This window comes from Roseivirga seohaensis, assembly GCF_001592945.1.
Lineage (GTDB): Bacteria > Bacteroidota > Bacteroidia > Cytophagales > Cyclobacteriaceae > Roseivirga > Roseivirga seohaensis.
The window spans coordinates 115344-173014 of record NZ_LRPB01000048.1; the positions used below are offsets into that span (position 1 = coordinate 115344).

The 57671-nt window shown below is 39.1% G+C and carries 54 protein-coding genes (2 of these 54 cut by a window edge); 29 read left to right on the top strand and 25 right to left on the bottom strand.

The annotated features are described in order from the left end of the window. The 6 genes from AWW67_RS15030 to dapA all read left to right on the top strand — a co-directional run. A protein-coding gene (locus AWW67_RS15030) for a hypothetical protein (protein ID WP_062302738.1) crosses the window boundary here: on the top strand, window positions 1–288 show its 3' portion. Its footprint begins 198 nt before the window's first position; the window shows 288 of its 486 coding nt (coding positions 199–486); its start codon lies beyond the left edge, outside the window; the stop codon is at window positions 286–288. Between the two features lie 94 nt (window positions 289–382). After that, window positions 383–1687, top strand: a complete 1305-nt coding sequence (xseA, locus tag AWW67_RS15035; RefSeq protein WP_062302739.1) for an exodeoxyribonuclease VII large subunit — start codon at window positions 383–385, stop codon at window positions 1685–1687. Beyond that, window positions 1680–1877 carry an exodeoxyribonuclease VII small subunit gene (gene xseB, locus AWW67_RS15040; RefSeq protein WP_053224352.1) on the top strand — a complete coding sequence of 66 codons (198 nt, stop codon included), beginning with the start codon at window positions 1680–1682 and terminating at the stop codon, window positions 1875–1877. The genes xseA and xseB overlap by 8 nt, the downstream gene beginning before the upstream one ends. A 17-nt stretch (window positions 1878–1894) precedes the next feature. Then, on the top strand, window positions 1895–3949 hold the full coding sequence (gene ligA / locus AWW67_RS15045; RefSeq protein ID WP_062303162.1) for an NAD-dependent DNA ligase LigA: 2055 nt from the start codon (window positions 1895–1897) through the stop codon (window positions 3947–3949). Continuing rightward, window positions 3949–4443, top strand: coding sequence for a DUF6913 domain-containing protein (locus AWW67_RS15050; RefSeq protein ID WP_062302741.1), 495 nt, complete (start codon window positions 3949–3951; stop codon window positions 4441–4443). Before ligA ends, AWW67_RS15050 begins: the two co-directional genes overlap by 1 nt. Window positions 4444–4448: 5 nt before the next feature. Continuing rightward, window positions 4449–5309, top strand: a complete 861-nt coding sequence (dapA, locus tag AWW67_RS15055; protein WP_062302742.1) for a 4-hydroxy-tetrahydrodipicolinate synthase — start codon at window positions 4449–4451, stop codon at window positions 5307–5309. 73 nt (window positions 5310–5382) lie between these two features. Here dapA and AWW67_RS15060 read toward each other — a convergent pair whose 3' ends face one another. After that, the gene (locus AWW67_RS15060) at window positions 5383–5559 is read right to left on the bottom strand and encodes a BF3379 family histone-like protein (RefSeq protein WP_053224355.1); all 177 of its coding nucleotides are present in this window, start codon (window positions 5557–5559) and stop codon (window positions 5383–5385) included. Between the two features lie 98 nt (window positions 5560–5657). After that, complete coding sequence (locus AWW67_RS15065; protein WP_062302744.1) at window positions 5658–6908, bottom strand: aminotransferase class I/II-fold pyridoxal phosphate-dependent enzyme; 1251 nt, start codon at window positions 6906–6908, stop codon at window positions 5658–5660. Between the two features lie 165 nt (window positions 6909–7073). Between AWW67_RS15065 and AWW67_RS15070 the strand changes: the two genes are divergently transcribed. The 8 genes from AWW67_RS15070 to AWW67_RS15105 all read left to right on the top strand — a co-directional run bounded on the left by AWW67_RS15070 (window position 7074) and on the right by AWW67_RS15105 (window position 16882). Beyond that, window positions 7074–8564 (top strand): acetyl-CoA carboxylase biotin carboxylase subunit, encoded by a 1491-nt coding sequence (locus AWW67_RS15070; RefSeq protein ID WP_062303164.1) that lies wholly within the window; start codon window positions 7074–7076, stop codon window positions 8562–8564. Between the two features lie 5 nt (window positions 8565–8569). Then, window positions 8570–9868, top strand: coding sequence for a DUF1015 domain-containing protein (locus AWW67_RS15075; protein ID WP_062302745.1), 1299 nt, complete (start codon window positions 8570–8572; stop codon window positions 9866–9868). Next, complete coding sequence (locus AWW67_RS15080) at window positions 9834–10400, top strand: Maf family nucleotide pyrophosphatase (RefSeq protein ID WP_062302747.1); 567 nt, start codon at window positions 9834–9836, stop codon at window positions 10398–10400. Before AWW67_RS15075 ends, AWW67_RS15080 begins: the two co-directional genes overlap by 35 nt. Window positions 10401–10475: 75 nt before the next feature. Further along, window positions 10476–11933 carry a cardiolipin synthase gene (cls, locus tag AWW67_RS15085; protein WP_062302748.1) on the top strand — a complete coding sequence of 486 codons (1458 nt, stop codon included), beginning with the start codon at window positions 10476–10478 and terminating at the stop codon, window positions 11931–11933. Between the two features lie 92 nt (window positions 11934–12025). Further along, a complete protein-coding gene (locus tag AWW67_RS15090) occupies window positions 12026–13834 on the top strand; it encodes an acyl-CoA dehydrogenase family protein (RefSeq protein ID WP_062302749.1) in 1809 nt (602 codons plus the stop codon). Between the two features lie 80 nt (window positions 13835–13914). Next, window positions 13915–15156: an alkaline phosphatase family protein gene (locus tag AWW67_RS15095; RefSeq protein WP_062302751.1), complete on the top strand. Its 1242-nt coding sequence runs from the start codon at window positions 13915–13917 to the stop codon at window positions 15154–15156. A 41-nt stretch (window positions 15157–15197) separates the two neighbouring features. Next, entirely contained in the window at window positions 15198–15749 is a 552-nt protein-coding gene (locus AWW67_RS15100; protein WP_062302752.1) for a hypothetical protein, read from the top strand. Window positions 15750–15829: 80 nt separating this feature from the next. Further along, entirely contained in the window at window positions 15830–16882 is a 1053-nt protein-coding gene (locus tag AWW67_RS15105; RefSeq protein WP_062302754.1) for a Rieske 2Fe-2S domain-containing protein, read from the top strand. On the opposite strand, the gene AWW67_RS15110 is transcribed toward AWW67_RS15105, so the two are convergent. Continuing rightward, window positions 16879–17586 (bottom strand): SDR family oxidoreductase, encoded by a 708-nt coding sequence (locus AWW67_RS15110; RefSeq protein WP_062302755.1) that lies wholly within the window; start codon window positions 17584–17586, stop codon window positions 16879–16881. The genes AWW67_RS15105 and AWW67_RS15110 overlap by 4 nt on opposite strands. A gap of 154 nt (window positions 17587–17740) precedes the next feature. On the opposite strand from AWW67_RS15110, the gene AWW67_RS15115 reads away from it, so the two are divergent. Beyond that, the gene (locus AWW67_RS15115; RefSeq protein WP_062302757.1) at window positions 17741–18475 is read left to right on the top strand and encodes an MlaE family ABC transporter permease; all 735 of its coding nucleotides are present in this window, start codon (window positions 17741–17743) and stop codon (window positions 18473–18475) included. Further along, a complete protein-coding gene (locus tag AWW67_RS15120) occupies window positions 18472–19221 on the top strand; it encodes an ABC transporter ATP-binding protein (RefSeq protein ID WP_053224366.1) in 750 nt (249 codons plus the stop codon). The genes AWW67_RS15115 and AWW67_RS15120 overlap by 4 nt, the downstream gene beginning before the upstream one ends. 23 nt (window positions 19222–19244) lie before the next feature. Here AWW67_RS15120 and AWW67_RS15125 read toward each other — a convergent pair whose 3' ends face one another. The 3 genes from AWW67_RS15125 to AWW67_RS15135 all read right to left on the bottom strand — a co-directional run bounded on the left by AWW67_RS15125 (window position 19245) and on the right by AWW67_RS15135 (window position 24726). Next, a complete protein-coding gene (locus AWW67_RS15125; protein ID WP_062303166.1) occupies window positions 19245–19910 on the bottom strand; it encodes an RNA polymerase sigma factor in 666 nt (221 codons plus the stop codon). A 139-nt stretch (window positions 19911–20049) separates the two neighbouring features. Further along, window positions 20050–23205 (bottom strand): cytochrome c biogenesis protein, encoded by a 3156-nt coding sequence (locus tag AWW67_RS15130; protein ID WP_071387153.1) that lies wholly within the window; start codon window positions 23203–23205, stop codon window positions 20050–20052. 195 nt (window positions 23206–23400) lie between these two features. Beyond that, a complete protein-coding gene (locus tag AWW67_RS15135; RefSeq protein WP_062302765.1) occupies window positions 23401–24726 on the bottom strand; it encodes a hypothetical protein in 1326 nt (441 codons plus the stop codon). 552 nt (window positions 24727–25278) lie between these two features. Between AWW67_RS15135 and AWW67_RS15140 the strand changes: the two genes are divergently transcribed. The 13 genes from AWW67_RS15140 (at window position 25279) to AWW67_RS15200 (ending at window position 34578) form a co-directional block, all read left to right on the top strand. Then, a complete protein-coding gene (locus AWW67_RS15140) occupies window positions 25279–25692 on the top strand; it encodes a hypothetical protein (protein WP_062302766.1) in 414 nt (137 codons plus the stop codon). Window positions 25693–25869: 177 nt separating this feature from the next. Continuing rightward, entirely contained in the window at window positions 25870–26304 is a 435-nt protein-coding gene (locus AWW67_RS15145) for an RrF2 family transcriptional regulator (RefSeq protein WP_062302767.1), read from the top strand. A gap of 48 nt (window positions 26305–26352) precedes the next feature. Beyond that, window positions 26353–28158: a cbb3-type cytochrome c oxidase subunit I gene (locus AWW67_RS15150; RefSeq protein ID WP_062302769.1), complete on the top strand. Its 1806-nt coding sequence runs from the start codon at window positions 26353–26355 to the stop codon at window positions 28156–28158. A gap of 6 nt (window positions 28159–28164) precedes the next feature. Then, window positions 28165–29175 (top strand): cbb3-type cytochrome c oxidase subunit II, encoded by a 1011-nt coding sequence (locus AWW67_RS15155; RefSeq protein ID WP_062302770.1) that lies wholly within the window; start codon window positions 28165–28167, stop codon window positions 29173–29175. A gap of 3 nt (window positions 29176–29178) precedes the next feature. Then, window positions 29179–29445: a hypothetical protein gene (locus AWW67_RS15160; protein WP_062302771.1), complete on the top strand. Its 267-nt coding sequence runs from the start codon at window positions 29179–29181 to the stop codon at window positions 29443–29445. A gap of 4 nt (window positions 29446–29449) precedes the next feature. Further along, window positions 29450–29872, top strand: coding sequence for a hypothetical protein (locus AWW67_RS15165; RefSeq protein ID WP_062302773.1), 423 nt, complete (start codon window positions 29450–29452; stop codon window positions 29870–29872). Next, window positions 29872–30258: a group III truncated hemoglobin gene (locus AWW67_RS15170; protein WP_053224374.1), complete on the top strand. Its 387-nt coding sequence runs from the start codon at window positions 29872–29874 to the stop codon at window positions 30256–30258. The genes AWW67_RS15165 and AWW67_RS15170 overlap by 1 nt, the downstream gene beginning before the upstream one ends. Next, window positions 30255–30713, top strand: coding sequence for a hypothetical protein (locus AWW67_RS15175; RefSeq protein WP_062302774.1), 459 nt, complete (start codon window positions 30255–30257; stop codon window positions 30711–30713). The genes AWW67_RS15170 and AWW67_RS15175 overlap by 4 nt, the downstream gene beginning before the upstream one ends. Further along, on the top strand, window positions 30697–31422 hold the full coding sequence (gene ric, locus AWW67_RS15180) for an iron-sulfur cluster repair di-iron protein (protein WP_053224376.1): 726 nt from the start codon (window positions 30697–30699) through the stop codon (window positions 31420–31422). Before AWW67_RS15175 ends, ric begins: the two co-directional genes overlap by 17 nt. Window positions 31423–31544: 122 nt before the next feature. Continuing rightward, on the top strand, window positions 31545–32009 hold the full coding sequence (locus tag AWW67_RS15185) for a hemerythrin domain-containing protein (RefSeq protein ID WP_053224377.1): 465 nt from the start codon (window positions 31545–31547) through the stop codon (window positions 32007–32009). Window positions 32010–32142: 133 nt separating this feature from the next. Continuing rightward, window positions 32143–32682, top strand: coding sequence for a DUF4142 domain-containing protein (locus tag AWW67_RS15190; RefSeq protein ID WP_062302776.1), 540 nt, complete (start codon window positions 32143–32145; stop codon window positions 32680–32682). A gap of 78 nt (window positions 32683–32760) precedes the next feature. Next, the gene (locus AWW67_RS15195; protein ID WP_062302777.1) at window positions 32761–33123 is read left to right on the top strand and encodes a cupredoxin domain-containing protein; all 363 of its coding nucleotides are present in this window, start codon (window positions 32761–32763) and stop codon (window positions 33121–33123) included. 9 nt (window positions 33124–33132) lie between these two features. Then, complete coding sequence (locus AWW67_RS15200; RefSeq protein ID WP_082794064.1) at window positions 33133–34578, top strand: pyridoxal phosphate-dependent decarboxylase family protein; 1446 nt, start codon at window positions 33133–33135, stop codon at window positions 34576–34578. A 25-nt stretch (window positions 34579–34603) separates the two neighbouring features. Here AWW67_RS15200 and AWW67_RS15205 read toward each other — a convergent pair whose 3' ends face one another. From AWW67_RS15205 to AWW67_RS15295, 19 genes are all read right to left on the bottom strand, one after another. Further along, window positions 34604–35737, bottom strand: a complete 1134-nt coding sequence (locus AWW67_RS15205; RefSeq protein WP_082794065.1) for a PQQ-dependent sugar dehydrogenase — start codon at window positions 35735–35737, stop codon at window positions 34604–34606. 60 nt (window positions 35738–35797) lie between these two features. Next, entirely contained in the window at window positions 35798–39208 is a 3411-nt protein-coding gene (locus AWW67_RS15210; protein WP_141655474.1) for a DUF8818 domain-containing protein, read from the bottom strand. A gap of 44 nt (window positions 39209–39252) precedes the next feature. Beyond that, window positions 39253–42936, bottom strand: coding sequence for a sensor histidine kinase (locus AWW67_RS15215; protein ID WP_141655475.1), 3684 nt, complete (start codon window positions 42934–42936; stop codon window positions 39253–39255). Window positions 42937–42974: 38 nt separating this feature from the next. After that, entirely contained in the window at window positions 42975–43358 is a 384-nt protein-coding gene (locus tag AWW67_RS15220; RefSeq protein WP_071387154.1) for a DUF983 domain-containing protein, read from the bottom strand. Beyond that, window positions 43318–43584 carry a CAMCR motif-containing small membrane protein gene (locus tag AWW67_RS15225; protein WP_053224383.1) on the bottom strand — a complete coding sequence of 89 codons (267 nt, stop codon included), beginning with the start codon at window positions 43582–43584 and terminating at the stop codon, window positions 43318–43320. Before AWW67_RS15225 ends, AWW67_RS15220 begins: the two co-directional genes overlap by 41 nt. A 26-nt stretch (window positions 43585–43610) precedes the next feature. Next, window positions 43611–44120 carry a DUF420 domain-containing protein gene (locus AWW67_RS15230; RefSeq protein ID WP_260311483.1) on the bottom strand — a complete coding sequence of 170 codons (510 nt, stop codon included), beginning with the start codon at window positions 44118–44120 and terminating at the stop codon, window positions 43611–43613. Between the two features lie 25 nt (window positions 44121–44145). Continuing rightward, window positions 44146–44745, bottom strand: a complete 600-nt coding sequence (locus AWW67_RS15235) for a hypothetical protein (protein WP_062302783.1) — start codon at window positions 44743–44745, stop codon at window positions 44146–44148. Window positions 44746–44820: 75 nt separating this feature from the next. Then, window positions 44821–45174 (bottom strand): cytochrome C oxidase subunit IV family protein, encoded by a 354-nt coding sequence (locus AWW67_RS15240; protein WP_311316225.1) that lies wholly within the window; start codon window positions 45172–45174, stop codon window positions 44821–44823. A gap of 33 nt (window positions 45175–45207) precedes the next feature. Then, window positions 45208–45972, bottom strand: coding sequence for a cytochrome c oxidase subunit 3 (locus tag AWW67_RS15245; protein ID WP_053224387.1), 765 nt, complete (start codon window positions 45970–45972; stop codon window positions 45208–45210). A gap of 16 nt (window positions 45973–45988) precedes the next feature. Further along, entirely contained in the window at window positions 45989–46573 is a 585-nt protein-coding gene (locus tag AWW67_RS15250; RefSeq protein WP_053224388.1) for a cytochrome c oxidase subunit 3, read from the bottom strand. Next, a complete protein-coding gene (gene cyoE, locus AWW67_RS15255) occupies window positions 46573–47475 on the bottom strand; it encodes a heme o synthase (protein WP_062302786.1) in 903 nt (300 codons plus the stop codon). Before cyoE ends, AWW67_RS15250 begins: the two co-directional genes overlap by 1 nt. A gap of 4 nt (window positions 47476–47479) precedes the next feature. Then, window positions 47480–48529, bottom strand: coding sequence for a COX15/CtaA family protein (locus AWW67_RS15260; RefSeq protein ID WP_062302788.1), 1050 nt, complete (start codon window positions 48527–48529; stop codon window positions 47480–47482). Then, window positions 48510–50384 (bottom strand): cytochrome c oxidase subunit I, encoded by a 1875-nt coding sequence (locus AWW67_RS15265; protein WP_053224391.1) that lies wholly within the window; start codon window positions 50382–50384, stop codon window positions 48510–48512. Before AWW67_RS15265 ends, AWW67_RS15260 begins: the two co-directional genes overlap by 20 nt. Before the next feature lie 22 nt (window positions 50385–50406). After that, a complete protein-coding gene (locus AWW67_RS15270) occupies window positions 50407–51441 on the bottom strand; it encodes a cytochrome c oxidase subunit II (protein WP_062302789.1) in 1035 nt (344 codons plus the stop codon). Window positions 51442–51459: 18 nt separating this feature from the next. Beyond that, complete coding sequence (locus AWW67_RS15275; protein ID WP_062302790.1) at window positions 51460–52881, bottom strand: hypothetical protein; 1422 nt, start codon at window positions 52879–52881, stop codon at window positions 51460–51462. A 19-nt stretch (window positions 52882–52900) separates the two neighbouring features. Next, complete coding sequence (locus tag AWW67_RS15280; protein WP_245620826.1) at window positions 52901–53518, bottom strand: c-type cytochrome; 618 nt, start codon at window positions 53516–53518, stop codon at window positions 52901–52903. Between the two features lie 13 nt (window positions 53519–53531). Further along, entirely contained in the window at window positions 53532–54065 is a 534-nt protein-coding gene (locus AWW67_RS15285) for a DUF3341 domain-containing protein (protein WP_053224395.1), read from the bottom strand. Window positions 54066–54067: 2 nt separating this feature from the next. Further along, window positions 54068–55432, bottom strand: coding sequence for an NrfD/PsrC family molybdoenzyme membrane anchor subunit (gene nrfD, locus AWW67_RS15290; protein ID WP_053224396.1), 1365 nt, complete (start codon window positions 55430–55432; stop codon window positions 54068–54070). 19 nt (window positions 55433–55451) lie between these two features. Beyond that, on the bottom strand, window positions 55452–57671 hold the 3' portion of the coding sequence (locus tag AWW67_RS15295; protein ID WP_062302792.1) for a TAT-variant-translocated molybdopterin oxidoreductase. It continues 897 nt past the right edge of the window; only the last 2220 of its 3117 coding nucleotides appear in the window; its start codon lies off the right edge, out of view — the gene reads right to left on this strand; its stop codon occupies window positions 55452–55454.

The window sequence follows — 57671 nt, forward strand, 5'->3', positions numbered from 1 at the left end:
CTATCGCACCTGTATATTCAAAAGAAAAGAGAAATTTTCGCAAAGTCAGAAGACTCTAGAAACATGAAAGAAGAGGATGCTAATACCCTTTTAGATATTTATTTAGACCAAAAACAAGCGGAGTTAGATGTAGAAAAAACCTACATGAAGAAATTCAGTGAAGTTTTAAACTCAAGACAAATTTGGAGAATGATTTCTTTTGAAAGCGATTTTAGAAGATCGCTAATTGATCGTAGTATGAAACACGATGATAAGGAAGAACCTAAGCGAGGTGGTAATCGCAACTAAAGCAATAACACCCCAGAAAAATTTAAATCCTGCTAACGCAGGATTTTTTGTTTAATCCCATTTGATCAAGAATGGCATTGATGTAATTTGCGTTATGACTCACCTCACTCTTTTTGAGTTAACCAGCCTCATTAAATCAGAACTCGAGAAAAATCTCGAACCTTCCTATTGGGTTATTGCTGAAATCAGCGAAATGAGGCTTAATCCAAAAGGCCATTGCTATATGGAGTTGGTAGATAAAGAAGGTCAGTATGTAACCAGCAAAATCAGAGCAAACATTTGGGCTTATACCTACCGAAATCTTAGCGCTTGGTTTGAGTCCATTACAAAAACCTCGTTGCAGTCTGGAATAAAAGTATTGCTAAATGTTCAAGTACAGTATCACGAACTGTACGGCATGAGTCTGAATATTAAAGATATTGACCCGAACTTTACTCTAGGAGAGCGTGCCCGAAAACGTCAGGAAATAATTCAAAAGCTTCAAGACGAAGGCGTATTCGATATCAACAAAGAACTAACACTCCCTATCGTTCCGCAATGCATCGCAATCATCAGTTCCGAAACTGCGGCTGGTTATGGTGATTTTAAAAATCAAATTGAACAAAACTCAAGAGGCTATTCTTTCACAACAAAACTCTTTCAATCGTTAATGCAGGGCGATCAAGCCCCAAGCGCTATAATATCGGCCTTACACCAAATTCATGCTGAAATACAAGCTTTTGATTTAGTGGTAATTATTCGCGGTGGTGGATCTCAGGTTGATCTAGATTGTTTTGATGACTATGAATTAGCTTCTCATATTGCACAATTTCCCCTTCCTGTGATTACTGGAATTGGTCATGAACGAGATGAAACGATAGCCGATTTAGTAGCCCATACTCAAATGAAAACGCCTACCGCTGTGGCTGAATTCCTTATTTCTGGAATAGAACGTTATGACGATAGCCTAAACGAGATGGCCTATCGGTTAGAGAAATCAGGAAAACACCTTCTACAGGTTTCGGCTTACGAAATAATGAACGTGGGTTATTCATTAAAAACTTCGATGAAGGCAATAATGCATCAGTCTGAAAATGCATTAAACCAAAAACAGTTAAGGCTAAATTACGCGGTTAAAAATCTTTTTAGGGTTGAAAACAAGAAAGTAGATAACGTTGAATTACCCTTAGCGAAAGCTAAATACCAAAGACTAAAAGAAGCAGAAAAAAAATTGGACGGGCTGGAAAAACAGCTCAAATTACTTGACCCAGCATCGGTTTTAAATCGAGGTTATTCAATTACACTAATTAATGGAAAACCTATTTCCGCAGTACAAGATGTGAAAACTGGAGAAGAATTAGAAACCATAACTGCTAAACACAGAATTAAGAGTACGGTAAAATCAGCCAACAATGAGTAAGAAGAAATTGACCTATAAAGAATCGTTAGAAAGAATTGAAACGATTGTAGACATTATTGAAAATCAACAGCCCGACATTGATGATTTATCGAGTTTAGTAAAAGAAGCAACTCAGCTGATAAAAGACTGTAAATCGCGCTTAAAAAATACAGAAGAGGAATTGAACAATTCTTTAGAAAACCTTGAATGATCTATAAAAACACACCCATGACACCCGATCAAGCTCAAGAACAAATCAAACAACTGACAGAACAAATCAACTATCATAGTGATTTGTATTATCAAAAAAGCACTTCTGAAATTTCAGATTTCGATTTTGACCAACTTTTGGTCAAGCTTGCTGCCCTAGAGGTCCAGTTCCCTCAATTCAAGGCCGAAGACTCTCCTACTCAACGAGTTGGCGGTACAATTACCAAAGAGTTTGACACAGTAGTTCACAAATACCCAATGCTCTCTTTGGGCAATACCTACTCTGAAGAAGACCTTATTGAATTTGATAAACGAGTAGCTAAAGGCTTGGAAGGTCAGGAGTATGAATACTTCTGTGAACTCAAGTTTGATGGTGTTGCTCTTAGCCTAACTTATGAAAATGGGGTATTAAAACGTGCGGTTACTAGAGGCGATGGTACTCAAGGTGATGATATCACTACAAACGCCAAAACCATACGTTCCATTCCGTTAAAATTAAAAGGCGCAGTACCGGCAGAGTTTGAAGTACGTGGCGAAGCATTCTTTCCTATTAAAGAATTTCAGCGTGTAAATGCAGAGCGTGAAGACATTGGTTTAGATTTATTGGCCAATCCAAGGAATGCAGCTTCTGGAACATTGAAAATGCAAGACTCTTCCGTAGTAGCACAACGTAGATTAGACTGTTTTCTCTACTACTTATTAGGCGAAAACCTAGGCTACAGAACTCATTCAGAATGTATGGCAGCTGTTGAAAGTTGGGGCTTTAATGTATCGCCTACCTATAAAAAGTGTCATTCCATTCAAGAAGTACTGGCTTATATTCACGAATGGGAAGAAAAAAGGCATACGCTACCCGTAGAAACCGATGGCATAGTTATCAAGGTCAACGATCTTAACCAGCAAGACCAATTGGGGTTCACGGCAAAAAGTCCACGTTGGGCCATTTCATACAAATACAAAGCAGAAAGTGCCGCCACAGTTTTAGAAAGCATTTCATATCAAGTAGGACGAACAGGTTCTGTTACACCTGTGGCTAATTTAAGTCCGGTACTTTTAGCAGGCACAACGGTAAAAAGAGCTTCGCTTCATAATGCCGATCAAATTGAAAGGCTAGATTTGCGTATTGGGGATACCGTTTTTGTAGAAAAAGGTGGCGAAATAATCCCGAAAGTAACTGCTGTTAATCTCGCCTTGCGAAAACCTGATAGTGAACCAATTACGTACATTACGGAATGTCCTGAATGTGGAACATCGTTAGTTAGGCAAGAAGGAGAAGCCAACCATTATTGCCCAAATGCAGATGCCTGTCCTCCGCAAGTATTGGGGAGAATTGAACATTTTATTCAGCGCAAAGCTGTTGATATCGATTCACTTGGCCCTGAAACCATAAGAGGATTACTTCAGAATAATTTAATCAGTAACTACGCTGATTTGTACAGCCTGACTTTTGATCAGTTAAATGGTCTTGAATTCCGTATTTATTCAGATAAAAAAGGTGAATATACCGTAAGAAGTCTTCGTGATAAATCTGCGGGGAACATCATTAAGGCGATTGAAGCATCTAAGCAAGTTCCATTTGAACGTGTTCTTTTTGGTTTAGGAATTCGTTATGTAGGCAAAACTGTTGCAGAAAAATTAGCAGCTCATTTTAAGAATATAGATACCTTAGCAAAGGCAAGCTTTGAAAGCCTTATAGCGGTAGAGGAAATTGGAGACAGAATAGCCCAAAGTGTTATCGAGTTTTTTCAGAATGAAGAGCACATCCTAATCGTTCAAAAATTAAAAGAAGCTGGGGTTCAACTCGAAAAAGACCAATCTGAAGTTTTGGCTCCCGAAAGCAATATTTTTGAAGGTAAAACTTTCGTTATTTCTGGAGTATTTACCCAGTTTTCTAGAGATGAACTTCAAGAAAAGATTAAGGCCAATGGAGGTAAAGTAGTTTCTTCAATCAGTAAAAAACTAGATTTCTTAGTGGCTGGCGATAAAATGGGGCCTTCCAAATTAGAGAAAGCCACCACCCTCGGAATTAAAATAATTTCGGAAGAAGAATTCATTCAAATGATTAATAATTGATGTCATTATTCGCAAAATCATCAACCGTAAATGATAATACCCAAGAAAGCTTCAAACTTTTTTCTGAGTCGAAACACATAGGGTTACTTTATTCTTGGGAAGACAGCCATAAGGAAAAATCTATTCAAGAGTTCGCTAATTCATTAGGCTCAAACAAGTCCATTGACTTTTTGTGCTTCAACCCTATAAAAAAAATTCAACCGGCTACAGAAAGCCCAACCTTTAGCCGAGCTGATTTCAATTTATTCGGAAAGATTCAGTCTGAAACTGTTCTATCTTTTATGGAAAAACCTTTCGACTACTTATTTCATCTTGATTTCGATATTAATTCATCTATTAAACCCTTGCTGACAAAATCAAGGGCTAATTGGAAAGTAGGTTGTCATTCAGACCAAGGTGAAGGCATTTATGACCTGATGATTAAAATTAATAAAAGTGCAGGTTTGAAGAACTTATCAGACCAAATGCTTATTTATGTAAACGCATTGAAGTAAAGAAAATGGAGATATTAAAAGGTACAGGTGTAGCGCTAGTTACACCTTTTAATGAAGATTTAACAATTGATTTTGACGGGTTATTAAAGCTCTTAGAGCACACCGCCAAAGGGGTTGATTATTTCGTAGTACAAGGTACAACGGGAGAATCGGCCACTACTACTGCAGCGGAAAAAGCTGAGATTCTCTCGTTTGTAAAGAAGAATAATAAAACTGGTTTACCCATTGTATATGGTATTGGAGGAAACAACACACAGTCTGTTTTAGACAATATTAAATCGGCTGATTTAGATGGCGTAGACGCAATACTATCTGTAAGTCCATACTATAATAAGCCAAGCCAAGAAGGAATTTATCAGCATTTTAAAATGATTGCCGATGCATCTCCGGTTCCTGTAATTTTATACAATGTACCTGGTAGAACGCAATCAAATATATCAGCAAACACTACATTACGTTTGGCTCAACACAAAAATATTGTTGCAATTAAAGAAGCTTCTGGTGATTTAACACAGTGCATGTCCATTTCAAAAGATGCTCCGGAAGACTTTTTATTGATTTCTGGTGACGATTTATTGACAACTCCCATGATGGCGACTGGGGCAGTTGGTGTTATTTCTGTGCTTGCAAATGCCTTCCCAGAAACCTTTAAGAGGATAACAAAGGCAGCATTTTCTGCCGATTTTAAAGCATCTTCAGAAGCCACTTTTGAGTTAATCGACATTAATCCTTTGATGTATGCAGAAAGCAACCCAGTAGGAATAAAGCAGGTTTTAGAAGAATTCGGTATATGTAAAAACTACGTACGAATGCCTCTATTACCAGCCTCAGAAGACCTTAAAACAAAGATTAAGGCTTTATTATAAGTAATTACAGCACAAAAAAAGAGAGGCCAATCTAACGATTAGCCTCTCTTTTATTTTTCAAAGGATGTAATAATTATCCTTGGTTCTTAATGTTTTGAACATCAATTCGAATTTCTTGAGCTAAGTTCTTAAGGTCTTGCATTCCTTTTCTAACTCTAGTACCCGCAGCTTGATTTTTCTTGTCGTAGAACTTTTCGAAATCACCCTCTAAAGAGTCAATTAAGTTTTTTACTTCGCTAAATCTGCTCATATTATTTGTGCTTTTAAGGTTGTTGAAAAATGTTTGTTTGGATAGCAATTTAAATCAAAATACTCTATTTGCAACAGTCAGGGCACTTTTTTTTAACATTACTCCCCAAAGGCAGCCGCTAACTCGGCATTTTTGTACTCACCGCTCGTTAACTTACCCTTAATTGCCTCAAATGCAGCAATAGTTTCGTTTACATCTTCCATACTGTGAGACGCTGTTGGAATTAGTCTTAAAATGATCATTCCTTTTGGCACTACTGGGTATATCACAACAGAACAGAAAATATTAAAATTCTCCCTTAAATCCTTACTTAAGGTTGCGGCCTCACCAACGGTTCCGTTCAGTACCACCGGAGTTACACTCGATTTGGTGGTTCCAATACTAAAACCTTTTGCTTGTAACCCACCTTGAAGTGCGTTTACAATTTTCCAAAGGTTTTCCTTATGCTGAGGCTGAGTTTTTATGATCTCTAATCTTTTAAGACCACCAATCACAAATGGCATTGGTAATGCTTTCGCGAAAATCTGAGACCTCATATTGTATTTAAGGTAATGGATAATTCGCTTATCTCCTGCTACAAAAGCCCCAATCGCGGCCATTGATTTAGCAAAGGTTGAGAAATACAAATCAACTTCATCAACACAATTCAAGTGCTCGTGGGTACCAGCACCAGTAGCTCCCATAGTACCAAAACCATGAGCATCATCTACAAAAAGTCTAAAGTTGAATTTAGATTTTAAGGCAGCAATCTCGTTTAATGAACCCAGGTTACCAGTCATCCCAAATACACCTTCGGTAATCACTAAAATTCCACCTCCAGTTTCTTTAGTTAAACGAGTAGCTCTTTCAAGCTGCTTTTCAAGGTTTTCAATATCGTTATGTGGGTACACAAAGCGTTTACCCATGTGCAATCTTACGCCATCGATAATACAAGCATGCGATTCGCCATCATACACAATTACATCCTTACGATCAACCAAAGCATCTATAATAGAAAGAACGCCTTGATATCCGTAATTCAATAAATATCCAGATTCCTTGCCCACAAAAGAGGCCAAGCCCTGTTCTAATTCTTCATGATAATCCGTGTTTCCAGACATCATTCTAGCTCCCATAGGGTAAGCTAAGCCCCAATCGGCAGCAGCCTTAGCATCTGCCTCTCTAACTTCTGGCAGGTTACCCAAACCCAAATAGTTATTTAAACTCCAAGTAAGGACTTCTTTGCCCATAAACTTCATTCGTGGAGCAATTTCACCTTCTAATTTAGGGAACGTAAAGTACCCTTCTGATATCTCTGAATGTTTCCCTAATGGGCCGTTATCAGCAAGTAATTTTTCAAATAGATCCAATTCCTTTAGACTTTAAGTTGATTAACCTAAGTAACAAATAAGGCTGCAAATGTAACACTATAAACGCCATTTATCAAAAAACCGCAGGTATATATCACAAGCCCAAACTTAGATTTTAGCAGATAATTAATTAGCATTGTAAGCAAAATTTTGAAGGGAATGGAAATCAGGAAAATAAAGAAAATTTTAGTAGCCAACCGCGGTGAAATTGCTATCAGGGTAATGAAAACAGCCCGCGAAATGGGAATCAAAACCGTAGCCATATATAGCGATGCAGACCGCCATTCGCCACATGTGCGCTATGCAGACGAAGCCGTTAACGTTGGTCCTCCTCCTTCCGCACAGTCTTATTTAATGACTGATAAGATTATCGAAATTTGTAAAGACTTAGCAGTTGATGCCGTGCATCCTGGCTATGGATTCCTCTCCGAAAACGCTGGCTTTGCAAAAAAGATAGAAGAAAACGGTATCATTTTTATTGGCCCATCTACAAAAGCTATTGAAATTATGGGCGATAAGCTCTCTGCCAAAGAGGCTGTATCGGGCTATAATGTTCCTATGGTACCAGGAGTAAATCATGCCGTTACAGATCCAGAAGAGGCAAGAAAAATTGCTGAGCAAGTAGGTTACCCGGTTCTAATTAAGGCCAGCGCTGGTGGTGGCGGTAAAGGAATGAGGGTTGTCGAAAATCCAGAAGAACTAGAAGAGCAAATGAAACGTGCCATTAGCGAAGCACAATCTGCTTTTGGTAATGGCGCTGTTTTCGTTGAAAAATTCATCACTTCTCCACGTCATATCGAAATTCAGGTATTGGGTGATAAACATGGAAACTTAGTTTACCTTTTCGAACGCGAATGTTCTATTCAAAGAAGACATCAAAAAGTAATTGAAGAAGCTCCCTCTGCCATTCTCACTCCAGAAAAGCGTAAAGCCATGGGCGAAGCTGCTTTGGGAGTTGCCAAGTCTTGCGACTACTACAGTGCAGGTACGGTAGAGTTTATTGTAGACGAAAATTTAGATTTCTTCTTTTTAGAAATGAATACACGTTTACAAGTAGAACACCCCGTTACCGAAGAAATTACCGGTGTAGACTTAGTAAAGGAACAGATTTTAATTGCCGAAGGTCATCCATTAAGCTTTAAACAAGAAGACCTTAAAATAAAAGGACATTCATTGGAAGTAAGGGTTTATGCTGAAGACCCAACCAATAATTTCCTACCAGATATTGGATATTTAAGCACCTACAATCGACCTGAGGGGCCAGGGATCAGAGTAGATGACGGTTTTGAAGAGGGAATGGATATTCCTATCTATTACGACCCAATGATAGCCAAGCTTATTGCCTCAGGAAAAGACCGAACTGAAGCCATTGAAAGAATGGTAAAAGCTATTCAGGAATATGAAATAACAGGTTTTAAAACTACGCTTAACTTCTGCGAATTCGCCATTAAGCACGAAGCCTTTACTTCAGGTAAATTCGACACCAAGTTTGTAGAAACATATTACAAACCTGAATTGCTTCAAGAAGTAAACCCCGAGCATCACGACATTGCTTTGGTACTTGCTGCTTTAATCAGTGAAGAAAAAAGTAACAATAGTCTCAAGTTAAAGAGTAACACTACCTCCAGTAACTGGAAGCTAAGAGTACGCGACTAAACATTATGGCAAGAATAAAACCCTTTCGCGCTTGGCGATATAACCGTGAATTATCAAATAAAATTGAAGATTTAGCTTCTCCCCTTTTTGATGTCGTTTCAAAAAAACAACGAGAGGCACTTTATAACAATCCATATAACAGCATCCACATCAGCGTTCCTAGAGATATCGAAACGCAGAAGAGGACAGTAGAAGAATGGAAGGCAGAAGGCATTATCAATCAAGATCAAATTCCGGGCATTTACGTTTATTACCAACATTTTACACTACCCGGCAGTAGACGAACATATATTAGAAAGGGCTTTATTTGCTTTATAGAAGCCACAGATTGGAACAGTGTAGATTCTGATGTGCTTCGCCATGAGAACACAATGCCGCATTCTGTAAACGACAGAATAGATATTTTAGCACAAAGCCAAATGAATGTGAGTCCAACGCATGGGCTTTATTTCGACCCTGAATTTAGCCTTGAGCAATACATGGACGAAAGCATGAAAAACCCCATTTATGATAGGGAAGATTATCAGGGTGTTCGTGATGTTTTGAGTGTAATTCATGATTTTGAAGTCATCAAAAAGTTTGTGGCTAAACTGAAAGATCAGCAAGTGATTTTAGCCGATGGTCATCATAGATACGAAGGCTCTTTGCTATATAAACAGCGAATGAAGGCTCAAAACCCAAACCACACTGGTAATGAGGCTTACAATTTTCATTTGATGTACCTGACCAATGCAGAAGCCGATGATTTAAGAATTCTACCTACCCACAGATTACTCTCTGGCTTAAAAAACTTCAACAAAGAAGATCTGCTCAATACGCTTTCTGAAGACTTTATTATTAAACCACTTGACAACCCAAATGATGTAAATGAAATCATTTTAGGCAAAAAATGGGCCTTTGGTTTATTATTTGGAAAAGAGGCCGTGAAAGTAAGATTGAAGCCTGAACGAATTACTGAACTCAAATGGAATTTCCCTCAGGTAGTTAAAGATTTGGACTTAACCGTAATGCACTATTTTATCATAGAAAAAGCATTGGGTATTTTAGGTAAAGACCAACGAAGTTCTGAGCATATTTCCTTTGAAAGAAACTTCTCAAACTGTTTAGAAAAAACCATTACTGGGGAAGTGGATTTTGCCATTATCACTCAAGATATCAGCATGGAAGATGTGAAAAACGTTTGCCACTCAGGATATACCCTACCCCAAAAATCGACCTACTTCTACCCTAAAGTAATTAGTGGTTATTTATTCGGATCAATTAAAGAAGATGAATTTACCCTACCATTTGATATTGGCTTCTAAATCTCCTCGAAGACAAGAACTGCTTCGATCTTTGGAAGTGGATTTTGAAATCAGAACAAAAGAGGTGGACGAGTCTTTTCCTCTATCAATACCCGTAAACGAAGTAGCTGAGTATTTAGCAGTTAAAAAATCTGATGCTTTTGAGAATTTAGAAGAAAACGAATTAGTCATTACTTCCGACACTACGGTTTTGAATGAAGACCAAATTTTAAATAAAGCCGAAAATGCACAGGAAGCGTTTCAAATGATTCAGTCGCTTTCAGGAAAAACGCATCAGGTAATCACAGGCGTTTGTCTTCGTTCTTCCAATAAAAAAAGAAGTTTTTCAGAAACTACCAAAGTCACTTTTCGAAAGCTAGAAAAAGCTGAAATCGAGCATTATATCAAAAAATACAAGCCTTTCGACAAGGCGGGTGCCTACGGAATCCAAGAATGGATTGGCATGGTGGGGATCGAGAAAATTGAAGGTGATTTTTACAATGTGATGGGCCTGCCCTTGCACAAGCTATATAAAGAACTTCTAAGTTTTTAATCTTCCCTTCATTTCTCATTGAAATCAATTCTGAACTTTAGTAACTAGCTATGGGTTAAATCGCTAATTTTAATCATGCTTGATTTTTGGTTCACGCTTTCTCCTTTCCTTCTAGGGCTATATTATTTAGCTATTTTTATTGTGGTCATTAATATTTTGCTTGAAAACAGAAACCCGCTAAAAACGCATTCTTACCTCTTACTGTTATTATTATTGCCTGTTTTAGGCCTAATCATCTATCTATTTTTTGGGCAGCACATCAGAAAACGAAGAATCTTCTCTAAAAACCAATTGATCAACTCTGCTTTTGGCCAAAAATATATTGATGAATATTTAACCCCAGAGAATGCAACTCCTATTCATAAAGCTTTAGTAAGCGAACAATTCGATAAACTCATTCGCTTTTTAAGTCGCGATCTCTCTCCTCTTTCAGAAAATAATAGAATTACCTTATTGAAAAATGGGGAAGAAAAGTTTCCAGCACTTTTAGAAGCACTGAAACAAGCAAAAAATCATATTCATTTAGAATACTACATCTTTACTAGCGATGGAATCGGGCATCAAATCAGTGAGTTATTAATGGCTAAAGCCAAAGAGGGTGTTCAAGTAAGGGTGATTGTAGATGGTGTTGGAAGCCTCGGTTTAAAAAGCGCTTATTTCGAAAAAATGAAAAGCGCTGGTGTTGAAATTTATGAATTCATGCCAGTACTTTTCCCTTCATTTACCAGTAAAATCAATTACCGCAACCACAGGAAAGTGGTTATTATTGATGGTATTACCAGTTTTACTGGAGGGATTAATGTTGACGACCGTTATATCAACAATGGTAAATACCCAACCTACTGGCGCGACACCCATATTAAAATCGAAGGCTCCGCAGTAAAAACATTACAGTTTCTATTTATTCTCAATTGGCAATTTGTCTCTGGTCAGCCTTGGCGACCAACTGAAAAGCATTTCCCAAAAACCGAACCTTCATTTGGTTCTAGTTATGTTCAGGTAAACGCAAGTGGCCCCGATTGGGATTTAGCCAGTATTATGGACTCATTCTGTTTAGCCATAAACTCCGCTAGGAATAGTCTTAAAATTGCTACCCCATACTTCATTCCAAATGAGAGTATTATTAACGGAATTACTACCTCTGCCAAAAGTGGGGTTTCCGTAGAACTTATGATTCCCCATGCTTCTGACTCTTGGATCGTTCAAGCAGCTTCCATGTCATTTATGAAGCAACTTTTAGAAGCTGGCGTAAAGGTGTATCTCTACAAAAAGGGCTTTCTGCATTCTAAAACGCTTACAGTAGACGGAAAGCTAGCCATAGTAGGCACAGCCAATATGGATTACCGAAGTTTCGACCTAAACCATGAGGTGAACACCTATATTTATGATCCTACCATCGCTATTCAACTCAATCAGAATTTTGAAACCGATAAGGCCGATTGCGAAGAATTACATCTTAATGAATGGAAGAAACGCAGTATTTCGAAGAAACTGCTCGAATCTGTTTGTAGATTACTTGCGCCATTGCTCTAAGCTCACAATTGGCAACTGAATAAACTTCATTCTGAACTTAGTTACCTGCATTTTATTTGTTTTCACTTATATTGAAAACAAACCAATATGCCATGCCTAATCCATCACAGTATACTAACCTAAACACCATCAAGTTTTTGATGTACAATGTTCATCAAACGGAAGAATTACTTGAAGCCAACCGATATGCTGCTTACGACAAGTCATCTATTGATCTATTGTTAGATTCGGTAAAAACCTTCTGTGATAAAAGCCTTCATCCTTTTATTAAAGAAATGGATGAAAAGCCTTCCTCCTTTGCAAACGGAGTAATTACGATTCACCCGCAATTTGAAAGCATTCTAAAAGAATCAGGCGAAATGGGACTTGTAGCGGCCATGTTCGAGGAAAAAGATGGCGGTTTACAATTACCGAACATCGTTTTTCATACGCTCTATTTTATGATGGAAGCCGCCAATAACCATGTTACAGGTTATTTGGGTTTAACCGCAGGTGCGGCAAACCTTATTGTCTCTTTTGGAAATGATTTTCTAAAAGAAACCTACGCGCAAAAAATGATGTCGCTAGAATGGACAGGCACCATGTGTTTGACCGAACCGCAAGCGGGATCATCATTGTCAGATGTAAAAACTACTGCCAGCCTTCAAGAAGACGGCACCTATAAAATCAACGGTCAAAAAATATTCATCTCCTCAGGTGACCATCAGTTTGCCGAGAACATTATTCATTTGGTATTGGCTCGAACAGAAGGCGCTCCTTCGGGCACAAAAGGTGTTTCGCTTTTTGTAGTTCCGAAGAAAATAGTAGCCGCTGATGGTAGTCTTGGTAAGCAGCAAGTGATTGTGGCCGGAGAATTTGAAAAACTGGGTCAGCGGGGTTATTGCACCTCGCATTTGGTTTTTGAAGACAGCGTTGGGCACATGATTGGAGACGAAAATCAGGGCTTAATTTACATGTTCCAAATGATGAATGAAGCTAGAATTGCAACTGGCAGAATGGGAACGGGAATAGCCTCAGCTGCTTTTTATTCTTCTCTTGAATATGCAAAAGAAAGGCCTCAGGGAAGAAAATTAACATCTTCAGGTAAAAAGGACTTAGACGAAGATCAAACCTTAATCATCAATCACCCTGATGTAAAACGAATGCTGCTCTTCCAAAAAGCCATTGTGGAAGGTTCTTTAAGTTTGGTAATGCAGGCCGCGCATTATGTGGATTTAGAACATATTTCAGAAGGAGAAGAAAAGGAACGTTACAATTTACTTCTAGAATTACTCACTCCTATCGCTAAAACTTATCCTTCAGAAAAAGGGCTTGAAGCAGTAAGTACAGGGTTACAAGTACTTGGCGGCTATGGCTTCTGCATGGACTTTATCCTTCAACAATATTACCGTGACATTCGAATTATTTCCATTTACGAAGGCACAACAGGCATTCAGTCATTGGATTTATTAGGCCGAAAAGTGGGGTTAAAAAATGGAAAAGTGCTGGAATGGCTGGCCGAAGAAATTCAGTCTACTATTAAAGAAGCTAGCGCTCATGATTCACTCCAATTTAATATTCGAGTTTTAGGAGAAAGCCTTAATTCAATACAACAGGTTTTAGGTGCCTTAATGCCTCATGCTCAAAATGGGGATTTTGAACGCTACTTAGCCGATGCCACAATTTTTATGGATTTATTCGGAACGGTAGTAATGGGCTGGCAGTGGCTTAAAATCGGGGTTTCGGCACAGAAAGCTTTAGACACAAACGACAGCACTTACGCTACCGATTTCTATGAAAGCAAGCTCCACACACTCCAATTCTTTTATAAATATGAAATGAGCCGCTGCAAAGGACTTTCAAAAACCATCATGAATGAACTGGCTCTGACCATTGACATGAAACTGAGCTACCTAGATTAAAGATCTTTGACTTGTAAAAAACCCAAAAAGCAATCGTATTAATTGATGCAGCCTTTATCTTTGAGGCAACCCATAAAGCAATGAAGAAGTATATAAAATCAGCCTTATTATTCACTGTATTTGCACTTTTAGCAATGAGTTCCGTTTCTTGTCAACAGGAAACTCCTTATGTAATCATGATTTCTTTTGATGGTTTCAGACATGATTATGTGGAAAAATATGACGCTCCGAATTTCAAGAAATTCATAGAAACAGGAACTTCTGCCGAAGCCATGCTTCCCTCTTTTCCGAGTAAAACCTTCCCAAATCATTATACATTGGTAACGGGGCTTTATCCGGGAAATCACGGCTTGGTGGATAATAATTTCTATGACCGCGACCTTGATTTACGGTATAGCATCGGTAACCGTAAAGTAGTAGAAAACCCTGCTTTTTATGATGGTTTACCTCTATGGCAGTTGGTGCAGAAAAACGGGATGAAATCAGCCTCTTATTTCTGGGTGGGTTCCGAAGCCCCAATCGCGGGCAGTTTCCCTGATTATTATGAAATCTATGATGGTAAGGTGAAAAATGAGGATAGGATTTCAACGGTAATGGAATGGCTAAAATTACCCAAAGCTGAACGCCCGAATTACATTTCATTATACTTTTCTCTAGTGGACGACCAAGGGCATGCCAACGGCCCTAATGGTGCTAAAGAATCTGTTTTAGAAGCCGATCGACTTTTGGGTTTAATCATGGAGCAGCTTAAACAAATTGACCTGCCAGTGAATGTGATTGTCACTTCCGATCACGGCATGAACGAAGTAGCCAATAATGAAGAAAGTTTGATTAACGTTGATGAAGTTCTGGAAGGAATAAATAACGATGATTACAGGTTTGTTAACAGCGGAACTCTCGCTCACCTTTATGTTAACGACCAATCAAAAACTGACCAAATATATACGACCATAAAAGGAAAGGAGAATAATTTCACAGCCTACAAGAAAGAGGACTTCCCTAAAAACTGGCACTATCAAAATTCGCGAAGTGGCGAAATAGTTTTGGTGGCCAATGCAGGTCATTCTTTAAATTCTAAAAGCAATTGGCAAAGAAATATTATTAGAGGCGGAGTACACGGAGAGCATGGATATGATCCTTATCTCTCAGAAGATATGGCTACCATTTTCTACGCAAATGGGCCAAACATTAAACCAGGCTTCAAACTTCCTAAGTTTGAAAATGTAAACGTTTACCCATTTGTAGCCCATATATTAGGCATTAATGAGTTACCTGAGGTTGACGGAAAGTTGGAGGTGTTGAAGGGTGCTTACATAAAGTAAGAAATGTATATTTGATTTTTTAATCGGACACTAAGCACGTAATGACTGAACAAGAAGCCAACGAACTCCTCACAAGTAAGATTCTTAATAAAAAACTAACCAGTATTAGAGTGTTCAACCACCACCAGCCCTACCCTTTTGTGGAAGAAAACGAGGCAGTAGTGGTTTCTGCTGCTGTAGCATTTGTTTTTGAAGACAGCCCACTTACCTTCTACTGGCATCCAGAAGATCAAATTTTCAACTTCTCTTTGGCCAAGGTAAACGTAGATGAAGATTGGGACGATATTGAAATCACCAACATTGACACCTTTAAGAACATGGAAGGTGATGAAGTGAGTGCCGTTGAAATCAACTGGACTTACTTCCAAAAGCTTGATGAAAATTTTGAAATTCTTGAAGAGAAACTCTATGTCCCACAAGAAATGGTTCTCAGTTTTTCTAACGGAAGTCAACTGCAAATTGCTTGCGTAGATTTTAATATCGACCCAGTTTCAAATGACCTCGTGAACCTCAGTTACCATATGAGTGGCGGCTTATTGGTGAGTCCTGTTCCTTATAAAGAAATAGCAGCACCAGTATATAACGACCTTTAGCGGCCTTCTTAAAATTTCTATCCACTCTAAAAATAGATGCGGTTGATAATCATTATGTTTGTGGGTGCAGATTTGATATAATGAGTACAGCAAAGTCAAAAAATTTACGAAACATTTGGTATGTAGCCTGTCATGGTAGCCTTTTGAAAAAAGGGAAGACCATTGAGAAGGAAATAGACAGCGAGAAAATTCTTTTGGGCAGAGATGAACAAGGGAAGGTTTTCGCGCTTCGCAACCAATGTCCGCACCGCGGCATTCCATTAACTTATGGCACTTTTGACGGTTGCGAAATTGAATGCTGCTACCATGGCTGGAGGTTTAAAACAGACGGCACTTGCTCAAAAATACCAACGCTCCCTCCTTCTTCTAAATTAGATGTAACTAAGGTAAGAGCGCCTTATTATCCGCTGCGCGAAGTGCATGGCATTGTACTGATTTACTTACCCAAAGACATGCGCAAGCCTGAGGACATGGACGAAAGTCTTTTCCCTCAGTTCCCTTTAAAAGAAGAAGCCAATTTCGATTTTGTGACAGCCAAGCCAATGTCTTGTAGCCTCGATCATTCCGTAATTGGTTTGATTGATCCGGCACACGTTCCTTTTGTGCATCAATCTTGGTTCTTTAGAAAAAAGACTAATCTAAAGCTAAAGACAAAGAATTTTTCTCCTTCGCACCTAGGTTTCAAAATGGTGCGGCATGAACCTTCTAAGAACTCAGCGGCTTATAAAATTCTAAAGAAAGAGCAGACGACAGAAATCAGTTTTCAGTTACCAGGCATCAGAATTGAGCATATTAAAGTGGGTGAAAATGATATCGTGATCATGACTGCCCTTACTCCTGTAAATGAAAACCAGACGGAATTGATTCAATTTATTTACACGGACATCGGTTGGTTCAAATACCTAAAACCTATCTTCTATCGCTTTGCCAACACCTTTATTCAGCAGGATGTAGATGTGTTTGAAAAGCTTAAAGAAGGATTGCAAAACAATCCTCCACTGATGCTGATGGGCGACCCTGATATGCAAGCGAAATGGTACAATGCTATTCGTACGCGTTACGAGAAATGCCAAGAAGAGAAAACGCCTTTCGAAAACCCAATCAAGCCACAAACTTTACAGTGGCAGACTTAAATATCTCCCAATTGCGGACGAAGGATAATTTCCTCCACTACAGTATTGGACGACAATGCATGGGCAGCATAAATCGCGTCAGCAATATCTGAAGCCTTCATAAATCGTTCTTCTGGAAGTCCGGCCCCTTCCCAACTTGGGGTATAGGTTGCGCCAGCTAAAATGGAAGTGACGCGTACCCCATGAGGTTTCATTTCTTCACGCAAAGCTTTTGTAAAACCCAGTAAGGCAAATTTGGAAATAGAATAGCTACCACCATTGGCATAGGCCTGAATTCCGGCTATTGAGCCCGTGGTAAAAACATGACCCGATTTGCGTACCATCATCCCAGAAATCAATGCACGTGTAAGGTGATAAGCACTGTAAAGATTCGTTTCAATCATCATTTCTAGATTTCCTTCATCCTCATTATATACACTGCCTGGAATAAAAGTGCCCGTATTATTCAAAAGCAGATCCACAGGGCGGTCAAAGGATTGAACCATCTCAGCGAATTTAAGCACCTCCTGTTTCTTTGATAAATCTGCCTGAATTGCGTGGATCTCAATTTTAGGGAAAGCCTCGTTTACCTCTTTCATGAGCTGTTTCAGGTCTTCTTGGTTTCGCGCGCAAGTCATAATATCAAAACCTTCTTTGGCAAATTTCTCAATGGTAGCTCTGCCTATTCCTTTTGTTCCTCCGGTAATTACTGCCAGTTTTTTCATGTTTGAATAATTGTTTCAGATTTTTACGTTTTACCAACGACTTGAAATTAGATCAATTTGTTCAATTAAGATGGCCCGAGCCGAATCTTTTGCCTCAAGTTTTGTTATTTTACCACCCTGTTAATTTAATCACCCTGATGGAAATGCTTTTTTAATGAAGAGTCTCGGCAAATACTTATTGTTTATAAGCTCTCTTTTCAAAAATCGTGAGTCGTTCAAAACCTATGTTAAATTAACCCTTGACGAATGCATGTTGGTGGGCATCAACAGTATCGTTTTGGTAGGTTTGGTTTCGCTCTTTATTGGAGCAGTATCCACCCTTCAAACCGCATATAACCTAATCAATCCACTAATTCCCGATAGTGTTATTGGATTGGTGGTACGTGACCTTACTATTTTGGAATTGGCGCCTACCATTACCGCTATTATTTTTGCTGGTAAGGTAGGATCGAGTATTGCGGGTAACCTTGGTACTATGCGAATTACAGAACAGGTAGATGCCCTTGAAGTAATGGGAATTAACTCTGCATCGTATCTAGTATTGCCAAAAATTGTTGGCACACTCATAATGTACCCGCTTTTGGTAATTCTTGCTGGAGTACTAGCGATTTTCGGTGGGTTCTTAGCCGCCAAATTTGGTGGTGTAGTTTCTACAGCCGACTACTTTATGGGACTCAAAATGGACTTCAATCAATTCACCGTTTCTTTCGCATTAATAAAATCTGTTGTTTTTGGCTTTCTAGTCTCATCCATTTCTTCCTATATGGGCTTTTTTACCAAAGGCGGTGCATTAGAAGTAGGTCAGGCCAGTACACGCGCGGTAACTGTAAGCTGTATAGCCATTTTGTTCAGTGATTTTATTCTCGCTCAATTACTTTTAGTAAGATGATAGAAGTTAAGAATTTAGTAAAGTCTTTCGATGATAAGGTGGTCTTAAATGACATCAGTGTGAAATTTGAGAAGGGAAAGACGAACCTGATCATTGGTGCCAGTGGGTCGGGAAAAAGTGTGATGCTTAAGAATATCGTTGGCCTTTTCAAACCTGATTCAGGAGACATTCTTTACGATGGCCGTGATTTTATCAATGCCCACAGAGACCTAAAAACCGACATTCGAAGGGAAATAGGAATGCTTTTTCAAGGAGGTGCGCTTTTCGATTCAATGACTGTAGAGCAGAATGTGAAATTTCCATTGGATATTCTTACCAAAATGCCCGAAGACGAAAAACTCGATAGAGTAAATTTTTGTCTGAAACGGGTAAAGTTAGAAAACACCAATAAGCGAATGCCTTCAGAAATTAGTGGTGGCATGCAAAAAAGAGTGGGTATTGCTAGGGCCATCGTAAACAGCTCTCAATACCTGTTTTGTGACGAACCTAATTCTGGACTCGACCCAATTACTTCGATCAAAATAGACCGTTTACTAGCGGAAATTACGGAGGAATACCAAATCACCACCGTGATTGTAACTCATGACATGAACTCGGTAATGGAAATTGGCGAATACATTATGTTCCTTAGCAACAGCCACAAACTTTGGGAAGGCAATAGTGATGACATTATGCATTCTGGTGTTCAAGAACTTGACGAGTTCGTATTCGCCAACAAAATGATGCGCAAGTTTAGGGATCAATAGTCTAGGTTGGCCTACAGCCTAGACTAAATACCATCCATAACAAACTGTACAATTCTATCGCAACGGCAGTTCCCGAATTCAAAAGCTGATACATCTACGGATTGCTTAAACAATTCTTCTTTCAGCATCTTCTTCGCCCTATACAACCTTACTTTTACATTGCTTTCGGTTAAATCGAGCGCAGCTGAAATCTCGGTATTATTCATGCCCTCCACTTGATGCAGCATAAAAATCACCCTGTATTTCTCTGGCAATTGGTCAATGGACTTCTCCACCATCAATCGGGTTTCGTGTTTAATTACGTTCTTTTCAGGATTCATTTGTCCGTTATCTGGGAGTAGAAAAATTCGACCAGACGCTTCCGTGTGTTCGTCAATAAAAAATATCCGTTTGTTCTTTCTAATCTTTTGTAGCGCCTCATTCATTCCAATTCTTACCAACCAAGTAGAAAAAGCGGCTGTACCTTTAAACTGATCTAACTTTTCATAAGCTTTAAGGTAGGCCTCTTGCATAGCATCTTCTACATCACCTTCAACAGTCATATAGCTCCTAATCACACGATAGAGTGTTTGATTATATCTGCGCATCAGTATCTCAAAGAGTTCCTTTTCACCACCCAATACTCTCCTGATGATTTCCGAATCCGACATTTTTCCAATGGTAATGTCATTCAATTTAATCGCTTCCATTTTTAGTGAGGTTTGAACATTAGATAACGACACTTCCATTTGGTTACAAAATTTATAACCAAACCGTTCCTGACCACGCCAACCAAGACTCAGAAGGCGATTTCAATACATTAACAATTCAAAAATTTGAGCTCAACGGTTAAGACAACCCAAGTTTAAACCAGTACTTCTTGTATTTCAGATAGGCCCAAAAAGAGACTACGCCAATGAACAGTAAAGAATAATAGACAAAATCAGGTGTTACTATATTATCTCCTTTGGCATAAGAATGAAGTCCCGATAAATAAAAATTAACACCGAAATAGGTCATTAAAATAGAATAGAAAGCTATTACACTCACTAAAGAAAACAGCCATTCACTACGGAGTTTAGGAATGAGGCGCATGTGAATAATAAAAGCATAAAGCATTATACTGATCAGCGCCCAAGTCTCTTTGGGATCCCAAGCCCAATATCTTCCCCAGCTTTCATTTGCCCATTGTCCTCCTAAAAAATTACCAATTGTAAGCATTACCAAACCCACGGTTAAACTCAACTCTGTAGTCAGTACTAATTTTTTTATATTCACTATCAAATCCTTCGAGTTCGATTGTTTTAAAAAAATCATCAAAATAAGGCTCAATAAGCCCAAGACCATGCCTAAGGTAAAAGGGCCATAACTTGCTACTATAATTGCTACATGAATCATTAGCCAGTAGGAATTCAAAACGGGTTGTAAATTGGCTATTGCGGGATCAAGCCAATTCCAGTGCGCCACCATAAGAATTATTGCGGACACAAATGTAGTAGCAGACAAGGCTAAATCCGACTTTCTCCCTAAGATTATTCCAAAGAGCATCGTTGCCCAACTAATATAAATTATTGTTTCATATGCATCACTCCAGGGAGCATGGCCCGATATATATGCCCTACCGATTAATCCTACACTGTGAAGTATAAAGCAAGCATAAACTAAAAAGCGAACTGCTTTTAGTGGCCATTCTAATTTCCTGCCCCTAGTTAGCATGAATATAATAGACAGTATCAATAATAGCCCCCCCACATAGGTATACCAAGTATAGAGTTTTCTAAACACATCATATTTATTGTAAAGTACTTCTGCATTTACTTTCGAGGGACTAGGAAGTACATCACCACCATATTTCGCCTGAAATTTCTTTATCTTTTCTAAAATAAGATCTGCCTCAGCATAGTCATTCGATCTTTCAGCTTCCAACATGCCAGAGATGTATAATGGAATCGAATGTTGTATAAACAATGAATCGTTTTTCGATACAGAGAAACCAGAAAGCTCATTCGATGAAATCCATTTATTATTCTTCTCGCCTGGCACTGGGAATATTCTTAATTGACTCCCCAATAGAGCGTTGTACATTAAGTTGACTCTCTTGTCAACCTCCATATAATCTTTATCAAATTGATTTGGGACGATTGATTTATAAGCATTATCAACTTCGTTTTGAATCTTGTAATCACCATTCCGTTCAAAAAACTCAGCAAGCGAAATATGAGTAGCATCAGAAGCCACGCCAAGCTTAGTCCTCAGTGTGCTATTCCCCCGTTTTAAATAAATCAACGGAACATTATACCAAAGCTGTGGTCGTTCTAAAATTGAAATAAGCACTTGGTCAGAATTCAGACCTTGATAAGTGTTACTCTTGCTCACCTTCCTCAAAATTTCTGAGCTATAGGTGTTCATAGGTTTCATTCGCCCGTTCCAATCCTGAACAAGCAAATGGCCAAATGCCAAAGCTTGTTTCTCAGGTACAGGCTTACTTAACACCAATGAATCAATTTTTTCTCGAACTAACATTGTAGACAAAGACTGTTCCTGAGCTCGGGCTTTTAAACCAGATACTACTAGCAAAACAACAGTCAGGCATAGACTGGAATTAAGTTTCTTCAGTTTACCAGCAACTTTAGAGAAATGAGAGCGCTTATCGAATAAAATAAGTAGTAAACCTAAATAAAGAACGAAGTATCCTATATAGGTAACCCATGTTCCATAAAAATCATGATTGACCGATAAGATCGTCCCTTTTTCATCTGGGTGAAATGAGGCTTGAAAAAAACGATAGCCTTTGTAGTCTAAAACATGATTCATGAAGATATCATAGTCGAAACTACTCTGATCATCGATCACCACGATTTCACTCTCGAAAGCAGAATAACTATTGGTAGTTCCTGGATATTTTTCAGCCCTAAAGTCTTTCAACCCCAGTTTAAATGGTAGCTTGAGCATCTCGCTACCATAGGATACCGTAAGTTGCATTCCATTAATAATGACCAACTCAGGTTTACCTATCTTCTTCTCACTCCCAAAAACTATAATTTCCTTTTGAACCGAATCGATTTTTACGTTCAAGATAAGGGCGTCATCTAAAACCTCATTCATGTTTCCACTATTAGATTCTAAGCTAACTTCGCCTCTTTGCGGAAGTTCCGGAACCACAAATTGCTGCTCTTCAATAGTATAAAAAGATTTTAGTCGAACTTCATTTTTAGTCCCTTTGTGAATTTCATACGAATCGTCAGAAGTCATTTGAGAAACAAATCCATCCAAGGGAGCAGTAATCACCAAACCATCCCCAGTCAATTCAAAATTAATAGCATTCTCGGTAGGCTTATTAAATGAATAAGTCCGGCCATTGAGTAATCTAGCCTCTCCTTCTTTGAGGTAAAAATCTTGACGTTCAGCCTCCACCAATAGAACAAGCTTGAGGAACAGATATCCTGAATTATTTGCTTGAAACACTTCTGACGCTGAAGAAATAAAATCCGCATAATCTATTTGAATTTCCTTGTTCGCTAAATCCGTATGAATGGAAAAATCATTGTGGCGCTGTGTATACTGAGACAACAATAGAGATTTTTCAATAATCTGGCGTTCCTTAACTGAGTCGGAAAGGGCTTCTATAATTACCTTAAGCTGTGTTTCATCCGAGATAATTTCATCACTCACGGCTTGTTCTCTAATCGACATTAAGCCCTCAGTGCCTGTGTAGCGGGTAATTGTAGCGCCCACAATTATGACAACAAGAGCCAAATGTATGGTTAAAACGGGCCACTTGGACTTACGACTCAAGCGATAAACCTTAATGTTAGCTACAAAATTGACCACAAACAGCATCAATATTGCCTCAAACCACCATGCTTCATAAATCAGAATTCGAGCAGCATTGGTGCCATGTTTATTTTCAATAAACGTTCCTATACCCATGGCAGTAGCAAAAGCAAGAAACAATACCCCCATCAACCTTGTCGATTTTAAATAGGTGATTAATGTATTCAACATAAAGAATCGTGATTTCTTAAGGTATTATTATGGAAGAACTTGATAGCAAATTTGGTGGGTTATAACAAGTAAGAGCATGACAGACCATCATTACTCCTGATAATATAACGGGTAATCTAGGCAAGAGAAAGCTGAGGAAAGTGCCCCCTTCAGCCCCGTATCCTCAAACTCTCAATGCCTTAAACACACTCTAACTCAAATTGATTTTAAATATTCTATCAGGTCATTCTTATCTTGATTAGACAAGCCTAAGTTGAAATGGCTATCATAATGATTAATTACATCATCTAAAGTTTCGAATCTGCCATCGTGATAAAACCCACCTTTCATTCTAGCAAATAGACCTCTCAACGGAGTAGTTCTGTATTGACCAGTAGGAGATCTCATGGCCTCAAAATCATCGATTCCTATTTCTTCGGCACTATGTAAGTTATAACCAGCATCTGTAAATATTGGAGAAATATGGCAGGTAGCACATTCGGCAACACCATTAAACAACACTTTTCCACGCTCAGCGGCTTGTGAGTCATAGCTACCCACAGGGGGCTTCGGAGCATCTAAAGACAATTGATAAGCTTGAAGAGCGGCTAACTCTGGTGTAATTAAATCAGGGTCATTTACCACATTGCCAAAGTTATTCTCAGCCGCAATAGGGAATCTCACTGGATCATTAAGACGCGCATCAGTAAAGTTACCTTTACCGTGCATTTCTAAATTGGCAACAAATGCATTCCAATACACCATATCACCCCAACCCGTATATGTGGCCAAATTAACCCCCTGTAAACCATAAGCAGCAGGTAACAAATTGGCGGCAATAGTGCCGTCAGGTTTCAGTGCTTTCCCATCTACCATCAGACCTGCGTTAAATTTACCAGGCCCCCAGCCTTTAAGAACAGCATCCACCGTAGGCACATCGACATGAAGTAAATCCGCCAAAAATTTTGCATTATCAGTCAAAGAAATAATAACTCCAACATTCAAGTCTCTATTTGGGTATCCATCTAATCGCTTTCCAATTCCTTCAGTGAAAGAATCATCTACGGTAGAGTGACAAAGTGCACAAGTAATCCCCACAGAAGTCATATCACCAGCCTCATTGAAGTTGCCTTTCACGCCAACAACGGCATCTAACTTCAATAATGCCAATGTGCTGGCCGGGTCTTGTAAATCAATTTGACCTGCCTGAATTGCACTAACAACTTCTTCAGGAAGTGCCTCTGAGTCCACTTTTAACCCAACGGACAATGCCGTGGCCGGACTCACTCCTGCTCCATACCCTCCATTGCTTTCTCCTAAAATAGCTTTATCAATATGAAGTACATCACTCCAAAAAGCCTCATCTCCGAAAGTATTATATCTAAATGTTTCTCTACCCTGCGATACCAATACTGGATCTAGAAACAGCGTATCAACCGCTGTAATTGTTTCGGTTCTAATTTCAATATCATCATTACAACCAACTAGGCTGAGAAAGAAGACAGCGATTAAAACGCCAAGTGCTAAAATATTTTTTTTCATAGGAATTAGGGTTTACATATTATATTTCAAGGATTTGGATAAAAGCAATCTTCCTGAACGGGACGCAAGACCGATATCGAACATTTAAAATTCTGGGTCAAGACATCAAACGCAATCAATATCTGGCCTTATGCTTCCCGCAGATTATAGAACACAGAAATAGGATAATTGAGGTGATAAGACCATATAAGGTCTTCGGCACAATTAAACAATCAACTGAGTTGGATCGCAACATTGAGTATTTGATACAAAGGGTCTGATCCTGTTACAAACTAATCATCATTTTTTTCAAATAGCTGGGAATTAACCACTTGAAATCACTACATATTCAACAGTCGATGACTTTTGCAACTCCCCTACCTATTCATAAGATATCCAACAACTCAATCTTCCTATACAAATACTCTTTATCAGGCTTCAACCAAGTTCCAATTGATTCTTCTGAAATATTCTAAAATCCAACATTGGATGCAGAGGCCTTGGTTGGGTTACAAATTTTGTAACCGAATTGTGAATCGATGATCTAAAGGGAAATTAAATACTAAAAAACTTATGAGAAATTCAGGAGACATTAAAGAAATTTTCAAAATCCACAACTTGATTAAGTTCACTTTTGGCTTAGTACCCATTGCTGCCGGAGCAGACAAGTTTTTAAATCTACTAACAGATTGGACCCAATACCTATCTACTAGTATGGTTGATATGCTACCTTTTAGCGCTTCCACTTTTATGATAATTGTGGGCATAGTAGAAATAGGTGCTGGTATTTTGGTATTAACCAAAACAGAAATGGGCAGTTATGTAGTCGCTGCTTGGCTTGTTCTAATTGCGTTAAGTCTATTGCTCACTGGCAGTCATCTGGACGTTGCCGTACGCGATATTGTAATGGCCATTAGTGTGTTTTCATTGGCGAGAATCACTCGGATAATTTTAGCCCACGGCAAAGGCGAAAAACGGAGCGAATAAGTCAAGTAACCTCAGCCCTCAATAAAAGCTAAATGGCTTTGTATTAAGGGCTGAATATATATCCCCCACATATTTGCAGAGAATGGAATGAATAATAATAAAATCATAATAAATAATTCGGATAAATTTGTCCGAATTAAAAACCTGACTTATCTTTGGACAGAAAATAAGTCAAGTATGTTCTCAAAAGCATGTGAATACGGAATTCGAGCAGTGATTTACATCGCACAAAAATCTCTTAATGAAGAGCGTGCGAGTTTAAAAGACATTACTGCGGAAATCGACTCTCCCGAAGCTTTCACTGCCAAAGTTTTACAACAGTTGGCCAAAGCAAAAATCATCAATTCAATAAAAGGCCCTAATGGTGGTTTTGAAATTGATAAAGGTGAAATCGACTCTATAAAACTTAGCGAAATTGTGAACGCCCTAGATGGAGATAATATTTATAAAGGCTGTGGTCTTGGTTTAAAGGTGTGCAATGCCAACGAACCCTGCCCTGTTCACGATAAGTTCACCAGCATAAGAAGTGAATTGAGGAAAATGCTTGAAAATACAAGCCTTTTTGAATTGGCCACCAGTTTAGAAACGGGTTTGACTTATTTGAAACGCTAAGTTAAATATTTATCAAAATAAAGGATATAAAGGTATTAATATCTTGTAATGAAACGAAATTATCTATTTACCACAGCATTACTCTTGCTTCCTACTTTCGCACTAAAAGCGCAAAATGAAACAATGGACGCACCTAATTGGCTCAGTAGCCCAGGTGTAATCGGAACTATTGTACTCATTGTTATTGTGTTGGTTGTTGCCATCATCATTTTAATGGCCAAGCTTTCTAGTCTCATTGGTAACTACCATCACCAACAAATAGTAAAGAAGGACTTGGCCTTTAATGAAGACCTGATCAAGCTAGATGATAATGAAATTGACGAAATACTAGCCAAACGAAAAGCAGCCTTAGCCTACAAACTCATAGGCAATGAACTAGGAAGCGATGTAGCCGCTACTGACGATAAAGGACTGCTCAGGGAGATTAGTCACGAGACGAACAACCCTTTCTTTGACGAAAAAAAAAAGACAACACTAGGTTTTGATACCCCAGCCCCACTTAGAAAGATCGTTCTTTGGTATGTAGGGGCCTCAGTATTCTGGCTAGTATTCGGCACACTCATAGGTCAATACTTGGGCATGAAGTTCATCTGGCCAGAGCTCGATAGTGTTTCATGGCTATCCTTTGGCCGTTTAAGACCTGTACACACAAACACCGTTTTTTGGGGCTGGGCTTCCTTGTCTATGATTGGCTTGGGCTATTTTGTAATTGCTCGTACTTCCAACACTATCATTTATAGCTATAAGTATGCTTGGCATGCTTGGGTACTTATTAACCTTTCTGTGTTTTTAGGAAATATCTGTTTGATGACAGGCATTAATAATGGTGGTGGTGAATACAGGGAATACATCTGGCCCGTGATGGCACTTTTTGCTATAGGCCTCATCATTACTTTTCGTAATTTCTATAAAACGGTAGCGCAAAGAAAGATTTCTGAAATCTATATTTCTAACTGGTTTATTCTCGCCTCTTTGGCTTGGACCATCATTCTATCTATTATCGCTTACATTCCTAGCTATCAAAATGGTTTGGGAGAAACCATTATTCAAGGTTATTACATGCATCAAGGCGTAGGTATGTGGTTCATGACTTTTACCTTGGGGCTTATTTATTACTACCTTCCTTCAGCCCTTAACAAACCCATTTACTCATACTCCCTAGGGGTGCTCGCATTTTGGACGCAAATGCTGTTTTATACACTAATTGGCACTCACCACTTTGTGTTTAGCCCTTTGCCTTGGTGGCTACAAACGGTGGCGATTGTATTCAGCGCAGGCATGTTCATTCCCGTAGTTTCTGGCACTACTAACTTTCTAATGACCATGAAAGGCAGTTGGAGCCATATTTCGAAAAGTTATGTATTGCCCTTCTTTTTAGTGGGTGTAATCTATTACTTCGTGGGTTCTACACAAGGCAGCTTCCAGGCCTTTAGGTTCACCAATTACATCTGGCATTTCACCGATTTTAATGTGGCGCATTCGCACATGACCATGTACGGTATTATTTCATTCATTCTTTGGGCTTGTATTTATACGCTTCTTCCAAAGTTGACAGGAAAGGAACCACCACAGATTTTTGTGGGAGCACATTTCTGGATGGCCTTTATTGGACTTTTCGCTTACACCATTTCATTAATGGCTGGTGGTACTCTAAGAGGGCTGAGTTGGTTAGAAGGAAATGCATTTATCGACTCTGTTATTTTGATGCAACCTTATTGGGTATGGCGCGCAGTAGGCGGTTCACTCATGTTCCTTTCCCACCTCATTTTCGCTTATAATTTTTACTATATGGCAAAAAAAGAGCCTGTAGTAAAACCCCTGAAATCGAAGCAACTAGAAACTATAACTGCATAAAACGAAATGTTCAACTTTCATAAAAATCATAAAATACTTGTCAATATGGCCATAGCTGGCTTCTTGACACTCAGTCTGTTGATTGCGGTATTGCCTGCATCTCAAATGCAGAAAACAGCACCACTACCCGATCAAATGGCCTTTACGGAAATGGAGCAAGAAGGGCTCAGGCTCTATATTGCTGAAGGCTGTGTTGCCTGCCATACCCAGCAAGTGAGAAGCATTGAAATGGACAACGTTTGGGGCGGTCGTCCTTCAATGCCCTCGGATTACTACTTTAGTAAACAACGTCTGGATGTGTGGCGGCAATCACCCTCACTATTGGGCAGTGAACGCACTGGCCCCGACCTCACCAATATCGGAAAACGGCAACCTGTTAAAGATTGGCACCTGATGCACCTTTATAACCCACGTTCTGTGGTAAAGGAATCCATCATGCCGTCATACCCGTGGTTATTCGAAGAAAAAGCTACCGATAAAGTCACTCCAGAAGATGTGGTTGTACCTGTTGGAAGCCCATTCTTCAACAAACCCAATAAAAAAATTGTAGCTACCACCCAAGCATTACAACTGGTAGCTTATTTACAATCGATGAAACAAGTTGAAATGCCAGGAAGCAGTCCAGCTTTTATCCCTCAAAATAAAAAGGAAGAACTTTCTACAACCGCTTCAGACCCTAATCAAGCATTGCTTCCTGATGGTGCCAAACTCTACGCAAATGTTTGCGCAGCCTGTCACCAAGCCAACGGTGAAGGAATTCAAGGTGCTTTCCCTTCTTTAGTGGGAAGCCCAATTGTAACTGACCCCAGTCCAGAAATGATGGTCAAGGTAATTCTTATGGGCTATGATGCACGCAGTGAGTTTGCTCAAATGCCACCATTTGCTGATCAATTGAGCAATGAAGAAATAGCTGCCATTGCCAACCATGAGCGAACCAGCTGGGGCAATAATGCCTCTACCCTTTCGGCTGAAGACGTGAAGAAAATAAGAGACATGGTCAACCAACAAAATCCATAAGAAATGAGAAAGCTAAGTTTAATTTTCATGTTAACCTTCATCGCTCAACAAATGGTAAATGCCTGTGAGCTGTGTAAGGAAAAACAACCTAAGGCTCTGGCTGAAATTACGCATGGCGCTGGTCCAAATGGCACGCTCGATTATATCATCATATGGTCTGCTGTAATCATTGTAAGCCTCACGTTTTTCTATAGCATTAAGTATTTGGTAAAACCAGAGAAAGCAGACCCGCAGCATATTAAAAATATTGTAACCCAAGAATACTTCTGAAAAGATGGAAGATCAACGAATTATAAAGGTGTTTCTGGATGAAGAAACAGTTCCGTTCGGAGAATTTAAGCCTCCAGTGAAGTTTACCATGGACACGACCAAAATACCTGATGGCCACCACAAATTAAAAATAGTGGCCAAATCCAGTAATGGTGTGGAAGGGGTAAAAACCATTCCTTTTGAAGTAAGGAATGGCCCTGAAATAGCCGTGGTTGGTTTACAAAAAAACGAGGTGGTCGACACTCAAGTGTCCATCACCATAAACGCTTATGGTAGCGAAATAGAAGACCAGTTTATCATTAAAGGCTCTGAAACGCCTAAGGCTATACCAGCTTGGGTATGGGCTTTGGTGATCTCATTTGTAGCCTTCGGCCTTTTCTATCTAATAATGAACTGGAATCCAGACTTATATAAATCATTCTTTTAATGAAAGAAATCTTAAGCATATCCGACATCAAATTATTAGTAGACACCTTTTATGATAAGGTGAGGAATGACGAACTACTGGCCGATATATTCAATGGTGTGATTAAAAATAAATGGCCACAGCATTTAGAGAAAATGTACCGCTTTTGGCAAACCATTCTTTTGGGTGAACACACCTATTACGGAAGTCCTTTTGCACCGCATGCTCACCTGCCCATAGATGCAAAGCACTTCGAGCGATGGATTGAGTTATTCTATGGCACCATAGATGAACTTTTTGAGGGCGAGAAAGCTGATGAAGCCAAATGGCGTGCTCAAAAAATGGCCGAAATGTTCTTATTCAAAATCGAATATTATAAAGAACGAGACTCAAAACCTTTGTTATGACAATACAAGTAAAATCGCCAATCGCAGTAGTTTCTGTCTTCTTATGGATAGGCTTTGTATGCGCCATTAGCTTTATGGAAGCTTGGTTGAAATTTCAGGCACCTGGCATTACGCTGCACTTAGGTTTGGGCATTGGCCGATTAGTTTTTGGTGCACTAAACAAAGTGGAATGGGTATTCGCCATTGCAATAGGCATACAGCTTGTCATTCATAAAGCACCCTTATTGAGTACAAAAACCGTAGCATACTTACTCCCACTCTTACTCCTATTCATTCAAACACTTTGGCTATTACCTGCGCTTGACGCTAGAGCCGAAATGTACATTGAAGACATTATACCACCTGCTTCTAACCTCCATTTCTATTACGCTGGGGCAGAAGTTATTAAGGTGATATGCTTACTTATTTATGGTATTACACAATTTAAAAAAACAGATTATGGAAAATCTTATTGAAAAAACCATTGGTGAAATTGTAGCTGAAGATTACCGTGCCGCGGCAGTATTCGAATCTTATGGAATTGATTTCTGTTGCAATGGCAACCGTAGTATAGATGTGGCATGCGAAGAAAAAAACATCAATCAAGACGAGCTCATGGATAAACTCAATTCAGCGATTACCAGAGTACACGCTGGAGGAAATGACTACAAACTTTGGCCAATTGATTTACTAGCAGACTACATTGAGAAAAAGCACCATCGCTATGTAGAAGAGAAAATGCCCGTAATAAAACAGTACTTGAATAAAATAAGTAGTGTTCACGGCAAAAACCACCCTGAATTATTAGAAATAGAATCACTTTTCAATGCATCTGCTGGTGAATTGGCTATGCACATGAAAAAAGAAGAACTCATGCTCTTCCCTTTTGTTAGAAAAATGGTGAATTCCCAAAGTGAAGATATTAAAGCACACCCTCCACATTTTGGCACTGTGAACAACCCCGTACAGGCAATGATGCACGAACACGACACTGAAGGAGAACGTTTTCGTCAGATTAGCAAATTAAGCAACCAATACACACCACCAGCTGATGCTTGTAATACTTATAAAGTGGCCTTTTCTCTTTTAAAAGAGTTTGAAGATGATTTACACCTTCATATTCACTTAGAGAATAACATTCTCTTCCCTAAAGCCGTAGCCTTAGAGAAGAAATTAACTGCATAAGTTACGCTTGGCAGAATGAATAAACAGGACCCTTTTATTCGTTCTTAGAGTTGATCCTAGCTAGCCCTGTAATTTCAGTATAGAAATCGCAGGGTTATTTCTCTTTACTAAAAAGAAAAACTATGGAAGAAAGAAAACCCCTTAAACGACACAAAGCACTTCAGCCCTTCAGTCGCGAACACCATCATGGCTTATTGCTCTGTTGGAAAATACGGAAGGGATTTCTTTCTAAGGTTGATCCAATGAGGATAAAGACTTATGCTGACTGGTTTTATAAAACCCATCTCATTCCTCATTTTTCAGATGAGGAGAAATTCATCTTCCCCATTTTGGGAGAAGAACATGAGCACATTAAAAAGGCTATGGCGGAGCACAGAAGACTTGCTCGGCTTTTTGAAGATAAGGAAGACATTGCCCGCAATCTCAGCAGAATTGAAGAGGAATTGGAAAGGCACATCCGCTTTGAAGAGCGGGTACTTTTTCCTGAAATTCAAGACATAGCAACTTCTGAGCAACTAGCGCAAATGACCGAAATGCATGATTCAGTTACATTCAAGGAAAATAATGAAGATCCTTTTTGGTTGTAGTTGCCTATTCTAGCCCCTCTATTTCACTACGTATTTTAAGATCAAATTATCCGATTGATTTATCAACCAATTTGTAACGAATGGCGCTGTTCTGTATCCAATAGGAAATAAATTAAACAGAATAGTAAACGCTATGAAAAAACATGTAAAATCAAAAGTTAAGCTGTTTTTAACAGCTACTTCCTTCCTGATTTCAGCTTCCCTTTTGGGGCAAGAAGCGCCTAAACTAAATGATGCTGAAATTGCCCACGTAGGGGTTGTTGCCAACCAGATCGACATTAGTTATGCCGAGGTAGCCAAGAAAAAATCCAAAAACAAAGAGGTTGTTAATTTTGCTGAAACCATGATCCGTGATCACAAATCAGTAATTGAACAAGCTACTACTTTGGTAACAAAGCTTGGTGTAACTCCACAGGATAATGCCGTTAGCAAATCGCTCATGGACGGTGCTAAAACAACAGAGAAAATGCTCAAAAGTAAAAGTGCAAAAGACTTCGACAAAGCATATATCGACAACGAAGTAGCCTACCACAAAGCCGTAATTGATGCAGTTAAAGGCATCTTGATCAAGCAATCAAGCAACACTGAACTTAGAGAATTTCTTCAAGCCATTGTGCCTGCATTAGAAACGCACCTTAAACATGCGGAAATGGTTCAAAAATCTTTCAAGTAGAGTTGCTTTCTGTTCAAAAAGGGCCTCATTTTTTAGAGGCCCTTTTACCCTATTCATCATTCAATTTTTCTAATTATTATGAAAACTATTCCGATTTCATTCATCAGCTTTATATTGTTGTTCTTTACCTCATCTCCTGCTCAAATCGCAGAAAATCAGGCTATAGAATCTTCTATAAGAATACAAAAATCTCAAAAACACATTATTGAAATCAAGCAATTAAAGTTTATTCCGGATTATATTGAGGTCAATAAAGGCGATACCATTACCTTTATTAACAATGATTATGTTGATCACGATGTAACCGAAGAAAAAACAAAAAAATGGTCATCTTCCCTTATGAAAAAAGGAAATTCATGGAGTATGGCTGCAAAGGTAGATGCAGATTACTACTGTACACTTCACGTAATTATGAAAGGAAAAATCAGAGTTAAGAAATAACACCAGTCAATGGATAATAGGAAAGATCAATCTTCTGCTCAACATCATAAATCTGAAAGTTTGTCGACAGCTTTAGAGACCAACGCAGACCAAAGACTTTCTTTACAGAAATCGGTAATTGCATATGCCGAAGGTTTTCTGAATGGCCTTGAAAACAGGAAGGCTTACGAATTTGATAGTTACGGAAAAGAAGATGGAGACTCTTTCTTCGACATTGACGAGCAGAACCACCCTATTGAAGATATTCTCCCTTTTATTGGCGAAAGAGTAGATAAACCCGGCCTGAACCCAGCTTCTGGAGGTCATTTGGGCTATATACCCGGTGGCGGAATTTACGAGTCCGCTTTGGGCGATTATCTGGCCGCGGTTTCCAATCGTTATGCAGGTGTATTTTATGCTTCTCCGGGAGCAGTGCGCATGGAGAATGCGCTGATCGATTGGGCAGGAAAGCTGATTGGCTATACGAGTCACTTTGGAGGTAATTTAACTTCGGGCGGAAGCATTGCTAACCTCATCGCTATTTCGACAGCGAGAGAGGCTAAAAAACTAAAGGGGAAAGACCTTGAATCAACGGTAATCTATACCTGCCAGCAAACGCATCATAGTTTGCAAAAAGCCATTAAACTTTGTGGTTTGGGCGAGTGCATCTTGCGCATTATTGATTTGGATGAAGATTATCGAATTATTCCAGAAAAACTAAACGCTCAAGTACTTGAAGATAAAGAACAAGGCCTTCAGCCCTTTTTGGTCATTGCCAATGCAGCCTCAACAGATGTTGGGGCAGTTGATCCGCTTAACGCCATTGCCAGTATTGCCGAAAAACATGATTTGTGGTTCCATGTAGATGCTGCCTATGGCGGTTTTTTCCAATTGACAGCACAAGGCAAGGAAGTAATGAGCGGCATTGAAAAAGCTGATTCGGTTATTCTCGACCCACATAAAGGCTTATTCCTCCCCTATGGTTCAGGCATTGTGTTGATTAAAAATATTGAGCATTTGGCAGCGGCCAATAGCTACGAAGCCAATTACATGCAGGACACCAAAATGCATCAGGATGAAATGTCGCCAGCTGAGCTTTCTCCAGAATTGAGCAAGCATTTTAGGGGGATGCGTATGTGGTTACCGCTTAAGCTTCATGGTATCGGTCCATTTAAAGCTTGTTTGGAAGAGAAAATGGAATTGGCGCAATATTTCTATACCCAGATTAAAGCAATGGGTTTTGAGGTTGGCCCAGCGCCAGTACTTTCAACAGTAATTTTCAGGTACCTACCCAAGGATAAAGATGCCAATGAATTCAATGCAGCCATTGTCAAAGCCATTCATCAAGACGGAAGAATTTTTATTTCTTCCACCACGCTCAACGGGCAATTCTACATGCGCGTAGCTGTGCTTTCATTCAGAACCCATAAAAAGGAAATTGATCTGCTTTTGGAGATTATCGAAAAGCAACTATGAATTGAAAAGTAGATTTTGGTGAGCCTTACTTCTGCACCAATCTATAAAGTCCTTTTCCTTCTACACCAACATACAAATAGCCATCGTTGCCCATTTCTACATTACGCACACGGCCAATGCCTTCTGCAATCTTTTCTTCCTTCACCACTTTATCGTTTTCGATCACGAGGCGCACCAAATAACTGAACTTCAATGAACCAACTATAAGGTTGCCATCCCAGCCCGCATATTTCGCATTCTGAACAAAGGCCATTCCGCAAGGGGCAATTGACGGCACCCAATAAGTAACGGGCTGTTCCATTCCTTCCATAGCCGTTTTGTCGGTGATAGCACCACCTCCATAGTTTTCACCATAGGTAATCACTGGCCAACCGTAATTCTTTCCCTTTCCAATAATATTTACCTCATCACCACCTTGTGGGCCATGTTCATGTTCCCAAATATCGCCAGTTGCTGGGTTCGTGGCCAAACCTTGAGGGTTTCTATGTCCGTAAGAGTAAATCGCTGTTTTTGCGTTAGCCGTATTCACAAAAGGGTTGTCTGAAGGAATTGAACCGTCATCATTTAATCGATAGACCTTTCCTCCGTCACGCGTAATATCTTGAGGGTTTACATCCCGATTACCACGGTCTCCAATCGAAAAGTAAACACGATTTTGGGCATCGAAGGCTATTCTACTTCCGAAATGCTGACCCGCTCTTGTATTGGGCGAACCCTTGTAAAGCACTTCGTGATTATCAAATGACGAGCCGTTCCATTTTGCTCTTGAAAGGGCAGTCATTGCTCCGTCACCCTCACCTTCTGCACTGGCAAAAGTAAAGTAAACCCATTTATTCGATTCAAAATCAGGATGAAGCTCGATATCCAAAAGTCCACCTTGTCCTCTTGTTGTACTTTGAGGCCCTCCTGAAACTTCCTTATTTATCACCTTCCCATTCTCAATCAATACAATAGTTCCTGCTTTCTCAGTAACCAATATTTTACCGTCAGGAAGAAAAGCCATCCCCCATGGATTACTTAGTTCGTCTGTTACCAACTCGGGCACTAAATCACTGGCTTGAGTGGATTCAGTGATTTCAAGTGGCCCGCTGGTGGTTTGAGCATCACATGAAAGCGTGAAGAAAATTGCAAGTGCGAAAAGAGGTTTAATAAAGGACATAGCTATTTTGTTTTATGCTTACAACGTTAAAAATAGGGTATTTTGTTTTGAAAACTAATTCTAGAACAAAGCAGATATCTGAACCCTGCCCAAATGCACAATTGGATTACCTTCTGATTTACGGGCATCATAGCGAAGAAGCAATTGGAGTCCATTGCCAATTTTCTGTTGCCAGTTCAGGTTCCAGGTAAGGTTGCGCCCTGGCCGAAGCGCTTCTAACAATTCATAGCCCGTAGGTGAGTTTTCTTGCCCAGTAAAATCAATATTGATGTACTTGAAGTTGGCACTCAAGGTAGTTTTAGCCGCTTTAGAAAAACGGGTGTCGATTGAGAATTCATTGATTTTAGAGCCTTCATTACTGTTTTCAGAAAAAACATTTTTCTTTTCCTTATTGGCATAAGTGGTCGTGAGCCTGAAAAAATTGCTGGGCTGCCATGAAATTGCCGGCTGATAAACCTTACTCTGTATCAGGTAATTTCTTTGGGTAAGTACATCCGAACTACTTGCTCTTTCGCCAGAAATAAAAGTCAGATCGAGATTAGTTTGGTAGTTTACATTCCAACGAACATGCGCTCTTAACTCGTCATTATCAATACGTTCAAAGCCATTCAATAACAGTTGTCGGTTCTCTTGCTGAGCAAAACCTAAATCGGCAGCAAAGGCCGCCCTAGACTGATTAAAAAAGATGGTCGAACGAAGGGTTTGTCTAGAAGATAAAATCATATCATCTGCCACATTTATAGGCCAAAGTCTAGCAGCTAGGTCTTCATCCGTGATTTTAGAATTCAGCGTATAGGCCGTTGTATTGGTAAAACGTGCCAAGAGTTTTTTCAATCCTCCATCTTCAAACCAAGTATTAGGCGTTTTCATTCTTAGTCGATAACTGATGTTGGTATTGAAAGCCTCTTCATAGTTGTCGGTAGGAACAAAAATCTTGGCGTAGTTCTTTTCATCAGGGTTTACCGCAATGTAAAACTCATTTAGGTCTTGTACCCCATCATTATTGTCGTCACGCCAAGTGTGTGTTCCTTCTCCAGTTGGCACCTGAATAAAAATAAACTCTCTACGCAGCTCGCGGCTGTTGGCAAGATTATACGAAAGTTCTGACTGAATTGAACGATCTAAGAAATTTCCCAACCAATCTACTCGCCCCATAATGGTGCGGTCATTCCTGTCTTCTCCTATTTGGTTTAAATTTTCTAAATCTCGGTAAGTAAAAAGGGTTCGTAGGGTTTGTGTTTCATCAATTTCAGTATTGAAAAACGCGCTCCAAGTTTCTGACCTATTGCTGTTAATCAGTTCTCCGTTGAATGGTGTTCTGTCTTGCCGTACTTGGTATTCAACTCCATAGTTCGTGGTAAGGCTTTCATCATTTTTCAAATAGACAGTATGTGCTTCAAAATTCATTGAAGACCGTACAATTTCATCCGTAGTGGTGTTAAAAACCTCATTTCGATCTACTTGATAACGGTAGCCCGGAATTAACCACTTGGAACGGATAGACAAATCGGTGGATAATCTTTGCCATTCTGAATACAAGACTTGCTGATCATTATTCATGGAAAAAGCATCTACTTTTAGTCTAAAAATACTGAGCTCTTTTGCTCCTTTAAAGTATTGCTGTACACCATCTACGGCCTCTCCTCGTTTTCTTCTCACCAACCGATAATCCATATTATTGAGCGCATCCTTCTGCAAACCAGCCTTGGCTTCCAGAATATTCTCGGCAAACTGCTCTTCAAAATCGTTTGAGTTAAAACTCCAATCGCGGTCAAATTCTATATAACGCACACGGTCGATGAATGAGAAAGCATCGTTATTGAATTCGTATGAAGCACCTGCATTGAACTTATAGCCTTCGAGCCCTTTCACAGGTCGATTTACAGATTCATAGATGAGCTTATAAGCCATTCCTCTATCATCATCTGCATCCAAATCTGAGAATAGATTGAGGTCGTTTTTTGAGAAGGCCACTTCGCCACTCAGCTTGTCATAATCGTTCAATTTAGCCCCTGCACCAAGGGTTACCATCTGCTTTTGGTTAGGCGCATTCAGTAGCGAAATAGGTTCATAATCTCCTTGCAACTGCCCATTTACAGGGGCTACCCATTTATAAATTCGTCCGTTGGTGGTAGAGTTAATTAACACGTAGTTACCACTACCTTGCCCCACCAAAGTAAACTGGACATTGAAAAAGGCAGAATCTGGATTGGTGGAATATTGAAAAATATCGAATTCATTACCCAAATTATCCGTGCCAATTGTTTTTCGGTAAAGGACAATATCTGGCCTGTATTCTAAGCTATCTACACGAGATGTAAAGGCCTGATTTAGATCATCGCCTGCATCGGCTAAAATTCGTTTTTCTTCCAAACTCAAATCAAAAGCGAGGGGCTGATTTCGATTGTCCTTCTCTCCATAATAGTTAAAAGAGAAATCGAGTTTATCGTTGGATTGGTAGTGACTGGCTTGAAAAATAGAACGCGAATAGTTTTGGTCTGAAAATTCAAAATCAATCCTTATTCTACTGAATTTGGTAATGAGCACTTTGTTGGTAAAAGTAACTTCGCCCAAATTATAGTCGATTACATAATCGTTATCGAAACCACGAGTCAGTTCTTCTCCGTCTACAAATACTTTTTCAGAACCTGCTATTACAATGATGAAACGCTCATTGTTTGGTCCTCGAACTCGATAAGGTCCGAGGACGCCTTCTATTGGATCCACATTGATGGAGGCAAATCGGCCTTTGGCTACTGAGGCCGCAAAAGTGGTTTCTGCTTTAAAGCCATTGGCCATTTTATAAGCTGTTTTGAATTGTGCTCCCTGTACATTTTTGTAGTAACGCAAGAAGTTGGAGGCTCCATTCTTGAGCACTACATCACCGGCAGTTAATGACCACCTATCGTTATAAAGCTGAATGAAAATATTGTCGAAATCTTGTAGTTGTTGCGTGTTTCCTTCCGGCTGAAAAGGTACATTTCTATCGGTAATTACTGCGCGCAAATTCACATTTTCTGTCAACTGTCCTTCCATCTGCAGGTTTAGGGAAGAATTCACAAAAACATCCTGCTTGTTCCCGAAGGAAATTCCTCTGGTTATACTCCCCGTTTTTGAAATGTTTTGGGTAGAAAAAGCTTCTTCACGTTTGGGCATGGCCAGCTTTTGCTGGTAACGAATGGCATCTTTGAACAGCGCGGTAGAATCGTAAATGGCCAGTGTTTTATTGGCGCGTTTGGTGTGTAAATCGTAAGGCAAAGTGCGAAAACAAACGATAACAGAATCTAACGCAGGGTATGAAATACTGATGGTATTGGTATTCAATTGAAAGTTGAACTGAATATTTTGCCCTTCTAATTGCGCCACTTTAATGGATTCAGGAATGACAGTAAGCGAATCGAGCACGATTGGTTTACCGTCAGTTTTCACCCATTTGCACTGTTCTTCTGTTTGGGCAAATAATGTTGGCACAAATAGAATTAAGCAAATACAAATAATTAAGCCACGCAACACTATTAATCGCTTAATGGAAACTCTAAGAAGAATGTGGTACCCACGTCTGCCACAGTTTCGAACCATATACTCCCTCCTGCATGCTCTACCCCTCGTTTGGCAATGGCCAAACCGATTCCAGAGCCTTCAACCTTGGTACTAAATTTAGGGATAAAAATTTTGTCTTGAATCTCCTCTGGAATTCCAAAACCATTATCCTTTACGCTAATAATCGCTTTAGAATGGGTTTCCTCTAGGCTGATTTCGAGCTTTGCCACGCGCCCTTCTGGCATAGCTTGTAGCGCATTCAGAATAAGATTATTAAAAATTCTACCCAACAAATTAGCGTCTCCTTCAATCCAAACGGGGTTTCGAGGAATATTCGGAATGATTTCCACATCGTCATCGGCCTTGAACAGGCGTACTACTTTACGTAATGAATCCGCCAAATCCAGCCTTTCGTTTCTTGGAACGGGCATTTTTGCGAAAGATGAAAAGGAAGTTGCTATATCGCTTAGTGATTCGACTTGATTTAAAATACTATCAATTGGTTTATTGAAATCTTGGTTCAGCCCTTTACCCTCGGTGAGCAATCTTTTCAGATGCTGTAATTTGAGTTTCATCGGAGTGAGTGGATTCTTAATCTCATGTGCTACTTGCTGCGCCATTTCACGCCAAGCACTTTCTTTTTCGCTCATGGCCAACTCCTTTTTACTTCTTTCCAAGTTCACCAACATGCGGTTGTACTCACGTACCATCAGCCCAATTTCATCTTCAGCACTCCATTCCAAAGGCTCATTAATATTGGAAAAAGTGGTAGCCTTAATTCTTTTGGTAAGGTAAGTAAAAGGATAAGTAATGATTTTTGATGCCAAAAACGACAGCAATACAAACACTATAAAAATGAAAGTAAATGAATTAAGAATATTGGAAATAATATCGGTTTGCTGCCTCTTGAGTTGTGTTTGCGACTCAAAAAACGGCATACTCAAAATGCCCAATAATTCATTGTTCTGAGACCTTATTCCAACATACGTAGATTGATACTCTAATTCGCCCACTCTTTCTGTATACAATTTTTCACTTGACCGATTTTCAATAATTTCGGCCATGGCTTTAGGGTTCACGAAGGGAGAGAGAATTTGATTTTCAAAAATCATTCGCTGATTGGTGGCTACCAATACTCCTTTGTCGTTGAATAAATTGATGTCTGCTCTAGAATATTGGCTGATTTCTCCTACCCTATTCTCTAAGGTTTCGTTGTTCTCGCTTTGGCTATCTAAAAACTCCTTTAACGTAACTGTTAGGTTTGAACCCGCACTTTCGGCCACTTCTAAATAATTCTCTTCAATATTCTTTCTTACCGTTTCATTTACCAATCTTAACACTACAATACTTACAATAATAAGCGGAAGGAAGAACGCAAAATTCAGCAGAATTTGAACTTTGGCGGCAATGGTTACCGTTCGTTTTCTAAGGTTATAAAACAAAGCACTGGCTAAGAAAACCAAGATGATCATTCCAACAATAAAGAGGAAGAATAACGAGAAATTGGTAATCATAAAGCGAGTAGGATAAACAGGGCTACTGATAATAAAATACTCAGTAGCGTCTCTACCCTGAACGGCTAAATGTGTATAACCACTCACTAACAAGCCTTTACCAAACAACTCTGGATTATCTTTCCAGTTACTCGGAAAGTCTTTAGCAAAATTAAAATCACCAACATTACTTACCATTACACCATTTTGAAATAAGGCGTAATCGAAATGACCGTTATTCGCCACATTACTACTTTCATCAAAAAGCAAACGAGGAAGAATACTGTTGTTCAATTGTTCCTTTTTAACCAACTGGATTATTATATGTCCCACCACTGTATTGTAGCGCTCAATATCCATAAACACATAGTAGTGATTGGATATAGTAGGAAAGCGAAAACTTAAAAAATAGACACCTTCTTGATCGGTTCGGTACTGGTCTTGGCTATATAGGTTATACGTTGAGTAATCGTTAGAATTGGAGTTATTTATAGGGCGGCCAGAACCGTTGAACAACATAATTTCAATATCATACTTATCGAAATATTCCCCCAAGTATGACCTCCGTATCCTTTGTCGGATTAACTGTTTTGGCGAAAAAACACTTGAAATATTCGTTTGAATAAGTATATCATCTTCAATCTTCCTTTTCGCTTCGCCAAGCAGGTATTCTGCGGTTTCATCTTTGCTGGTGAGCAATTCTGTGGCAATGCTCACTTTATCTTGCCTGTCCACTTTTTTAATATCTTCCCCCAAAACCAAGGTACTTACCAAGGCCACTGCGAAAGATGCTGTAAAGAAATAGAGGAAGGTGTTATAACTAAGCCTTTTGATCTCAGACGGAAATTTCAAACGGACAATCAACACCAAGTAAATAATGTAAATGGCCAAATAGGCAAATAGACTTTCCTTTAAAATCCAGCCTAATACCAATGAAGCAACTAAAACGATGGCCAAACTAACTTGAAAAGGAGCTTTATTTTTCAAGTTAATAAACCTTGTTGCTGCCAGTTGGGTCAGCAAAAAGAACATCACTCCTTGTATGAAAATCACAAAGTAGTTGATGAGCTTATAGATTGTTAGATTATTGTCTTTGGCGATATCCAGCTTCCATTGCGAATTGCTAAGCATGGAATGGAGTTCATAAGTGAGATAATAAAAAGAGAACATGGATAAGGCCAGTATTCCAAAGAATTTCCAGTCGTACTGGGTTCCCTCATTTCTATCGTGAAAATTTAAAAAGCCATACACCACTACCACCAAAAGGCTGATCTGATTAAGTAGAAGGTCGCCTAATGAGGGTTCAAAATAACTTGCGGCAAAATGCACAGGATCGAATAAACCATAGGAACGTACACTATAAGGCAGTTCATAACGGATCATGAGTGCCCTTAAAGCAAAGAACATTAGTGCAAGTAAACCTAATGCATAGACAGGCTTGCCTCTATCGTTGAGCAAAGCCGAATAAAAAAATGCCGATCGCACATAGAAAAATATACTCAGCGCGAACATTAAAATAATAATTGTAGAGTAAACAGGGTAATCGATTTTCATTAAATCAGTTCCTGTAAATGAAAAAAGGTAAACACCTTGCTGTGAGAAAATTCGATTAGTTTCAGGCAAGCTCTCATCTGCGCTTAAATCATAATATGATTTGCCGAAGATTTTCTGATTAAGTCCTGTATTGGCAAAATTTTCTGATATTGGAACATCCGACTTGAGCGGAAGAAAACCATAAATCTCTACAATTCTGTTTTGGGCACTATTAATGGTCGTCTTCTTTACTATGAATTTATCGTTTCCTATTTCTAAATAACGGTATTGGAATAGGCCTTCTAGAGTTCCGTATTTGGGAACAAAACGGTTGGTGGACCAATAGATTACTTCTCCATTTTCATAAATAAAAATTGGAAACTCACCACTTACCTCTAATCGATTGAAAAGCCTGCTTAGGTCTACTATGGCTTTGTTTTCAACAGACCTTACTTCTTGGTCTAGAATTGAAAGTTGCGCCTTTATATTGGCAGAAATGGTTTCTTGGGGTTCTACTCTCCTCTTTCTGTCCGAAAAAATCACTTCATCGATAATCAGCGTTAGAGCCAATATACCAATGCACAGTAAAAAGTACCTGTGCTTCTGAAATTCGAGTTTTCTCTGTTTTGCCAACAATCCTTTTGCTATTCTTTTAGAACAGGCTTAAAGTACTAATTATTTTGTTTAGGAGAGTACTTAAAACCTCCAAAGGCATAAAGATAGAAAACGCGGCTGTAGCGATACATCAGAGGGTAGAGCAAAATTACCTCGGTAATAATAGCAATGAGGTAAGTATTCTCATTGGCGTCTTCAATTGTATTGTAAATAATAAATGCACTAACTAAAAAGAGGCCTACAGACATTGCGTAACTAATGTACATTGCTCCATCGAAAAAGCGTGGTTCTTTTTCAAACCTTACACCACAACAGTCACATTCCTTTTTCATGATAAGGAATTTCCGAAGGTTATAAGCTTTAGATATAAATAGTTTGCCTTCACGGCACTGGGGGCATCTAGCCTGTAATACTGCTGAGAGCTTTGTTCTTTTGACCATTACGTTTGCTAGTTCTATACCAAAAGTAGCCCAACACCGCAAAAAGGATATAAGGTGCGACAAAAAGGTAGAGTATACCTATGTTTAAATTAGATGCGGTGGTTGTATCACCACCTGCCACAGAAGATTCTAAAGTCCCTCTACACATAGCACACTGAGCATGCGCAGTAACATTAAAAACAGTTAGCAAAATTGCCGATAAGATAATTTGTTTAACTCTTCTCATGATGCGTCAAAGTTAAAGGTTTTATACTAAAACTGATAATAAGGACTAATCATTAAATAAACGATAACCCCTGTTACAGAAACATACAACCAAATTGGATAAGTGTACTTCACAATTTTCTTATGCTTATCAATCATATTGCTCCAAGCGTAGAAAAAGGCTAAAAGCACCAAAGGAACTACTCCTATTGATAATACAATATGGCTAATCAGGAAAAAGTAATAAACTGATTTTATTGCGCCTTCTCCTCCAAATGTAGTTGAAGTTGCAGAAGCATGATAAGTTACATAGCAGAGTAAAAACAGTGCACCTAAAACAAGTGCAGCAGTGTTAAATTTTCTATGCAGACCTACGTTCTTTTTTGCCTTAATAGCAATTAACGCAAAAATTAAACAGAGCGATGTAAGCGTGTTGATTACCCCGATTACATGAGGAAGGCTATACACCCAATCTCCTAAATCAAGCTTTTGTGGCAGCCCCAATAGCACTGCTACGGCCAACGGAATGGCTACGGATAAAACCTTTATCCAAAGCATTGATCTTTTTTGCTTCAAATCAACTTTATTCATTTTCCAAATCTATGGTTTGTAAAATCCTTAACTCAAGTATTAGCCTATCAGTTTCTTCTCTCTCCATAATATTATAGTAGCCTCGAATTCTATTCTTAGCATCTACCAAAACTACTCTATTGTCGAGGTCTGACATTACCATACCACAATACTTTAAATTAGACCAGCTAGTTGAATCAAGCTCTTTGAAGTGCCAGAACTGATCCATAAATGTGACCCGCTGATTATAACCCGTAATTGCATCGGTTTGGATTGAGGCTTGATTAAGATACGACATCATTTGAATGTCTGGATTGTTATAAAACACGTCCTGTACTTTTTCTAGCTCTTCCAATCTAGTTTTTAACACTGGGCCGTCCATCCTTTCAAAATGAACCACTTTTGTGATTCCCATTTCTAGCTCTGGACTTTTTACTATGTATTGGTCGGTATTTCTTTCTAAGCAGGTTACTTGACGCAAAGTATCTCCAATTCCATTAGAATAATAGATTGGAATTTGAAATTTATTTTCCCCAAAACCTTTCAGAAAGAGAAAGATAAGTGCTGGTAATAAAATCAACAGAAATAAGTATATGCCTTTCTTATTCTTCATAATACTCTGATCAACAAAAAATCAGACCAATTGCTCAGTCTGATTCTATAATATTATTAGATATAGCTCTTATCACTAATGACTATCATCGACTTGCTCGGAACTAGCTGGATTATAATCCACAATTCCTCTGCTACTTTTTACCGCACCGCCTTCTAACTCTACAAGCGCTACAATAAGCCATACGATGAAAATCATAGGTAGTATTACTGAATATATTAAGCCTTTCACTTCGTGTCCTAAGTGCATAAATTCACTTACGATGTAAAAAGCCTTAAGAATAGTAAGACCTACGAAAATCACATTTCTAAGTAAGCCTGCATCCATTGTGAATGCAAATACATATTCGATAGCGGTGATGATCGCAAGTATACCTGCAATCTTCCAAATACCGCGAATTTTATTCTTATCTACTGGTTGTACAACCACGTTTGATGTTTGTTCCATAGTATATAAATGTCCTTAGATCAAATAGAAGAAAGTGAAAACGAAGACCCAAACTAGATCTACAAAGTGCCAATACAAACCAACTTTTTCAATCATTTCGTAATGACCTCTCTTTTCATACATACCATTGGCTGCATTAAAGAAAGTAATAATATTGATGACTACTCCAGATAATACGTGGAAACCGTGGAAACCAGTAATAAAGAAGAATAGCGCAGCAAAAGCAGGCGGTCCGTATTGATTGAAGCTCAAACCTGCGCCCATAATTTCATAGTCCTCTACCCATCTGCCGTTTATAAAAACGTCTCCGATAGTGGCAACACCACTTCCTGATATAAAGTGAGCCCATTCCCAAGCTTGGCAACTTAAGAATGCAATACCACCAATAATAGTCCAAAGCATCCATTTAACCACGCCCTTCTTATCCATTCTCTGACCAGCTTCTACAGCTAAAACCATAGTCACAGAACTTAGAATTAGAATGAAGGTCATTAAACCTACAAAGACTAACGGCCATTCTTGACCATGTACTCCTGGAAAGGCATCATAAACCTTTTCTGGAATTGGCCAATATTCGGTAGAAAACACGAAGTCATCTGGATTTCCTTTATAAGCTGGAGCACTCCATCTTATAAATGCGTATGCGATCAAAAGACCAGAGAAAGTAAAGGCATCTGAAAGCAGGAAAAACCACATCATGAGTTTTCCATAGCTCGCCTTAAGAGGCGCAACCCCACCTGCCCATAAGCTCTTGTTGCCGACTGTAGCTGTAGTAGCCATAGTTAATTGGTTCTAGTTAATGGTTAAGTAATAAAAATATAAACAAGTATATCCAAAGTCCGCCTAAGAAGTGCCAAAAAGTTGAGCACATTTCCATGTTCAACATGTTTTCAGAGTTCACCTTTAGCTTGAAAGACGAAATTAACAGATATAAAAGATAAATCACAGCGGCCACTAAATGTAGACCGTGTAAGCCTGTAAAGATGTATAAGAAGCTCCCTGCAGGATTACCTACAAAGAACACACCTGCATCAACCATTTGCCCCCAAGCCATAAACTGACCAATAAGGAAAGCCATACCCAGAACAAAAGTGATACTTAATGCTATTCGTACTTTTACAAAATCATTCTTTTTTGCAGAAAGGTATGCCCAATGCATAAACCCACTACTTACTATGATGACCACAGAGGTTGACCAAAAAAGAGATGGTAAATCATATTCCAACCAATTTCCGCTGGCCTGTCTTACAATATGAGCACTGGTAAATGCTGCAAATATCATTACCACAGTTACGATAAACAACCACATCGCAAACTTCTTTGGATGCATTGAAAGTGGTTGTTCCACTTGGCTATCTACAAATTGATAATTCTCTGTCATTATTTCACCATGTCCAATAAATAAGCAATCTGCACGATCGGTAAATAGAGAAATGAACCAAACATAATTCTCAATGCTGATTTTCTCGATTGATCACGCATCAACTTAATCGTCTGCGCTAAAAACAAAACTCCACAAATGGTGGCCACTACTCCAGAATTAACTCCAGTTATGCCAAAATAGGTAGGCAATAAACCCAATGGAATTAAGAATAGTGTATATGTCATTATTTGAAAAGCAGTCTTCATATCCTTCTCTCCTTTTACAGGAAGAAGTTTAAAGCCTGCCTTTTTATAATCTTCATCGGCTACCCAAGCAATTGCCCAAAAATGTGGAAACTGCCAAATAAACTGTATACCGAAAATAATCATTGCTTCATGGCTAATCGCTCCTGTAGCAGCTACCCAACCCAACAAAGGAGGTAATGCGCCTGGAAAAGCCCCCACAAATACTGCAATTGGCCCTACTCTTTTCAATGGTGTATAGACATAACTATACAGCACCATAGACAAAACAGCCAAACCTGTGGTTAATAAATTAGTAGAAAAATAAAGCACAAGAACACCAGCCACAGCTACAATGGCTGCAAATGTCAAGGCTTCATTTTTGGTAAGTCGATTCGTAGGTAAAGGGCGATTTTGAGTGCGTTTCATCATCGCATCAAATTCCTTTTCAGTTACTTGGTTTACTGTACAAGAAGCACCTGAAACCAAAAAACCACCTATAAATAATAAAATCAGTTGGGTCCAGTCAACATTGCCTCCCATGGCTAAGGTATAGCCAAAGGCTGAAGAGAAAGCCACCAAAAGTGATAGTCTCATTTTAACCAACTCCAAATAAGCCTTGGCTTTTTGAGCGATTAACTCTCCTACTCCAATATTTGCAGAACTACCTGATATCATTCAGTTAACTAGTTTGTACTCTTCTATTTCCTAAAAGCAACAGCACATAGTACTGTACTCCTATAATTATTGTTCCTAACAACAAATGTATTGGTTGTATAGCCGCTGGAACTCCAAAATAAGCCATCACAACACCACTCAACACCTCTATACCCACAATAAGTAACATTATTGCACCATAAAGCTTCAATTTCTGTGGAGTATCCTTTTTCATTGTTAAAAGCCAAACCAAATATAGGTGTAAGCCTAACAGCAAAATTGAATATGATCGATGCACTAAGAATTCCATCCCAAGCTTCGATATCCACTCTGACCTAGCAAAATGATCTGCTAAAAGGTCGATGCTTTCTCTTACTTGTGTACCCATTACGATTTGAGGCAATGTGGCAATAAAGCAAATCAATAAAACTGCTCGCAACTTGCCAGTTCCTTCCAAATTAAGGTTTAGCACCTCTCTTTTTGATCTATAATAAACATAGATAAGAAGGCATACGATTAACAAAGCGAGTAACATATGAATAGTAATCATCCAATGTAGTAAGTTGGTACTCACTACAATTGATCCGATCCATCCCTGAAACCCTACCAATACAAATGCAATAAAAGAAAGAACGGTAATGGTTCTATCGGTTTTCCAGTATCGAATAGACATTATAAATGTCCCGAAGATCAAAAGACCGATAACCGCCCCCACTAAGCGGTTAATGTATTCAGTAAGTGTTTTTGTAGCATTAAACTCTTCCTCAGTTAGAACATCAGGATCGTTTAAAATCTGATCGGCCAACTCGTCAAAACCAAATGCTGTAAGGTAACTTACAAACCTTTTATTCTTCTCTGCCCTTTCTTGGGCGTAAACTTCTTTGTAATCAGATGGAAGTTGGCTGACATCTGTTGGTGGCACCCAACTTCCAAAACATTTGGGCCAGTCTGGACATCCCATTCCCGAGCCAGTGGTTCTTACAATACCTCCAATAAGAATCAGGAGATATACGGCAATTACCGTGACGGCCGAAAATCGTCTAAATGCTCGTCCGTTAGTGACCCTTTGCCCCATCAACTACAATCTCGCTAGCGCTCTCCTCTTTCTCAATTGCAATCATATCATTCTCATGCGGAAGATTTGAATCCATAGTTTCTGAGAAAGGTACTGTTTGAGGAATAAAGTCATCCTCGGCACCTGGCTTAGAGTAATCGTAAGGCCATCTGTATACCGTTGGGATTTCACCTGGCCAGTTGCCGTGTCCAGCAACTCTTGGCGTTGTCCATTCCAAAGTAGTCGACTTCCATGGGTTAAGTGGCGCTTTCTTACCTCTAAATATGCTGTAGAAGAAGTTGAATAAGAAGATGAACTGTCCAAAGAAAGTCAAAATTGCAGCCACACTAATAAAGGCATTCAAGTCTGTAAATCCACTGAAGGCATCAAAGTTGGTAAACGAATAGTACCTTCTTGGGAAACCTGCGATTCCAATATAGTGCATTGGGAAGAACACAGCGTAAATACCAATGAACGTAAACCAGAAGTGGATGTAACCTAATTTTCTATCTAACATTCTTCCGAACATTTTAGGGAACCAATGGTAAACCCCAGCCAGTAATCCGAAAGAAGAAGCTGCTCCCATTACTAAGTGGAAGTGAGCTACAACAAAATAAGTATCATGCAATTGAATATCAATTGCTGAGTTACCTAAGAAAATACCCGTAATACCACCTGAAATAAACACCGACACCAATCCTATTGAGAATAGCATAGCAGGCGTAAATACTATATTTCCGCGCCATAGTGTTGTTAGGTAGTTAAATACTTTTACTGCTGAAGGTATAGCGATAATCAATGTTAAGAACATGAAGATCGATCCTAAGAATGGACTCAAGCCCGAAACGAACATATGGTGTGCCCATACCACAAAAGAAAGCACCGTAATACCCAACATCGAAATAATCATGGCCTTATAACCAAAGATTGGCTTTCTTGAATTGGTTGCGATAATTTCAGATGTAATACCTAAAGCAGGTAACAATACAATATATACTTCAGGGTGACCCAAGAACCAGAATAAATGCTGATATAGAATTGGACTACCTCCTACATTTGGAAGTGCTTCTCCTCCAATATAAATTTCAGATAAATAGAACGATGTTCCGAAGCTTCTATCGAATACTAATAGTAAAGCTGCTGCGAATAAAACTGGGAAAGATAAAACTCCAATTACAGCGGTTAGGAAGAAACTCCAAATTGTAAGAGGTAACCTAGAGAAGGTCATTCCCTTCGTTCTTAAGTTGATAATTGTAGTGATATAATTGATACCTCCCAACAATGATGAAACAATAAAGAACACAATGGCAACAAGCCATAAAGTCATTCCTAGTCCAGAACCATCCATTGCCTGTGGCAAAGCACTTAGCGGTGGATAAACTACCCAACCTCCTGATGCAGGCCCTGTTTCTAAGAATAATGAGATAAACATGATAACACTGGAAAGGAAAAAGAACCAGTAAGAAAGCATGTTCATAAAGCCAGAAGCCATATCTCTCGCTCCAATTTGAAGCGGAATAAGGAAGTTACTGAATGTACCACTCAACCCAGCTGTCAATACAAAGAATACCATGATGGTACCGTGCATAGTTACCAAAGCCAGATAGAATTGTGGATCTAAGCTACCTTCTGGTTGAATCCATTTACCTAAAAGCGGTCTTAACCAAGATAAATCTGCTTCAGGGAATCCCAACTGCAATCTAAAGATTGCAGAAAAACCTGCTCCAATAATTGCCCAAATAATACCTGTAATTAGGAATTGCTTGGCAATCGTTTTATGGTCAAGTGAGAAAATATACTTTGTGATGAACGTTTCATGATGCTCGTGATCGTGATCATCATGCGCGTGTGCATCAATATGTGTTGCTGTTGCCATCTTAATATATTGGTCTTATTAATTACTCGTTAATGCCCGCTGTAACTACGGCCAACTCTTTCAAATTCTCAGGTACCTGAGACATATAATCTGGGTTTTTTGACAACCAAGATTTCTGCTCTGCTTTCCATTTATCGTATTCTTCAGGTTCTAAAACCGTCACAATTCTACGCATAGCAAAATGTGATGTACCACAAATTTCTGCACAAGCCAATTCAAAATTGAAATCAGGATTATTTTCCTCAATCCTCATTTCCTCAGTGGTCTTATTAGGCACAAACCAGAATTGAGTAGGCATACCAGGAACAGCATCCATTTTCAATCTCATATGAGGCATATAAACACTATGAAGTACATCCTTAGCTCTAATTTTCAATAACACAGGTCGCCCTTTAGGAAGTACGATAGAGTTGTTATTAAAATCATCGAAATTGGCCTTATCCGTAAAATCCATGCCCAAATCATTAGTAGCATCAATCAAACGGTAATCGTAATCTCCAACTTCATTGTCCATTCCGCCATAGCGAATCAACCATGTAAATTGTTGACCTGTAATTTCAATTTGTTCAGCATCTTCTGGCGCTTTGCTGGTAATATCAGACCAAGCTGCAAAACCAGAAATTACTAACCATGTTAATACAATAGCAGGTACGCCAGTCCACAAAAGCTCTAATTTGTTGTTATGCGGGTAGAATTCGGCTCTATGATTCTCTCTGTATCTATACTTGTAAGCAAATACAAAAAGTAATATATGTGTAATCACAAACACAATTCCTGTGATCCACATTGTTCTCCAAAACAACTTATCAGTTACTAAACCATGATCAGATGCTATTGGCGGATCGTATGAATCAAAATGGGCAAATGAATACCACGCCATTAAGCCAAAGAACAATACCAAGAAAACCACCATCAATATGGCGTTTACATTGTTACTTCCAGTCACTGACTTTTCATCAGAACCTTTAACAACACTGATCAATCTACTTACTCTGAAGATCATTAAAAGGATCGCCAGTACTAAGAAAATCGCTAAAACTATATAAAACCCGAACATATCTTTAGTTTACTCTTATTAAATATGATGATGTTTTGCCTCTTCTAACATTGGATGATTTTTAGCCACTAATGCTGATTTAGATAAGGCAGTTAAGGTAACGAACAAGAAGGCGACTCCGAAAATCATGAACAAGCCAATCTCTGTAAAACCAAATGCTCCATTTTCGCCAAGCGTACCTGGTGTTACCATTAGGTAAAAATCAATCCAGTGCCCTCCTAGAATAACAATACAAACGATTTTCAAGAATACATTCAATCGTTTTGCATCTCTCGTCATGAACGTAAGTAGAGGGAAGATGAAATTCAAAATAAGGTTAATGAAGAAGAATGGTGCGTATTTGTCACTCAATAATCTTTCTACAAAATATACTGACTCTTCAGGAATGTTAGCATAGTAAATCAATAGGAATTGAGAGAACCATACATACGTCCAGAAAATACTGAATGCGAAGATAAACTTACCAAGATCGTGTAGGTGATTTGAAGTGACTTGAGACAAATAACCGGCTTCTTTTAATAACACTGTTACAAGTGTAATGAAAGCCAAACCTGTTACCCACCAGCTAGCAAATACATACCAACCAAACATTGTAGAGAACCAGTGTACGTCAATTGACATGATCCAATCCCAAGCTGAAACAGATGAACTCACTGCAAAGAATACCAAGAAGATCGCAGAGAATTTTCTCATTTTGAACCAATAGCTATCGCCACCCAATTCATCTTCTGCCAAAGCCAAAGACTTAATTTTTTTAAATAGGAAGAACCATACAGCAAAGAATACAACCATTCTAAGCACAAAGAAAAGCGGGAATGAGCCTCCCTCTAAAGGAAGAAAGAAGTAGCTACTTTTTCCAGCAATTAGTGCATCGTAATGCGGGTTTAACTCTCCATTTGCTAAGAATTGATTATACAAATCACTATGCGTCCAGTGGAAAATATCATGACCAAAAATAATGAAAGTAACAATCATCAATACAAACGCGTAAGGCAACCAGCTTCCCATCGCCAACGGAACTCTCAATAAAAAAGCAGACCAACCTGCTTGTGAAGCATATTGAAGTGTAAAGAAGAATATTCCTATGATACCTAGTCCAACAAAATAAACATTGTTGATCCAAAGGTTTACGCCTAATCTTTTTAACCATCCGCCACCGTGATCCGCTTCGCCTGCACCATGATCTTCACCTGATTCATCAGATATCATTCCACCGTGGCCGTCATTATCAGCACCGCTATGGTTATCGCTAGCATTAGTTCCATGATCGTCAGAAGTACCAGCATCGTGTTGTTCTGTTCCTTCATGATCACCAGCCTCAGCTTCATGACCACCGCCAGGGAATATTGCACCTACAAGCAACAATACAAACCCAATGATGGCTACGAGATATAGCTTCTTTTTTAAGCCTGTCGTAAATTCAAATCTTTCTTTTGCCATTTTCTAAAAAATTTGTGGGTTACTTTTGTTGCAATTGTTTAACATACTTTACAATCTTCCATCTTTTCTCTGGACTGATTTGAGAACCGTGAGCTCCCATTCTTCTAATTCCATAAGTAATTACATGGAAAATGTGTCCTTCTGAAAGATTTCTTAGCGCTGGCGCTGTATAAGGCGGAACACCTTGAAAAACAGGTGATACCAACCCATCTGCCTGTCCAGTTGTACCATGACAATGGTCGCAATACAATTCATATAGTCTTTTACCTTCTGCCAAAATTTCTGGTGTTTCAGGTAGAGGATTTTCTACAAGGCTTGCCGCTTCAATGTCATCTTTTCCTAAACGATAAGGAAGTACACCATCAGCGGTTCTTCTTACAGTACCTGCTACCGGCAACTTTACATTTTGTTCATAGGCATTGTTTGGATTTGAATTATAAAATTCACCTAATCCATCTTCTCTATTACTCAGCCATTCTCCTCTATCCTTTTCCTTGATTTGTGTTAATGGCTCATAAGGTATTGAATGATACATCTGTGGTGCATATTCTGTACCTGGGTTATCGCCACTAGCATTACAAGAAGCCAGAGCAAAGATCGCTATGAGTGGTAAAAATGCTTTCAATCTATTCAACATGATCATCTTTAGCTTAGTCTTCAACTTCTTTATCGTTCACTTCAATAGCACCTGAATCTTTCAATACGCTATTGATTGTTTGAGCATCCACAGATTTGTTTTGACCTAAATCAATTGCCATTACATGCTTATCATCTGTAATTCTCAAATCAAGCATTTTAGGGTCTTTCCATGGTTTTAAATCAGTACTTACGAAGAATGTACCCACCATACCAAAAGCAGCGAGTAAAACCGTTAGTTCAAAAGTTACAGGGATAAAATCTGGTAGTGGAGTAAAGTCTTTACCACCAATAATCATTGGCCAATCCACTCCTAGCATCCAAAACTGCATTGTAAGCGCTAATGAAGTTCCTAATATACCGAACATGAAGGCGGCAATCGGAAGTCTAGATCTCTTATAGCCTAATTCTTCATCAAGACCATGAACAGGGAATGGAGAATATACCTCGTCAATTTTAACTCCGGCACCTCTCACCTTTCGTACCGCGCTTAATAATACGTCCTCGTCATCAAAAACACCGAGAACAAAATTTCTAGAATCGCTCATAATTATGCAGTCTGTTTTTCTGATGAAGATTTTACAATACTTTTAATTTCAGCCATGTTCACTACTGGGAAGAACTTAGCAAATAATAAGAATGCTGTAAAGAACAATCCAAATGTGAATAAATACACTCCCATGTCGTACACAGTTGGGTAGAACATAGCCCATGATGATGGTAGATAATCTCTATGCAATGAAGTAACGATAATCACAAATCGCTCGAACCACATTCCAATGTTTACAATAATTGAAATAATGAAAGTAGCGGCAATATTGGTTCTGATTTTCTTGAACCAGAATAACTGTGGAGAGATTACGTTACATGTCATCATAGACCAGTAAGCCCACCAATATGGCCCTTGCATTCTATTAAAGAATGCGTATTGTTCTGCAGGAACTCCAGAATACCAAGCTACAAAGAACTCAGTAATGTATGCTATACCTACAATTGAACCAGTAATTGTAATTACTATGTTCATCAAGCCAATGTGCTCAATAGTAATGTAGTCTTCTAGTTTAAATAGTTTTCTAGTTACCAACATCAATGTCAGTACCATTGCAAACCCTGAGAAAATCGCTCCAGCAACAAAGTATGGAGGGAAAATCGTAGTATGCCATCCTGGAATTACTGAGGTAGCAAAGTCAAATGATACAATGGTGTGTACTGAAAGTACGAGTGGTGTTGCTAAACCAGCCAAAATCAAAGATACACTTTCGTATCGGCTCCAAGCTTTAGCAGCGCCATTCCAACCAAGACTTAATGCTCCGTAAATTTTCTTTCTTACTCCAGTTGCTCTATCTCTAATGGTAGCAAAATCAGGAACAAGCCCTATGTACCAGAACACTAGAGATACAGAGAAGTATGTAGAAATTGCGAATACGTCCCAAAGAAGTGGAGAGTTAAAGTTTACCCAAAGTGAACCGAATGTATTCGGTAACGGTAAAGCCCAATAAGCTCCTAACCAAGGTCGTCCCATGTGAAGTACCGGGAACATAGCAGCACATATTACGGCAAAAATTGTCATTGCCTCTGCAGCTCTGTTAATTGCCATTCTCCATTTCTGACGGAAAAGTAAAAGTACTGCCGAAATCAAAGTTCCAGCGTGACCAATACCTACCCACCATACGAAGTTTGTAATATCCCAGGCCCAACCTACGGTTTTGTTCAGACCCCACATTCCAATTCCTTCCCAAAGTGTAGCAGCTACAGCGATGAAACCAATGCCAAAAGCAGTAAGTGCCATCCCCATGCCTAATAACCATGATTTGGAAGGCTTGCCCTCTACCTGCCTGCAGATATCCTCGGTAACGTCATGGACAGTCTTACCGCCAGTTATCAAAGGTGTTCTTACGGATGAAGTAACCTGCATAGTGTATCTCTTTTAAAAATTAAGCTTCAGTTGATTGTTTTTCCTTATTTCTAATTTTGGTGAAATACCAAACGTTAGGGTTAACGTTGATTTCCTCCAACACGTGATAAGCTCTGTCTTCTTCCACTACACGCTCGGTAGCTCCTTGACCGTCTTCTTTCTCTTGAATTTTCAATACTTGAGAAATTCTAGAGTTTTTGTCGTTCAAATCACCAAAGATGATCGCATCTGCAGGACAAGCCGAGGCACATGCCATATTAATATCACCATCTTTTGGCCTTCTATCTTCACGCTTTGCGGCAAGTTTACCCGCTTGGATTCTCTGCACACACATTGAGCATTTCTCCATTACACCTCTAGCACGAACGGTTACATCTGGGTTCAATACCATTTTACCCAAATCATTGTTCATTGAAAGGTTCTTATCGAATTGCGTATTATCGTGGTACTTGAACCAGTTAAACCTTCTTACTTTATAAGGACAGTTGTTAGCACAATATCTTGTACCAATACATCTGTTATATGTCATTTGGTTAAGTCCTTCTGAACTGTGCGTAGTAGCTGCTACCGGACATACAGTTTCACAAGGTGCGTTATTACAATGCTGACACATCATTGGTTGGAATGTAACTTCTGGATTTTCTGAAGCTTTCTCTAAAGCTTTCAAATCATCTACAGGAGCATCAGAGCTATAGTAGCGATCAATTCTGATCCAAGCCATTTCTCTTCTGTTCAATACTTCTTCCTTACCAACAACTGGAATATTGTTTTCTGCCTGACAAGCAACAGTACATGCTGCACAACCCGTACAAGAGTTCATATCAATGGCCAATCCCCAGTGGTGATTGTTATATTCGTGACCTTTCCAAAGCGTGATTTTAGAAGGCTTGATATACTCACCTTCTTTGTAAATCAACGGATACTCTCTTCCCGCTTTAGTGTCCTTTTTGTATTCACCTAAAGTTGACTCCTGAATTACATTGGCTCTGCCCATGTAAGTCTGGTGTGTTTGTGTTTGTGCAATTCTGTATGATTCGCCTGTTTTTTCTACTGTTACTCCAGCAAAAACATCGTAAACATTTGCACCATTTAATTTAGTAATGAAAGGATAGGCATTCACCCCTACTTCATTTCCAACTCTACCCGCGCTAGTTCTTCCGTAACCTAAGGCAAGCCCTACGGTTCCAGCGGCTTGCCCTGGCTGAATCAAAACTGGCAAACTAACAGATGTATTACCTACCGAAAGTGTTACTTTCTCAGTGGTACCATCATCCATTTTGATTCCCCACTCTTCTGCTTGGGCTTGAGAAACTGTTAAATAGTTATCCCAAGTAGTTTTTGTAATTGGGTCTGAAGCTTCTTGTAACCAAGGGTTATTGGCCATTGAGCCATTACCCATAGTCACTTTTTCGTATAGCGCCAATTCTAGACCAGTTCCATTGCTCTTGTAATTCTGAGCAATGCTAGTGGCTGCCGCAGGTACTGCGCTAAAGTCAAATGTATATGCTTGTGAGTTCCCTCCTGTTTCAAATACACCATCAAACAAAGTTTTATCCCAGAATGTCTGGAAATTAGAAGTATCTGTTTGTTTGGTGAAGAAGTTCTCTCTCCAGTTATCTTGTAGGTAAGTATAGTATTCTACCGTTTTTCCAGACCACTTCAAAAACGTTTCTGGTACCTGACGAGTATCGAATAGTGGAGCAATTGTAGGTTGAACTAAACTGAAGTGACCAGTTCTTAATTCAACATCGTTCCACTGCTCTAAATAATGATGATCAGGAGCAACGTAGTCTGCCAAAGCAGCCGTTTCATCCATTCTATCTGATGTAGAAATCTTCAATGAAACTTTAGCTAATCCAGCCTGCAACGCTTTTCCATCGGCTGAATCGTAAACTGGGTTACAGTTAAAGAAGATTACAGCACTGATTAAACCAGCGTTGGTATCTTTTACAAATGAACTCATGGCTTGGTCATCTCCTTGACGGAAATGAAGCGGTGCATTTACATTAATAGTAGCACCGTAGTTACCTAACATGGCGTTGATACCATTTACCAAAACCTGAACAACTGGATCGTTTGAGCCAGAGACTACAAGCCCAGCACCACGGTTTGTCCAAAGCTCATTGATTGCTGCTGTTAAATGCGCAATATCTCCAGCATTTCCACCACTCACTTTAGCTTGACCAGCCTTAGCCGCAATACCATTATATATGGCTGCTACTAATGGGCCAGCTTGTGA

What these genes read in the sequence shown, in the direction of transcription:
- xseA (WP_062302739.1), top strand. Translation starts at nt 383, where the DNA reads ATGACTCACCTCACTCTTTTTGAGTTAACCAGCCTCATTAAATCAGAA.
- xseB (WP_053224352.1), top strand. Translation starts at nt 1,680, where the DNA reads ATGAGTAAGAAGAAATTGACCTATAAAGAATCGTTAGAAAGAATTGAA.
- ligA (WP_062303162.1), top strand. Translation starts at nt 1,895, where the DNA reads ATGACACCCGATCAAGCTCAAGAACAAATCAAACAACTGACAGAACAA.
- AWW67_RS15050 (WP_062302741.1), top strand. Translation starts at nt 3,949, where the DNA reads ATGTCATTATTCGCAAAATCATCAACCGTAAATGATAATACCCAAGAA.
- dapA (WP_062302742.1), top strand. Translation starts at nt 4,449, where the DNA reads ATGGAGATATTAAAAGGTACAGGTGTAGCGCTAGTTACACCTTTTAAT.
- AWW67_RS15060 (WP_053224355.1), bottom strand. Translation starts at nt 5,559, where the DNA reads ATGAGCAGATTTAGCGAAGTAAAAAACTTAATTGACTCTTTAGAGGGT.
- AWW67_RS15075 (WP_062302745.1), top strand. Translation starts at nt 8,570, where the DNA reads ATGGCAAGAATAAAACCCTTTCGCGCTTGGCGATATAACCGTGAATTA.
- AWW67_RS15080 (WP_062302747.1), top strand. Translation starts at nt 9,834, where the DNA reads ATGAATTTACCCTACCATTTGATATTGGCTTCTAAATCTCCTCGAAGA.
- cls (WP_062302748.1), top strand. Translation starts at nt 10,476, where the DNA reads ATGCTTGATTTTTGGTTCACGCTTTCTCCTTTCCTTCTAGGGCTATAT.
- AWW67_RS15090 (WP_062302749.1), top strand. Translation starts at nt 12,026, where the DNA reads ATGCCTAATCCATCACAGTATACTAACCTAAACACCATCAAGTTTTTG.
- AWW67_RS15095 (WP_062302751.1), top strand. Translation starts at nt 13,915, where the DNA reads ATGAAGAAGTATATAAAATCAGCCTTATTATTCACTGTATTTGCACTT.
- AWW67_RS15100 (WP_062302752.1), top strand. Translation starts at nt 15,198, where the DNA reads ATGACTGAACAAGAAGCCAACGAACTCCTCACAAGTAAGATTCTTAAT.
- AWW67_RS15105 (WP_062302754.1), top strand. Translation starts at nt 15,830, where the DNA reads ATGAGTACAGCAAAGTCAAAAAATTTACGAAACATTTGGTATGTAGCC.
- AWW67_RS15110 (WP_062302755.1), bottom strand. Translation starts at nt 17,586, where the DNA reads ATGAAAAAACTGGCAGTAATTACCGGAGGAACAAAAGGAATAGGCAGA.
- AWW67_RS15115 (WP_062302757.1), top strand. Translation starts at nt 17,741, where the DNA reads ATGAAGAGTCTCGGCAAATACTTATTGTTTATAAGCTCTCTTTTCAAA.
- AWW67_RS15120 (WP_053224366.1), top strand. Translation starts at nt 18,472, where the DNA reads ATGATAGAAGTTAAGAATTTAGTAAAGTCTTTCGATGATAAGGTGGTC.
- AWW67_RS15125 (WP_062303166.1), bottom strand. Translation starts at nt 19,910, where the DNA reads ATGGAAGCGATTAAATTGAATGACATTACCATTGGAAAAATGTCGGAT.
- AWW67_RS15130 (WP_071387153.1), bottom strand. Translation starts at nt 23,205, where the DNA reads ATGTTGAATACATTAATCACCTATTTAAAATCGACAAGGTTGATGGGG.
- AWW67_RS15135 (WP_062302765.1), bottom strand. Translation starts at nt 24,726, where the DNA reads ATGAAAAAAAATATTTTAGCACTTGGCGTTTTAATCGCTGTCTTCTTT.
- AWW67_RS15140 (WP_062302766.1), top strand. Translation starts at nt 25,279, where the DNA reads ATGAGAAATTCAGGAGACATTAAAGAAATTTTCAAAATCCACAACTTG.
- AWW67_RS15145 (WP_062302767.1), top strand. Translation starts at nt 25,870, where the DNA reads ATGTTCTCAAAAGCATGTGAATACGGAATTCGAGCAGTGATTTACATC.
- AWW67_RS15150 (WP_062302769.1), top strand. Translation starts at nt 26,353, where the DNA reads ATGAAACGAAATTATCTATTTACCACAGCATTACTCTTGCTTCCTACT.
- AWW67_RS15155 (WP_062302770.1), top strand. Translation starts at nt 28,165, where the DNA reads ATGTTCAACTTTCATAAAAATCATAAAATACTTGTCAATATGGCCATA.
- AWW67_RS15160 (WP_062302771.1), top strand. Translation starts at nt 29,179, where the DNA reads ATGAGAAAGCTAAGTTTAATTTTCATGTTAACCTTCATCGCTCAACAA.
- AWW67_RS15165 (WP_062302773.1), top strand. Translation starts at nt 29,450, where the DNA reads ATGGAAGATCAACGAATTATAAAGGTGTTTCTGGATGAAGAAACAGTT.
- AWW67_RS15170 (WP_053224374.1), top strand. Translation starts at nt 29,872, where the DNA reads ATGAAAGAAATCTTAAGCATATCCGACATCAAATTATTAGTAGACACC.
- AWW67_RS15175 (WP_062302774.1), top strand. Translation starts at nt 30,255, where the DNA reads ATGACAATACAAGTAAAATCGCCAATCGCAGTAGTTTCTGTCTTCTTA.
- ric (WP_053224376.1), top strand. Translation starts at nt 30,697, where the DNA reads ATGGAAAATCTTATTGAAAAAACCATTGGTGAAATTGTAGCTGAAGAT.
- AWW67_RS15185 (WP_053224377.1), top strand. Translation starts at nt 31,545, where the DNA reads ATGGAAGAAAGAAAACCCCTTAAACGACACAAAGCACTTCAGCCCTTC.
- AWW67_RS15190 (WP_062302776.1), top strand. Translation starts at nt 32,143, where the DNA reads ATGAAAAAACATGTAAAATCAAAAGTTAAGCTGTTTTTAACAGCTACT.
- AWW67_RS15195 (WP_062302777.1), top strand. Translation starts at nt 32,761, where the DNA reads ATGAAAACTATTCCGATTTCATTCATCAGCTTTATATTGTTGTTCTTT.
- AWW67_RS15200 (WP_082794064.1), top strand. Translation starts at nt 33,133, where the DNA reads ATGGATAATAGGAAAGATCAATCTTCTGCTCAACATCATAAATCTGAA.
- AWW67_RS15205 (WP_082794065.1), bottom strand. Translation starts at nt 35,737, where the DNA reads ATGTCCTTTATTAAACCTCTTTTCGCACTTGCAATTTTCTTCACGCTT.
- AWW67_RS15220 (WP_071387154.1), bottom strand. Translation starts at nt 43,358, where the DNA reads ATGGTCAAAAGAACAAAGCTCTCAGCAGTATTACAGGCTAGATGCCCC.
- AWW67_RS15225 (WP_053224383.1), bottom strand. Translation starts at nt 43,584, where the DNA reads ATGAGAAGAGTTAAACAAATTATCTTATCGGCAATTTTGCTAACTGTT.
- AWW67_RS15230 (WP_260311483.1), bottom strand. Translation starts at nt 44,120, where the DNA reads ATGCTTTGGATAAAGGTTTTATCCGTAGCCATTCCGTTGGCCGTAGCA.
- AWW67_RS15235 (WP_062302783.1), bottom strand. Translation starts at nt 44,745, where the DNA reads ATGAAGAATAAGAAAGGCATATACTTATTTCTGTTGATTTTATTACCA.
- AWW67_RS15245 (WP_053224387.1), bottom strand. Translation starts at nt 45,972, where the DNA reads ATGGCTACTACAGCTACAGTCGGCAACAAGAGCTTATGGGCAGGTGGG.
- AWW67_RS15250 (WP_053224388.1), bottom strand. Translation starts at nt 46,573, where the DNA reads ATGACAGAGAATTATCAATTTGTAGATAGCCAAGTGGAACAACCACTT.
- cyoE (WP_062302786.1), bottom strand. Translation starts at nt 47,475, where the DNA reads ATGATATCAGGTAGTTCTGCAAATATTGGAGTAGGAGAGTTAATCGCT.
- AWW67_RS15260 (WP_062302788.1), bottom strand. Translation starts at nt 48,529, where the DNA reads ATGGGGCAAAGGGTCACTAACGGACGAGCATTTAGACGATTTTCGGCC.
- AWW67_RS15265 (WP_053224391.1), bottom strand. Translation starts at nt 50,384, where the DNA reads ATGGCAACAGCAACACATATTGATGCACACGCGCATGATGATCACGAT.
- AWW67_RS15270 (WP_062302789.1), bottom strand. Translation starts at nt 51,441, where the DNA reads ATGTTCGGGTTTTATATAGTTTTAGCGATTTTCTTAGTACTGGCGATC.
- AWW67_RS15275 (WP_062302790.1), bottom strand. Translation starts at nt 52,881, where the DNA reads ATGGCAAAAGAAAGATTTGAATTTACGACAGGCTTAAAAAAGAAGCTA.
- AWW67_RS15280 (WP_245620826.1), bottom strand. Translation starts at nt 53,518, where the DNA reads ATGTTGAATAGATTGAAAGCATTTTTACCACTCATAGCGATCTTTGCT.
- AWW67_RS15285 (WP_053224395.1), bottom strand. Translation starts at nt 54,065, where the DNA reads ATGAGCGATTCTAGAAATTTTGTTCTCGGTGTTTTTGATGACGAGGAC.
- nrfD (WP_053224396.1), bottom strand. Translation starts at nt 55,432, where the DNA reads ATGCAGGTTACTTCATCCGTAAGAACACCTTTGATAACTGGCGGTAAG.